Origin of the sequence: Brevibacillus thermoruber 423 (genome assembly GCF_000454065.1) — a bacterium.
In the GTDB taxonomy this organism is placed as follows: domain Bacteria; phylum Bacillota; class Bacilli; order Brevibacillales; family Brevibacillaceae; genus Brevibacillus; species Brevibacillus thermoruber.
In genome coordinates this window covers 192,258-249,928 of sequence record NZ_KE695651.1, presented here as the reverse complement: position 1 = coordinate 249,928, position 57,671 = coordinate 192,258, and the positions used below count along the sequence as shown (strand labels likewise).

The window sequence follows — 57,671 nt, the reverse complement described above, 5'->3', positions numbered from 1 at the left end:
GTTGTCAGGCCGGCGACCGCCGCGGAAGCCGGGTTGGTGCCGTGGGCGGAGTTGGGCACGATCACCTTCGTGCGCTGATGATCGCCGCGGCTCTCGTGGTACGCGCGGATCATCATCAGCCCGGTCCACTCGCCGGCCGCCCCCGCCGCAGGCTGCAGGGTTACCGCGTCCATCCCGGTGATTTCCGCCAGGTCATTCTGCAGGTTGTACATCAGCTCCAGGGCGCCCTGGACGCTTTCTTCCGGCTGATAGGGGTGGGTTTGGGCGAAGCCCGGATAGCGGGCCACGTCTTCGTTGATTTTCGGATTGTATTTCATCGTGCACGAACCGAGCGGGTAAAACCCGTTGTCCACCCCGTGGTTGCGGCGGGACAGCTCGGTGTAGTGACGCACGAGCTGCAGCTCGGACACCTCCGGCAGTTCGGCCGGCGTCTCGCGGATCAGATGCTTGGGCAGCAGCGCGGCCACGTCGGCTTCCGGCACGTCGAGCGCCGGCAGGTTGTAGCTCACGCGGCCCGGTTTGCTCAGTTCAAAAATGAGTGCTTTGTCCTTGTCGTTACGCACGTGTGATCGCCTCCAGTTCCTGCGCCAGCGTGTCGATTTCGTCTTTCGTCCTCAGCTCCGTGACGGCGAGCAGCATGTGGCCGGCCAGTTCCGGGTAGGCGAGGCCGAGGTCGTACCCGCCGAGAATGCCCTTCGCGAGCAGCGCTTTGTTCACCTCTGCGACCGGTTTGGACAGCTCCACCGCAAATTCGTTGAACATCGGCGCTCCGAAGGTAATCCGGAATCCCTTCGCCTGCAGCGCCTGCTTGGCGTAGTGGGCTTTTTGCAGATTCATCATCGCCATCTCCTGCACGCCCTGCTTGCCCAGCGCCGTCAGCGTGATCGACGCGGCCAGCGCCAGAAGCGCCTGGTTGGAGCAGATGTTGGAGGTGGCCTTTTCGCGGCGGATGTGCTGTTCCCGCGCCTGCAGGGTCAGGACAAACCCGCGCTTGCCGTTTTCATCCTTCGTCTGGCCGACTATTCGTCCCGGCATTTTTCGCATCAGCTTGGCCGTGGTGGCGAAATAGCCGCAGTGCGGTCCGCCGAACGAAGCCGGGATGCCGAACGGCTGCATGTCGCCGGTGACGATGTCGGCTCCCAGCTTGCCCGGCGCTTCCAGCACGCCGAGGGAGAGCGGGTTGGCGGAGACGACCAGAAGCGCTCCTTTGCCGTGCGCGATCGGCTCGACGGCCGCCAGGTCTTCCACGCCGCCGAAGAAGTTGGGGTACTGGACGATGACCGCAGCGGTCTGTTCGTCAACCAGCGCCTCCAATTCCGCGAGATCGGTCACGCCGTCGCCGGTGAAGCCCGCTTCGATCAGCTCGACGCCTTGTCCGTAGGCGTACGTTTTCAGCACGCTGCGCGCCTCCGGATGCACGGCCCGGGAGACGACCACCTTTTTTTTGCCGGTGTGGCCGGCCGCCATCATTGCTGCTTCGGCGAGCGAGGTGGCGCCGTCGTACATGGAGGAGTTGGCCACCTCCATCCCGGTCAGCTCGCACACCATCGTCTGGAATTCAAAAATGGCCTGCAGCTCCCCCTGGCTGATCTCCGGCTGGTACGGCGTGTAGGCGGTGAAAAACTCGCCGCGCAGCAGCATGTGGTTGACGACGCTGGGGATGTAATGCTGGTACACGCCGGCGCCCAGGAAGTTGACGTGGGTGCTGAAGTTGGCGTTCTTGCTGGACAGCCCCTGGAAATAGCGGACCAGCTCCGGCTCGGAGAGGGCTTCCGGGATGTTCAGGCTCCCTTTGAAGCGCACCTCTTCCGGGATGTCGGCAAACAGTTCATCCACGCTGGAAATGCCCAGCGCTTCCATCATTTCGCGCTTGTCCTGATCGGTCTGCGGCAGGTAACGGTATTTCACGTGCGAGGTCCTCCTTTTCCACCCTTGCGATTCTGAGTCGTCAGTTTTTCGGCCGTTTGTAGAACGGAGTGGCCACGACTTCCGCCTTGAGGCGCTTGCCGCGGATCTCCACGTCCAGTTTCGTGCCAATGGCGGCGAATTCCGCTTTGACCAAGGCCAGCCCCACGTTCTTTTTCAGCGTCGGGGACTGGGTTCCGGTCGTCACTTCCCCCACCTGTTGGTCGTCGACGAACACCGGATAGTGCGTGCGCGGGATGCCGCGGTCGATCATTTCGATCCCGACCAGTTTGCGGGGCGCCCCGTGTTCCTTTTGCGCCTTCAATACTTCCTGGCCGATAAACGGCACGTCCTTGTCCACCTTGACGGCAAATCCGACGCCGGCCTCAATCGGCGTGACGTCCTGGCGCAGTTCCTGACCGTAGAGCGGCAGCCTGGCCTCGAAGCGGAGCGTGTCGCGCGCCCCCAGGCCGCACGGCACCAGACCGTCCTCTTTACCTGTCTCCAGGAGCTTCTCCCACACCTGGATGGCGTGTCCGGCGTCCAGGTAAATCTCGAAGCCGTCTTCGCCTGTGTACCCGGTGCGGGAGACGAGCGCGGGCACACCGTCGATCAGCACGTCCCGTTCAAAGCGAAAGAAGCCGATCTGCGACAGGTCGGTGGGCGTCAGCCGCTGCAGGATGGACTCCGCCAGCGGTCCCTGCAGGGCGAGCTGGGCCGTCTGCGGGGAGATGTTTTCGATCGAGACGCCGTCGATCAGATGCTGGGAAAGCCAGTCATAGTCCTTGTCGATGTTGGCTGCGTTGATCACCAGCAGGTAGTGGTCGTCGGCAAACTTGTACACGAGCAGATCATCCACCGTTCCTCCGTCCGGATAGCACATCACGCTGTACTGCGCCTGGCCGGGCACCAGTTTGGAGACGTCGTTGGTGGTCATACGCTGCAGGTATTCCAGCGCCCGCTCGCCTTTTACCTCCACTTCCCCCATGTGGGATACGTCGAACAATCCTGCCTTCGTCCGCACCGCTTCGTGTTCCTGGGTGATGCTGGAAAACTGGACCGGCAGCTCCCATCCGCCGAAGTCGATGGTTTTCGCCCCGTACTTCTCGTAAATCGGGAAAAGCGGCGTGCGTTTCAAAGTGGACATGCGGCACCTCCTGAACCGATTGAACTGTTTGTTGTAAGATGAACACGGCCGGCAAAGTCCTCCGACGATCAAGCCGGGTCCTTTGCGGCGGAAGTGTGGGCCGACGCAGCTCGGCATTGCGCCGGAGTACTTCGCCTCGCGCCCGGAACGTGACCAAAGTGAAGAGGGACGCGTTCACACACGCAAAAAAGGACAGGGTGGGAGAACGGAAAACGCCAAAAAAGACGGCGCCCCCATGTCTCCCCCTCTGTCCTTGGTACCTGAGAGTTGCCTTGCGCAGGCGGGCCATCCGGCGCCGCTGGCAAGTTTCCCCGTTGGTGGCTCCTGCCGAGCTCTCTCCAGAGATGCGTCAAGTAGAGGTACTTTTGCCTGAGAGATTCACCGCTGCCGGCTTGCTCCTTCGGCGCTGTCCGAAAGACAGTCTCTCCCTTCTACTATCATTCGCGTTGGATGTTGGGCCATACATAACTTTTTCAATTGATTCCATACTAAACAACGAACCTACACGTTTATCCTACCACGAGCGTGCTTTTTTGAAAATATGCAAATTGACATTCAACTCATGATTTCGTTAACAATTTTTTCTCCAAGACAAATATTGTTAACAATCAGCTCATCATCTTCATAATAATTGGCATCCTTTAGTAAAGAGGTGCAAAAATGACGAATATTCCTGTTTCGTTCGACACGAAATGGATGGATTTGCTAACGGAGCGCATGCGGCAGGACGGCCCCTGGGACAAATGGGAGCTGTTCCAGCTTGCCCTGGAAGCGGAAGAAGCCTTGGCCGTGCGCGAGTTTGACCAGCTCCAATGCCTCAAGTATCTGCCTTCGCTCAAGCCCTATCCGCACCAGCTCAAAACGGCGGAACGCGTGCTGAACGAGCTGCGCGGCCGGGCCATCCTGGCCGACGAAGTGGGGCTGGGCAAAACGATCGAAGCCGGGCTGATCATGAAGGAATACATGGTCCGCGGCCTGGCGAAGAAGATTCTGGTGCTGGTTCCCGCCTCCCTGGTGATTCAGTGGACCAAGGAGTTGAACCAGAAGTTCGGCATCCCCGCCATCGCCCAGAAAAAAGAGTACATGTGGCGGCAGTACGACGTGGTGGTGGCCTCCATCGACACGGCCAAGCGCGACCCGCACCGACGCCACGTGCTGGACATCGACTACGACATGCTGATCATCGATGAAGCGCACAAACTGAAGAACAAGCGGACGCGCAACTACCAGTTCGTCAAGGAAATCCGCAAAAAATACTGCCTGCTCCTGACCGCCACGCCGATCCAGAACGAGATGGACGAGCTGTACAACCTGATCAACCTGCTGAAACCGGGCCATCTCGGCCACACCAGCACCTTTGCCACCAACTACGTGGAAGGCAGGCGGCAGGCGAAAAACAACGAGCAGCTCAAGCACGAGCTGGACAAGGTGATGATCCGCAACAAGCGGAGCGACGGCGGCATCCAGTTTACCAACCGCCAGGTGCGGTCCATCCCCATCGAGCTGTCACCGGAGGAAAAGGCCCTGTACGATGGGGTCACCCGCTTTGTCAAAGAGCAGTACCACTCCGGGACGGGCGGCTTCAACTCGCTCGCCTTGATCACCCTGCAGCGGGAGGTCTGCTCCAGCCGGGAAGCCGCGTTCATGACGCTGTACAGCATGCACCAGCGCACCCCCGAGGACTCCCCGGCGAGAGACGAGATCATGGAGCTGGTGGAGCTGATCAAGCGGATCGAGACCCACTCCAAGGCGGCGAAAACCGTGGAACTGATCCGGGAGATCAACGACAAGGTGATCATCTTCACCGAGTACCGCGCGACGCAAAACTACCTGCAAAAGTACCTGCATGAACACGGGATCACCTCCGTGCCGTTTCGCGGCGGATTCAAGCGGAGCAAAAAAGACTGGATGACCGACCTGTTCCAAAACCGGGCGCAGGTGCTGATCGCCACCGAGGCGGGCGGCGAAGGGATCAATCTGCAGTTCTGCAACCAGGTGATCAACTACGACCTGCCCTGGAACCCGATGCGCGTGGAACAGCGGATCGGCCGCGTCCACCGGCTGGGGCAGCAGCGGGACGTCCACATCTACAACCTGTCCACCGTGGGCACGATCGAACAGCACATCCTCAACCTGCTCTATGAAAAGATCGACCTGTTCGAAATGGTGATCGGCGAGCTGGACGACATCGTGGAGCGGCTCAACCTGAATCAGTCGCTGGAGGAAAACCTCATCCGCATCATCATGGACTCCCGCTCCGAGCGGGAAATGGCCGTCAAGCTGGACAACATGGGCCAGGCGATCCGCGCCATCCGGGAGGCGGGCCGGCCGCGTGACGCGCTGCCGGAAGCGGCGGAGCACTAACCGGTCCCGGTTTATGGCCAGGACGCCCCGCCAGCGTTTCAATAGAAGCCGACTACGGGAGGTGAACGACGCATGCAGCAAGAGCAGATACGCCAATTCACGGAGCGCTACCTGGCCGCCTTTTCCGCCCATATCGTGGAGACGCATCCCGACTACCTGACGGTGAAGCTGCCGGTCGAGGTGGACAAAGATATCGGCAACCGGCCGTTTTACTGGAGTTGGGTGGAGAAAATGAACCTGCCCTACCAGCCGCTGGTACTCACCTTTTGCTTTGACCGCGAACGGATGCCGGAGGGACTGCGCGCGGAGCACCTCCATCTCGGTGCGGGGCGGCTGCAGCAGATCTTTCAATCCGCTCGCAAGCACGGCAGCTTCGTCTGCATGTACGAACAAGCGGCGTCCCCCCGTCCGGGCGCCCGGCGCACCACACCGCTCGTCCCCTGGCTGGGGCTGAACTGGAAAGTCTCCTTCATTTGCGACAAAAAGCGGGACATGCTGCTCCATTTCGGGATCAACCTGCACCAGCCCGAGATCGTTTCCAACTTTTACCCGTTCCTGCTGCAGCTTTCGCTCACCCCGTCCATCCCGGACTACTGCTACACGCTGGAAAGGCGCCTCTCCCTGGCGGAGGCCGCCGCGATCGCCGAGCAGGAGACCCGCCGCCTGCTGGCCGCAGAGGACGGGCGCTGGGCGGAGGAGGCACGGCAGCGGCTGGACGAGGAGCTTCAGATTCTGGAGGGGTACTATGCCGAGCTGGCCGCCCGTGAACCCGACAGCCGCGAGCGGGACGGCGGAGAGGCGGATGGTGACGAGCCCGGCGCAGGCGGCGGGGAGAGCGGCGGCAGTGAACCGGACGCCGTTTCCCCTCCGGGCGGCCTGGCGACCACGCTGGAAAACGCCGCACGGATGAGCGAATCCGTCCCGGCTTCCCCTGTCCCGATTGCTCCCCGCTCCGCCCAGCCTGCGCCCGAGCCGTCCGCAGCCGGGGAGGAGCACCGGAGAGGCGGCGGCCGCATCCTGGACTTTTTGCGGGCCAACGGCATTCCCGAAACGCCGCGCGAAGAGATCGTCCAGGAAGAGTGGCGCAGCAGCACGCCGGAAGAGGAAAAGCGGCGGCGCATGGAGGAACTGCGCTGGCAGTACGAGCCTCGCATCGAGGTGCAGTTCCTGAACGGCGGGCTGTTTTACCTGCAGTCCACGCCTCCCGCCAAAAACCGGCGAAATCTGTAAAAGAAGAGCGAGAAAAAACGATCGCGAAGAGACAGCAAGCAACAAATCTTTTTCGTCAACCTGGTTACAATAGGTACCAAGAAGCCTTTTGCAGAAGGTGGTGCATGCTTGTGGCCAGACGAATGACCCGATCCGTATGTGCACTGCTCTGTGCTCTCGCTGTCGCGTGGCCTGCCGTCACGCGCGCCGAAGAACCGGATTGGGACAAGCGTTTTCACACACAAGTTCAACAGTGGATGAAGACTATCGTCGAGCGGGACCCGCAGTTCCGCGACTGGACGAACGCCCGGATCGATGCCCAATCGCTCGGCGCCAACCAGCATCAGTGGCTGGTCAGCGTCACGCGGGACGGCAGGCAGGTGGGCTACATGGTGGTTGGCGAATCGCCCGCCCCCGGAAAACAGCCGACGTTTGTGCTGCTCGAATACGGGGTCGGCGAATACATTTTGTTTGACGACGCGTTTGCCCCGCGCGCAGTGGCGGCGGAACCGGTCTATGACGGATTCGCCTCCCACTGGCTGGTCGCTCGTCAAGAGCATCGGGAGCTGGTGGACGCCAAGACGGGCGAAGCATACCCCGCTTCCGTCGCATCCGGCCCGCCGGTGATCACCACGCTGCCGGACAGCGAACTGGCCCGCCCGGAAGAACGTCTGACCGCTGCCCGCGTGCTGTCCGGGGCGGTGCAGGACCCGTTTGACCGGATCGGCTGGCTGAACGACACGTCCCACAGGCGTCAGGTGACCTGGACGGACCTCTGGCAAAAAACGACGTCCGGGCCGGTAACGCTTACCGTGCCGCTCTTCCAATCCGATGTGCTGGCTCCGTTCGCGGTCCAGTCGCTTCATCTGTGGAACGGCCACGCGGCATACGTCGGCGTGTGGGACGAGGGACTGCGCTTCGTGCCGTACGCCTACGCGATGAAAGTGGGGCAGTTTCATGCCGAGGATACCACCTCACTCAAAACAAGCTCTCTGCCGGATTGAACCGACAGAGAGCTTTTGTCTGGTGGCTGTGTGCTGTATTTCGTCAGCCCGCCTCTTTCGTTTTTGCGCCTGGGTGCGATAATTGCGCCCGTCAGCGATGCTCCGTGGGCGACAGACGGATGTGCACCGCATGAAACACTTCCTGGGGGGTCATGCCTGCGGCGTTGATGACCGGGGCTCCGGAAATGGTCTTGCTCTGGTCGTTCAGCACGTTGACATCCTGGCCGGTGATCACAATGGCGTCCACCATGTTTTGCCAGTTGCCCAGGTCCACCACGTCATACCCGTTGTCGCGCAGCATTTTGCGGATCTGGGTAAGGGAACGTTCCACTGCCACTCTCGCCATATGCTACCTCCGTCCGATGGGATTATTTGCGCCAAAACAGCTTGATCGACAACGGAATGGCCCCGAACCAGCGCGTCGACCAGGCCTCGCGCGGGTGTTTCCGCCGGCGGCGCTCTTCCTTCGGGGTCTCCACGTACTGCACAAACAAACGGGTCAGGTACTTCAAATACTCCTGAAACGACATCACACGTGCCTCCTTCGTACGCACGGTTCCGCGCCGTTTTGCCGTGAAGGCGGAGCGCTTTCTTCCCCTATTCTCTCCCGATCAGGCCGCTTTCAACCATCCTGCCGCGGATTTCCGCCACGATTTCGGACACGTCCTTGCCGGTCGTGTCGATCTGGATGGGGGCGAAATCATACGCCCCTTTCCGCTCTTCCAACAGCCTCCGCACCCGGTCCGCCACGCCGCCGGCGAGGAGCGGACGGCCGGTGTCGCCCTCCAGGCGGCGGATCAGTTCCTGCTCCGTCGCGGACAAGGCGATCACCGTTCCCTCCTGCAGCATGAGCCGGACGTTTTCCGGACGAAGCACCGCTCCGCCTCCGGTGGTCAGCACCTGCGGTCTTTCCCGCAGCAAATCCCGCAGCGCAGCGCTTTCCGCATCCCGGAAGTACCGCTCTCCCTTTGTCGCGAACAGCTCGGGGATCGAACATCCCTCCCGCTCTGCGATCGCCTCGTCCAAATCACGGTGCGGAATGCCCAGCGCCTGGGCCAGCGCGGAACCCACCGTGGTTTTCCCCGTTCCCATGAATCCGACGAGAATCACATTGCCGTATGTCATCGGCTGTCTCCTGCCTTTCGTAGTCGTGGATGTCTGTCTCATAATGTTTACTTCAGGGTCACGGTCTTCGCTTCTTTGTCATAGGCAGCCTGCACGCCGAGCACCTGGCTGAACAAGGAGAGCGGCGCCATCGTCCTCCCCTCGATTTCCAGCAGCGGCTGCCCCAGATCGACGCGCTGGCCGTCCCGCTCGACAACGCGTTGGCCCTTTTTGAGCACGACCTGCCGCCCCCTGCCCTGCACCACCGTCACCTGCTTTTCCGGCGACCAAGTGACGCGGTACCCCATCCGTTCCGCCAATTCGCGCAGCGGGAGGTAGACCGTCCCGTTTTTCACCCGGGCCGGAACGGACGGGTAATAGCTCGTCCCGTTCACGAGCGTCGTCACGTACGGTTCCAGCTCCACCGGCCGCAGCGGCGCCTTGTTTTCGGCCTGGACATTGGGGACGAAGTAGCGGGCTTCTCCTTGCAGCACCTGGCCCAGCGCCTGGTCGAGGTGCTCCGGACCGATGACGCTGCCGTGGTAGGTGCGCTGCACGCGCTGCAAGAAGCGCTTGTAGGCGTCGTCGCCGATCTGCCGGCGCAGGTGGTCGTACAACAGCGCCCCTTTGGAGTACCAGGTCCAGTGAAACTCCTCTTCGCCGGCAAACTGGTTGAGCCGCTTGCCCAGCCTGCCGGACGGATAGCGCTGCTTCAGCTTGTCCGCGTCGCGGCTGTACGAGGCAAGGAGGGCGGCGGACGCCTGGGAACCGTAGCGATTCTGCAGGTAGTGATAGACGCTCATCTCCACCAGCCCCTCGTCCAGCCAGCCGTGCACCGCTTCCAGCGTGGCAACGCTGTTGTACCACCACATGTGGGCCACCTCGTGCGGCAGCCAGTGCTCGATCAGGTTGTTGCGGTACATGTCCCGCTTAAACACCGCCATGTTGGCGTACTCCATCGCATACGTCGTGCCGGGGCCGGTCTCCGCAATCGCCACCCGGGGATACGGCAGCGGGCCGTACCATTCCGTATAGACCGGAAACACGGACCGGGCGATCGCTTTGATCCGCTCAATGTTGCCCTTGTCCACGGACGCGATGTCCACCGTCAAGTTGGGCGCAAAGGTAATCGTCTCCACATGATAATGCGGGCTGCCCACCAGGGCAAAATTGAGCAGTCGGCTGCCGCGGAACCGCACTTCCTGCCGGCTGCCGGCCAGCGGCTTGGCCTCTCCACGCCCCCAGGAACTCACCCATTGGAAGCCCTTTGGCGATACAAACGACACGTCGTAATCGGCGTAATGGTAAACAAACGGATCGCCGAAATCGATCCGCTGCGGCGGGTTGTACCAGTTGCCCCGCTGGTCCATCGCACCCAGCATCGGATACCAGGTGGTCAATGTCCAGATGTCGTCCTTCACCCCAAAACGGGTGCCGCGGCGGGGAACGGGATTCTCGAAGGTGACCGTCAAGCTCCCCCGCTTCGCCGAGCCGAACGGATTGGTCAGATGGATGACCGACTGGCGTCGTTCGAACGGCAGCGGCTTGTCCCCAAAGCGAATCCCCTTGATCGCCATCGGATTCCACGGGTAGTCGTAGATAAACAGGCGAAGATCGGGTGTGCGCGGATTATCGAACTCCACCGTGACACTTCCCGTGATGGTCGCCTGTGCGGTATGCAGTTCGGCGCGAATCGTATAGGTCGGATGCAGGTCTTTCACATAGGAGGGAAGCGGCGGATTGTAGGCGAACGGATCGGCTCCCGTTTCCGCCGTCACCGGCGCGTTTTTCATGAGAAACGGTGCCAGCGCGGGCCACTTGGCAATCACACCCGCCGATGCGAAGACGACAAAAATCGTCAAACAGATCAACAAGCTCGTTTTGTGCAATGGTTTCATGTCAGCCCCCGACTCATAAGCGACAAGCACGATGCTTTTTCGCCGCAAAGCTTATCCAATTTATTGTAGCAAATCCCGACAAGGCTGAATAGAAATTCTTGCCACCCCACGCCCCCATGGCGGCGGCCCGCACGCGACGGCAGCCAACGGAAAAACAGCCGAACCCGATAAAGGCTGCGGCTGTTTTTTGTCATTACCACGTCTCGTACATGATCTCGCCGGTGTGGGTCAAATCGTATCCCCCGATCGCGGCCAGTTCGTTGCGAAACGATGCCGACCGCAGGATGTCGCACACAAGCCGGATCAGCTCCTCGTTTTCCGTCGTTTTGAGGATGACCAGATCGTACCGCTCCCGGATCGCAGGCAGAAACTCCACCCCCACGATTCGGGCGGCCTTTTCAATCCCCACGCCGACGTCCGCCTCGCCCCTGGCTACCGCTCCGGCCACGGCGAGGTGATTGGCCTCTTCCCAGTCGTATCCCGCCACGTCCCGTCCGGCGATGCCGTGCAGCCGAAACTGTTCCTCGATCAGGGTGCGGGCTCCGGAGCCTTTTTCCCGGTTCACCATGCGCACCCCGGGTTTGACGAAATCGGCCCACCCGGCGATCCGCTTCGGGTTGCCCTCCTGGACGTAAAAACCGGCCCAGCGGGAAACCAGATTGACGATCACGAAGCGGTATCCGGACAAGATCCGCCGCACATACGGCGTGTTGTATTCCCCGGTGTCGCCGTCGAACAGGTGCGTGCTGACGACATCCGCCTCGCCCGCGTACATCGCCAGCAGGCTGTTGATGCTGCCCGCATAGGAGCGAAGCGGCCGCATCGTTTTGCCCCGCCGTTCGAGATGATTGGCCAGCATGTCGAGACTGACGTCCTGGCCGCTGATGATGACCGGACGAGACTGCGGCGCTCCCTGTGGCACGGCGCTGCGACGCATGGGCGTCACAGCCGCCGAAGGGATCGGGGCCGCCGCGGCCGAGCCGTACTCACCCTTCGCTCTTGCCTTGTACGCTTCCAGATCGGACGCGTCCACCCGCATCTGCCGGCCGACGCGGTACGCGGGCAGTTCGCCTTTTTTGATCAAATCGTACACGGTCAATTTGGAAATCCGCAGCATCTTGGCAATTTCTTCGGTCGTGTAAGAAATGTCGTCGTTCATCGCCGCCTCCCGGATCAATTGCTGACTTGTCTTTCTCCATTTTCGTTCACCATTCGCACTTTTGCAATTGATGAAACGAACGAATTCAGATAATCTAATTATAACTAATTATTACTACATATAACAAAACAGAACTCAGGAGGACTTATCATGCGAAAACAATTGACTGCCATCTTCGCGGCGCTCAGCATGCTGTGTGCCGCCGGTTGTGGTGCACAGGCGCCATCCGACCAGCAAACCGCCCCGCAGCAGCAGCCGGCCAAGCCGGCGGAAACGACGCTGATGGTCTCGGCCGCCGCCAGCCTGACCGACGCGTTGAATGACCTGAAGCCCGCGTTTGAGCGCGAACACCCCGGAGTGACGGTCACCTACAACTTCGGCAGTTCCGGCAAGCTGGCCTCGCAAATCGAGCAGGGCGCTCCCGCCGACGTCTTTTTGTCCGCCAGCAAACAGGATATGGACAGACTGGAAGAGAAACAGTTGATTGCCAAGGACACGCGCCTTGACTTTGCCAAAAACGAGCTCGTTCTGATCACGGCCGGTTCCAGCCCACTGGCGCTTGCGTCCTTTGAAGAACTGGGCGGAGACGCCGTCAAGCATCTCGCCGTCGGCGAACCGGAGAGCGTCCCGGCCGGCCGCTACGCCAAAGAAACGCTCGAACACCTGAAGCTTTGGGACAGCCTGTCGGGCAAGCTGGTCTTTGCCAGCGACGTGCGCCAGGTCCTGACCTACGTCGAGTCGGGCAACGCCGACGCCGGCATCGTCTACGCGAGCGATGCCGCCATTTCGCCCAAGGTGAAGGTGATCGCCACAGCCAAACCGGAATGGCACAAACCGATCGTCTATCCGGGCGCCGTCGTCGCCGCCTCCCGTCAGGCGGACACCGCCAAGGCATTTCTCGAGTACCTGACCAGCGAAAAAGGCAAGGCGATTCTGCAAACGTACGGATTTCGTGAATAAGGGAAAAGAACAGGAGGCGGACACATGAATCATCCCGATCTGACACCCCTGCTGCTGTCGCTGAAAGTGGCCGCCGTCTCCACCTCCATCGTATTCGTCGCCGGTCTGCTGATCGCCCGCTTCCTGACGCGAAAGCACTTCTGGGGCAAGCACGTACTGGAGTCGTTTCTGCTGCTGCCGCTGGTGCTGCCGCCCACCGTCGTCGGGTTTGGCCTCCTGCTTTTATTCGGAAAGAACGGGATGTTGGGCAAGTGGCTGGCGGAGTGGTTCGGGGTCCAGGTCGTCTTTTCGCTGACCGGCGCCGTGATCGCTTCCGTGGTCGTGTCGTTTCCGTTGATGTATCAGAGTGCCGCCGCCGCCTTCAGCGGGATCGACCGGCGGTACGAAGACGCCGCCCGGACGATGGGGGCCTCGGAGTGGCGCGTCTTCTGGACGATTTCCTTTCCGCTTGCCTGGCCGGGGCTGTTGGCCGGATTCGTGCTCTCGTTCGCCCGGGGACTGGGGGAGTTCGGCGCGACGCTGATGTTGGCGGGATACATTCCCGGCAAGACCGACACGATCCCCGTCGCCATCTATTTCGCCGTGGAAGCCGGCCAGATGGACAAGGCGCTCTTTTGGGTCATCGTGATCGTCTCGCTGGGCATGGGGACGACGATGTGGCTGAACTGGTGGAGCCGACGCAGCGTCCGCCGGTTTGCCAACACGAAATGAGGCGGGAGAATGACCATGCTGTATGTCGACATTCAAAAACGGCTGCCCGACTACGTCCTGCACGCGCGGTTTACGGCGAAAGACGAGATTGTCGTCCTGTTCGGCCCTTCCGGTTCGGGCAAGACCACCATTTTGAACTGTGTGGCGGGATTGACCCATCCCGACGCCGGCCTGATCCGGCTGTCCGACACCGTCTTTTTCGACGGCCATCCGAAAAAGGCCCTGCCGCCGCAGCGGCGCAACGTGGGCTATCTCTTCCAGGACTACGCCCTGTTTCCGCATATGACAGTGGAACAAAACATCCGCTACGGCATGAAAAAGGGAACCAACCTGCGGCTTGATGAACTGCTCGCCTCCGTCGGGATCGACCGGCTGCTGGACAAATACCCGCACCAACTGTCCGGCGGGCAAAAACAGCGAGTCGCCCTGGTGCGGGCGCTGGCAACGGAACCGGACATCCTGCTCCTGGACGAGCCGCTGTCCGCCCTGGACGCCGACACACGCCGCCAGTGCCAGGATGAACTGCTCCGGCTGCACGAGATGTGGCGCATTCCGTTTCTCCTGGTCACGCACGACCGCGAAGAGGCGGAAAGGCTGGGCGACGTGATCCTCGTGACGGAGAACGGCCAGGTTCACCCCCAGCATCCGCAGTCGGAAAACAGGACGTCCCTCCACGCCGGGATCGAGCGCGAATCCTCGGGAGGGAGGAGCTGATCCGCCATGTGGGGCTGGACGAACACGACAAAAGCCGTGCCGCATCCCCGCCGCCTTTTCGCTGGCGGCCGGGACGGCACGGCTTTTTCTTTCGTTCCCTTCGTTATTTGGCACTGAACGGTTCGATTTTCACGTCATGCTGTTTGGCCCAGCGGTGGAGTTCGGTGAGAAACGGCAGCAGGTCGGGGCTTTCGGCGTGTACGCAGAGCGTGTCCGCAGCCAGCGCGATGACGCTCCCGTCGACGGTTTGCACCGTCTGTTCCAGAACGAGCTGCCTCGTCTGCTGCATCTGCTCTTCCTTGCTGATCAGCACGCTGCCCTCCAGTTCGCGCGGAGCCAACCTGCCGTTTGGCAGATACGCGCGGTCGGCAAACACCTCTTCCGCCACCTGCAGGCCGTATTCCAGCCCGATCTCCACCAGTTTGCTGCCCGACAAGGCGTAGAGGATGAGGTCACCGTCGATATCACCGATCGCCTGCACCACCGCCTCGGCCAGCTCCGGCTGCTCGGCCGCCTCGTTGTACAGCGCCCCGTGCAGTTTCACGTGATGCAGGCTCCCTCCCAGCGCCTTCGTCACACCGGACAGGGCGGCCACCTGATACAGCACCAGTTCGTACACCTCCCGCGCCGAGAGGTTCATGGAACGGCGGCCGAACCCCTGCACGTCGGGATAGCCCGGATGCGCGCCGATTTTTACCCCGTGCCGGAGCGCCGCTTCTACCGTTCTGCAGATGATGTGGGGATCGCCCGCATGCAGGCCGCAGGCGACGTTAACGGACGTAATCCACTTCATGATGCCCAGGTCCTCCGATTGCCGTCCGCGGCCGAACCCTTCCGCCATGTCGCAGTTGATATCCAGGTGAATCATGTACGCACCCGCCCTTCTGTAAACGCTGTCATTGTCAGTTTCGCTTTCCATTTCCATTTCATTTTCCATTTCTTACAGCATATCATGCCGCTCCGACCAGCAAAAGCAAAAAAGCTGCCGAAATGTGGCAGCTTAGCGGACGTTTTCTGTCGAAGCGCCTGTCGGCACCAGTCCATCTTCGCTTTGCAAGGTTTCCGCCAGGGCCATGAGCTGGCTCTTCTCCTGTTTGTAATCGTATTCTTTCGCCTTGTCCGGCTTGGCGTTGTTGTACTCGATCGGAATCTCGTGTCGGTGGGACCGCTCGATTTTCGTGACGAAATGCAGCTTTTCCATCATGCGGATCGTTTCGTCGATCTGATTGGCATCGACGTACATCGACACGTAGTTCAGCCGCTTGGAGATGTAGTGAATGGTGCCAAATTTGCGTAAATTTTTGGCGGCACGCGTGTTTTTCACCCACACGGCGACCCCAAGACGTCGTTCTCTCATGCTGGTCGTCGATCTCCTTCCCGAACGTGATATAATCATTCGTAACAGACGCGTTGCGCGGTTTTGTCCCTCTTAAAAGACTCCTGGAAGCGAGGGATGGCACATGCTCCTGGACACGTACTACCAACAGCTTACGGCCGCGATCCTGCAGCAGGACTTCGCCGATCAAGCGTGCTGGCGCGAGTTTGCCGGCCAACGCTTTTTCTATGTAGCGAGTCCGCTCCCCGCCTCCCAACTGGCCGAGCGGCTGTTGGCGACGGGTGAACGGATCACGGCCGACACGAAGCTGAAACCGGAGTGCGTCTACGTGCGCTCCGCCGGTCTGCAGCACGTCTTTCGCTTTCGCTTCCTCGTGCCGCAGGAGAAGCAGTTCTGCTGCGGGAACCTGTGCGAAGACTGCTTTCTTCTCAGGCAGCCGCGGTCATGAGCGTTTTTTCACGCTGCACCCGCAGCTTCCTCCGCTGCCGCAGCCGCTGCTTTTCGCCTCCAAGAACGGGTTGTTGCTGGGGACCTTGATCGTCTCCGAGACCGCGTCGGCGATGGTTCGCCCAACCTGGTACAGCAGACGGTCCAGGTTGTCCTCCGCCCGCTTGAACGCCTGGACAGAATCCAGCATCTCGATGGACCGCTTTAACTCGCGGACCTCCTTGGATATCTGATCGTAGTCGGGATGGTATTTCCCGAACCGCTGAACATCTTCGTACTGGGCCTTTTTGCGTTCGAACAGCGCGAGCAGCCGCTGCGCCTCCTCGTCCGCTTCCATCCGCTGCTTGGCGTGGATGTACTCCGAGACCTCGCGCGAATGGTTGATCATCGTGGACAGCTCGTGTGAATGCAGGATGAGCTGGGCCATGTCCACCGTTTCCAATGCTTCCATACAGCGAGACCCCCTTTCTTGAAAGCCCTTATCTTGCATTGTACCACGAAACAATCCGGCTAGTACAGATAATCCGGCAGGAGAATGCGCACGCGGTCGATCTCGTCCAGCCGACAGCGCCTTTTTCCGCTGCGCTCCTCTAAGGTCAGATGCCAGTACCCCATCTCCACGGCCACCTGCCGGGGAATGCCTTCCCACATCTGGCCGCCGCTGAGACGAAGCTGAACCTCCAGTTCCAGCTCGCGGGCCCGCTGCAGCAGATCGCGCAGGGTTTGGGGATGGTAGGACTGGAAATGCTGCGTCCACATCTTGGGCAGAGCGGCCGCCTGGGGCACGCCTTCCCACTGGTCGGGAAAGGTGTTTTCCACCGCGTACCCGTCCCAGGGTCGGTCCACGGCAAAGAGACCGGCAGCCGGCACATCCTCTGTCGAATCAGCCGCTTCCCTCTCCTCGCGCATCGGCGCACCCGCCTGCGGCTCGTAGCCGTACGCCCGAAACAGCGCCAGGAGGTTCGCCTCCTGCGCCGGCGTCACGAGGAAATCGGTCGGGGAAATGACCATCTGCAGGTACGGCTGAAACGCTTCGATCTGCCGCAGCTCCTCCAGCAGGCCGGGGTGGGCGGTCCGCACCCGGACCAGCGGTTCCAGTTGGATTTGCCGCGCGTTTTTCCCCCACATCGCGATCAACTGCCCGACCGCTTCCGGCAGCGGGTGGGCACAGGACTGGCGCAGCGTCTCTACAGCCTGCCGCTCCGTTCCGCCTGCGGCCAGAAACGCCTGCAGCGGTTTGGCCTGCAGTTCGCCGCGCAGCAGGTCCCCGTCAAACGCCAGCGGGCAGAACCGGCTCAACGCCCAGACCGCCTGCAGCGGAACGAGCGGCGGTATGGTGATGCCCCCGGCGGGATCGATAAACCACCCTTCTTCCCGGGGAAGGCGAGGCAGGCTGTTCCATCGCCAGTAAAGCGCTCCGTCGGCCGCGGTGCCGAGCTGAATCCAGCCGAAGCCCAGCAGCAGATGGAGCCACTCGTCGACCACCCGCCGCTTCGCCTCGTCCGGCAGGACAAATCCGGCCTCCGCCAAGCTCCGAAGCATGCTGTCGAGCGAGTGCCACTGCTCCTGCGGGGAACGCTTCATCCACAAGGCCAGCGCGTCCCACCAGCCTTCGTGAGGCAGGTACTGCTCGGCTGCCAGCTCGTACAGTTGTTCCCAGCTCTGTTCCGGTGTCATGTCCAGCCATTGGAGCACGCGGCGCTCCGCCAGGACGAGCCGTTTCTCCTGCGGACGGACAAGCCCGAGGCGCAGCGCCACGTCCAGCACCACGTCCAACGGCAGCCCGTCCGGTTCCTCATCGGCAAGCGGCGGCAGTTTCCATCCGTCTACATGGCTTCTGTCCAGCGACAGCAGCGCTGCCATCTTTTGCCGGACCCGGCGGTGAAGGCCGCCTTTTTGCGTCAGCGGCACGTCGTTGTCGCGAATGAACAGCAGGACGGCAAAAAGATCCAGATGTAACCCCCGTCCCGCTGTTATATAATAAGGGAGCGTTTTTGGCGCCGGAGAAGGGGATTCCGCCTCCGGCAGCAGGCAGCAGGTCAGATGCTCCCGCACTTCACGGGGCATCAGATAACCGATCTCGCTCCACATCTTGCGAACGGTAAGCACCAGGCCGAGCCTGCGCAGTCTGTTCAATCCGACGGCCAGATGCCGGTGGTTTTTGGCGCTGAGCCGATCCCACTCTCTCTTCCGGAAAAACCCTCTGGCGGAAGAGGTGACGAACAGCCGGATCGCCTGCCGCTCGGGTTCACTGGCCTGCTTCCACACTTCCGCGGCAAAGGCCGGATCGGCCAGGCGGACGTGCACGTCCCGTTCGTCGTGGATGCCCAGTCGCTTTTCGTGCTCGTCCCGCATCGCTTGCCGGGTCGAGTGGGAAAGGTATTCGACGCATTGCTGCACACGCACGCTTGTCACCCCGCTTTCGCCGTTATTTGCCACATGGTCGTCAACCTACAACATCATGGAGGGATATTGCCGTGTTGCACGCATTGTACAGTTTGCTTCTGGCTGCCGCCCTGTCGATTCCGGCGGGACAGCCGTTTTCTATAGATCATCCTACCCCATCTGCCGTCTCCGTGGAAAGGGCGGACGCGTTTGAAACCGTCTCTGCCCCCTACCCGCCAACCGTCCGGGACGCCCTGAACCAGGTGCGGAAAAGCGGCGGTCACACCGTCGTCCGCGCCGACGGCAAGACCTATGTCGTCATCGGTGTCGGGCAGCGCCCGACCGGCGGCTACCGTCTGGTGGCCGAGCGGGTGCAGCGCACCGGCGCGCACGGATTTGTCATCCACGTCCGTGAACAAAAACCGGCCGCCGGCACGATGAAGACACAGGTAATTTCCTATCCGACCCTGGTTGTCGCGCTTCCCGACGCGCAGGCCCAGGTGCAGGTAACGATCTCTTGACGCGACAGAGGGGCCGGCAACCAGCCTGCCCCTCTTTGCGACACAGGAAAGCCGGCCCATGCTTGTCCCGCCGATACGGGATGGGGGTCGGCTTTTTGTATGCAGTCCGCCTCGGATGCGCTCCGCTTTTCCGGACTGCCACTCCCGGTTTGACGCCGGCCGGGCTACGGCTTGACGTCGATCTGCAGCTTCTGCTGCACGCCGTACGATTCGTGGTTGTTGTGCGCCAGTTCCACCACGACTTCGTGCCGGCCCGGGGGAATGTCTTTCAACACGTACTGCGGTTCAAAGATCTTGGCCACCTTGTTCCCGTCCAGGTAGAGATGGACGTGCCCTTCACCGTACCGGTTGTCCTTCCCCATGTTCTCCACGGAAAAGGTGAAGCCGGTCACGTTCAGCTTCAAATGCAGGTCGTCCTGTTTGAGCGTATGGGACACGTCCAGCGTGGGGGGATGGTGATGGTCGTGAACGGCTTCGACCGGCGCCTTGGTTTCCGCATCGCGGCTTGCATAGACAAACAGTTCGATGCACGCGGCCGCCCCGATCAGCAAAAGCAGGCGGGAAATCAGTCGTTGGGCCTTCATCGGGACACTCCTTTCCACATCCAGTCACACACCAGTGTTCCCGAACCGGAGCCGCTTCATTCGTTTGCGCCTGCTGATCGGCAGCTACCGCTTGGGCGGGCGGAATCCCGCTGCCTTGGCCTCTTCTTCCGTGGCGAACCAGACCTCCGCTTTCGTCCGTTCATAGTTGGGCGATCCGGGCACGTGATAGATTTTCTCTCCTTTGGCATTGATGTTGCCCTTGATCGGCTTGCCCGGCGGCGGGGTCTCCTGCGCGCTCTCCGCCTGTTTCGCTTCATTGTTTTCCTCGGCGTTCTTGCCTTCTTTCGATGGGTTCCGGGAATCGGACAGTCCCCACAGTCCTCGGTTGTGTTCCCGCGCGTCCCGCTCTGCTTCCAGAAACAGATCGGCGTAAGCCACGTTGGGCGGGATGGTCATGATTCGCGCGTATCCGTCCCGGACCAGTTTCTCGTTGACGAACGTGCCGTCCGCCATGTACACATACGCCAGCAGCCGGCCGTATCGGTCGCGGGGTTCGACGTCAAACTTGAGCGTGACCGTCTGCCCCGTCAGCAGCTTCTTGCTGAAGTTGCTCGCTTCCTTTCCGTATGGTTCCACGGGGTGGTTGGGCTTGACCGTCTCAGGCGTGTCGACGCCGATCATCCGCACTTTTTCCCCGCTCGCAATCTCAAACGTGTCCCCGTCCACCACGCGCTTGACGACCGCTGTCATCTCGCCGTTGGGACGCGGCTGATCCTCGGCCGCACAGGCGGTCAGCAGGAGGGACAGGGCGATCAGCCAATGGATGATGTTCTTCATCGGTGTTCTCTCCTTTTCTCGCTGCGCTGTTTACCAGCGTAGCCGATCGGCCCGAAGAGGTCAACCGGGATGAAGGCGGCCGGGAGGGAAAACACAAAAACGACCCAGCAGGCAGGTCGTTTTGTCGAGGATGTTCAATCCCGGTCGCTGAACAAAAACAGCAAGATCACCACGACGATGATAATCCACAAGAAATCATCGTTCTCCCGGTCAAAAAAACCATCCAGAAAACCCATGGTGGAGTCCCCCTTTCCTTCTCGCTACAGCCTATGCAACTGACTAGACGGGTGTCAGTGGCTGGATGAGCCCAAAAGTGGCAGGGACAAGGGGCCGCTTACGCCAATCGGGCGAAAACGAGGTGAACATAGGTGGTCAACTGTTCCGCTTCCGGCTGAAATCCCAGTTCCTCCAGCGCGGCCAGCAGCCGCGAGCGGTCGGCGTAGTACTCGTACTCGATCCGTTCGATGACATCCGTCTGGCCGGACTGCCGCAGCGCCTCCAGGTGCTGCGCGCGATGGTCGGCGTCCGTGAACATGAGATCGGCAATCGCCAACCGCCCCGCCGGTTTCAGTACGCGCCGGCACTCCGCCAGCGCCAGCACTTTCTGCTCGTCGGTCAAATGGTGAAGCGCATAGCTGGTGGCGACGAAGTCAAAGCGGCTGTCCAAAAACGGAAACGCGAAAAACGTGCCGAGCTTGGCCTCCACCCCTGGATTTTTTTGCCTGCACCGCTTCAACATCTCAGGCGACTGGTCGAACGCGCAGATCTTCGCTCCCCGTTCCCTCAACCGCCGGGCCAGATTCCCCGTGCCCGTCCCGGCGTCAAGACCGGTTTCGCCCGGCTGGGGGGCGACCTTCTCGACCAGGGCGTCGAGCACTTGTTCATATCGTTCGTGCGGGTTAAACCCTTCCCGCGATTCCGTGACCATTTGGTCGTAGTCGGCCGCCAACTGGTTGAAATTCCACCGGTCCACCCAGTTGCTTCGCGCCAGGCGGAGCCGTTTGCTGGCTTCCGCCAGTTCAAACAGGGAGGCGGGATCGCTTTCTCCATCCCGCTTCACCCGCTCAATCATCGCCTCCGTGGTGTGGATCACCTTGCTCAGCTCCACCCAGCGGTCGTACACGAAGGAAAGCTGCAGCTCCAGGTAGTGCAGGAGGCCGCCCTCCCCTTCGTCCAACTGCCGCAGCAGTTGGCGGATGTCTTCGATGGACATGCCCACCTCGCGCAGGGTGATGACGGTTTGCAGGCGCCACACGTCCTCCTCCGTAAACTGCCGGTATCCGGAACCGTCCGCCTTTTTCGGCGTGACCAGTCCCTTTTCTTCGTAAAAACGGATCGCCCGCGGCGTGATTTGCAGGCGGCGGGCCATCTCCTTGATATGCATGTGCCGCTGTTCTCCCCTTTTTCCGATTCTCTCCCCATTGTAAACCTTGACGCTGCGTGAATGTACAGCCCCTGTTCCGCGACGGGTAAAGGACCGCGGAAAGGACCGCGGTGTTATTGGACCGTGCCGGGCGAGCGGGACGGCTGCTCCCGCCTATTCCCGCCTATCCATATAAAAAAGGAAAGGCTGCCGGTCGCGCGCCGACAGCCTTTCCGTTCCGTTCCCAGGACAGACGTCCTCCTGCCGCCGTTACATGGCGGCGTATCATGTGCCTTGCGACGTGCTGCGTGATCCCCCGGCAGCCGCTCAGTGGCGGGGCGCCTGTTCGGAGATTTCGTACAGCGCTTCGCTGGCTTCGTCGTGGTGCGCCTGACGGACCGCCATGTCACCCAGCGCAACAATCCCCACCAGCTTGCCGTTCTCCACCACCGGCAGGCGGCGAATCTGATGCTGGGCCATGATTTTGGCCGCTTCGTCCACCGTCATATCCGGCCGGCCCAGGATGATGTCGCGGGTCATCACCTGTTCCACGGCAGCCGATCCTTCCCGCTTCTCGGCCAACCCGCGAATGACGATGTCGCGGTCGGTGATGACGCCGATCACATCCTGCTTTTCATCCACTACGGGGATGACGCCGACGTTCCAGTCGCGCATTTTGCATGCCACTTCGTAGACGTTATCTTTAAGCGTAACAGTCGCCACGTCTTTCGTCATGATTTCGCGCAGCGTGCGGTTTTCCACTTTTGCCATCTTCTTCTCCTCCTTGTCGCTGGTAACGTTTGTAGTGTGTCCGGCCCTCTTCCGTTTCATGCACAAAATGGGACAAGCGGAGTGATTTCCATCTGGAGATGACCCTGTGAATTGTGATAAGATGGAAACATGATGCTGTCAAAAGACGGCATCAATCTCACGTTCGGCCCCCCAGGCTTTTTGCCGTGGACGGGCGCAAAAAAAGACCGCCGGGTGGGGCAACACCCTACGGTCGAAAGTACAATAGACGTTCCCCAAAAGGGGGGCGGCTCTGCATTCCTGGGTGTAGACCCCCTTGCTGTTCAGCTCAAGGGAGGTCTACTTCTTTTTACTAGACGACAGCATTAAGACTAAAGTCCCAAACGCCAACATTAGACTTAGTGCTTCGAATACTGTCATGGTATCACCCCCTTTCCGATATCGGGGATGAACCGACCACCCTTGAGGAGCCCACCTATTGTGTTACCCGATTATACCATATAATGGGAACAGGGTCATCATTCTTGAGGCACGACTTATCCATTGCGCTGTATCCAAAAACAGACTATCATAAGGGAGTGAACAACTTACCAATTGTAGGAGGAAAATCGATGGTTATCAAGGATACGGGAATCGGCGGCAAGGAAGTCATGCTCACCGATCTGGATCATTACATGAAAGATCTCGGATTTAACCGCGGCGCCTGGGATTACCGCCACGCTACATACGATTACAAAATCCTCGATAAAGGGAACGTGTATTACCTGCGCATTGAAGCCAACGTGACCGAAGGCAAACTGGAAGATCCTCATGCCGTGCTGAAGCTGGAAGAACCGTACATGGGCAAGCACCTGTTCCCGCACGGCCTGGATTACGATTCCCCGATTCCGGATTCCGTCGTGCAGACGGCCAAACGGAAGCTGCAGGTCCTGAACGAGAAGCTGTCCGCTTATTGATGCGGCTCCTACCCAATTGAAAAGAGCGCACACGACTACAGAGAGGCATCCCCTCTCTGTTTCACGTCAAGGGGGGTTTTCGTTATGAAGACACGGGGCGTCCCCGATTTCCTGCTGCTGCTTTTGACCGCCCTGCTGGTTGGATTCGGCATCACGATGGTCTTGAGCGCCAGCTCCATCTTCGCCCTGACCAGCTTCATGGGAAAAGGCTGCACGTATTGCAATGGAGACGAGCTGTACTTTGTCAAAAGGCAGGCACTGTGGCTGGTGGTGGGTACCATTGGCATGCTCATCGCCATGAACATCCCCTTTTCCTTTTACAAGCGCAACTTTCTCTTGATTGCGCTGGTCAGCCTGTTCGCCCTGCTGCTGGTATTGATCCCCGGGATCGGCTACTACAACAACGGGGCCCGTTCCTGGTTCAGAATCGGTTCCTACACGATTCAGCCGGTGGAGTTTGCCAAGCTGGGGCTGATCCTATACCTGGCGGCGATCGTCACCAAAAAGGGAGAGGGCATTCGCCGGTTGAAAACGGGCTTGATGCCGCCTCTCGTGGTGACCGGGGTGTTTTTCGTCCTGATCATGGCCCAGCCGGACCTGGGCTCGGCCGCAATCGTGCTGGGGACGGCCGTCATCATCATGATCAGCGGCGGAGCGCGGATCGGCCAACTGTTTTTGATCGGATTTCCGGTGACGTCGCTGGCCCTAATCAGCTACATCCTCGCGAAGGAACACGCCTGGGAGCGGATCACCTCCTTTTTGGACCCGTGGCAGGATCCTCGCGGCAGCGGCCTGCAAGTCATCCAGTCATGGATTGCCATCGCGCACGGCGGGTTCTCCGGTACCGGCTTTGGGAAAAGCATCCAGAAATACCTGTACCTGCCGGAAGCCCATACCGATTTTATCTTCGCGATCATCACCGAAGAGCTGGGCTTTATCGGCGCCACCCTCTTTCTCTTGGTCTACCTGCTGTTCCTCCTGCGCGGTCTTCACATCTGCCTGCGGGTCAAAGACACCTTTGCCAGCCTGGTCGGGATTGGCATCGTCAGCATGATCGGGCTGCAGGCGTTGATCAACATCGGCGGCGTCATCGGGCTGATTCCGCTGACCGGCGTCACCCTGCCGTTCATCAGCTACGGCGGCTCGTCGCTTCTGGTCAGCCTGGTGTCGACGGGCATCCTGCTCAGCGTCTCGCGGGAGGTAAGCCGGCAAAAAATTGCCGAACAACTGCAAAAGCAGCCGTACTCCGCCTAATGCTTCAGGGAAACGGCGAACCAATGGAAAAAACGACCTGTGTGCCGACAGGTCGTTTTTTACGTGAGATCGATCGCGTCGACGTGGACATGGACGGCCTCCACGAACAAACCGGTCAGCGATTCGACGATCTCCTTCACTTTTTCCTGGAGCTGGCGGCAGACGTGATGGATCGGCAGTCCGTATTTGACCGACACCCGTATCTCGATGCGGATGCTTCCGTCCGCAAGCGACACGGTAATGCCTTTTGTGCCGCCGCTGATTCGTTTCGCCAGGTCCTGGTACAGCCCGCCGGAGTGCACGGAGATGCCGGATACCTCCCCAGCCGCCGTTCCGGCGATCACCGCCACCACTTGATCCGCCACGCGGATTTCGCCGCGCCTTTCTTCCATGGCGCCCCCTCCTTCCTCTCTCCGTCACCAGGGCTGCGGCCGCGCTCGGTTTTCAGATTTTTCTTTCATTATAAACAGAGGAAGCTTGGGCTTGAAAGGGGATTTCTCGTTTTCGCTCGGTCAGTGTCGGAAGCGTGCAGTGCACGTCGAGAAGCGTCAGACGGTCGGACGCGCACGCCTCGGTCAGCGCGGACGCCAGTTCGCCCCTGCTCCGAACGGATCGTGCCGGTACGCCGCAGGCCCTGGCCCACTGGACGAAGTCGGGGTTTTGCAGGCGGGTGCCGAACGGGACGAGGCCGGCTTGCGTCATCTTCCATTCCTCCAGCCCCAGCGTTCCGTTGTTGACGACAATCAGCGGAAACGCTGTCTTCTGCTCCACGGCCGTCATCAATTCGGACAGGCACATCTGCAGGCCGCCGTCTCCCGTCACGCAGACCACCTGCCGCTCCGGCTGGTTCAGTTTGGCCGCAATCGCCGCGGGAAGACCGTATCCCATCGTCCGCCACTTGCCGGAAAAGAGCGGACGCTGACGGACGGCGCGAAAGGCGCGGTTGAACCAGATGGTGTGTTCGCCGGTGTCCAGGGTGATGACGGCATCGTCGTCCACGGCCCGGGACAGCGCATGCATGAGCGCCTCCGGCGTGACCGGCTGGTCGGGCCCGGCGGCGACGGCCTGTTCGCTCTCCTGCCAAAAGGCGGCGTGCCACCGCTCCACCCGGGCCAGCCAGTCGGGGTCGGGACGCTTGTTCTCCAGCCGGCGCATCCAGAGCGGCAGGACCTCTTCCAGATCGGCCGTCACCGAAAACAGGTCGGGATGGAAGTGGATCGCCTCCGGCAGCCGGTCTACCTGCACGACCGGCACGCCGGCCGGGATAAACGCCTGCGGGAACCAGCTCGCACCGAGAATCACCAGCAGGTCGGCTGCGGCCAGCGCGTCCAGTCCGGCTCTGCTCCCTCCTTCGCCCAGACCGCCCAGCATCAGCGGATGGGATTCCTCTACGACGCCTTTGGCCCCCAGCGAGACCAGCACGCCCGCTCCCGCCTGCTCCGCCAACCGCCGGCACGCGTCCGCGACGCCGCGCGCGCCAACCCCCAGCAGCATGAGCGGCTTTTTCGCGCGGCCCATCCACTCGGCCGCCTGCTCCACATCTCCTCTGTCCGCCCGCAGGCCGGACGCCTGCCGCGGCAGCGCGGGGATCAGCGGGCAGCCGGTCGTGCGGGAAAAGACATCCTTGCACACCGCCAGATGGGCGACGCCCTGCTGCGACGCGGCCGTGACGAACGCTCGCTGCAGCACCGCGCCGATCGCTTCGGGATGGGCGACCGTCGTCGTGTACCGGCTGATTGGGCGGATCACGTCTTCCTGGGGCACGTACTGCTTGTACTCTCCCCCCAGCCGGTACGTCTCCACCTGTCCGGTAATGGCCACGACCGGAGCCCGATCCGTCTGGGCATCCGCCAAACCGTTCAAGAGCTGAATGGTGCCCGGCCCGCTGGTGGCCGTGCAGACAGCCGGTTTCCCCGTCAGTTTTGCTTCCGCGGACGCCATCATGGCGGCGGCCGATTCGTGGCGGCAGGCCACATAGCGGATCTGCCGCTGCTTGCCCAGCGCGTCCAGCCAGGGCAGAATCGCGTCGCCGGCGACGCCGTAAATCCGGGTGACGCCCCACGCGGCCAGTTGTTCAGTGATGAATTGAGCGACTTGCATCCTGTATCCTCCCCTTTCGCGTCTGAACGTAGTATGCCGTTTTTACCATCATTTTACTATCCAAACCTGTCCCAAATTGGAGAACCTAGTAGGCAGGATCAGGCGAATCAAAAGGAGGATGAATCATGAAACAGCCTGTCAAATGGCTGGTGGCCGTGCTGGCAATCGCGCTGCTCATCACCTCGGCGGCGCTCGTCTCTCCGAAGCGCTCCGACGCGTTCAGCAATCAGATCGTCAAAGTAGGGACTCAGGGCAAGGACGTTCGCGAGATGCAGGGACGGCTGAAATTCCTGGGGTTTTACACCGGCAAAGTGGACGGGGTGTTCAGTTGGCGTACGTATTGGGCCCTGCGCAACTTCCAGTACGAATTTGGCCTGAAAGTAGACGGGGTGCTGGGGCCCAAGACAAAGCTGAAATTGTACAACGCGACGAAAAACTGGCGTCCCACCGCGGAAGAACTGGGTGTGCCGCAGACGGCCAAGACACCGTCCAAGCCGAAAGCGCCCACCTACCACGCCCACGGCATCTCGGAGAACGACATCCGGCTGATGGCCAACGCCGTCTACGGCGAGGCCCGCGGCGAACCGTACGTCGGACAGGTGGCGGTGGCGGCCGTCATCCTGAACCGCACGCGTCACCCGTCCTTTCCCAACACGCCGGCCGGCGTCATTTTTGAACCGCGCGCCTTTACGGCTGTGGCGGACGGCCAGATCTGGCTGACGCCGAACGAAACGGCGAGAAAGGCGGTTCAGGATGCGTTGAAAGGCTGGGACCCTTCCGGGGGCGCCATCTATTACTTCAACCCGGACACGGCCACGTCCGCCTGGATCTGGAGTCGGCCGCAGATCAAGAAAATCGGCAAACATATTTTCTGCCGGTAACCGGAAGCAAAACAGGCACGGTCATCATCCGTGCCTGTTTGTCTGCCCGCCGTCCATTACGGCCGCTGTCCCTGCATGTGCTCCGCCATTTTAACAAAGCGTTCCTCCTGTTCCGTCGTGCCGCACACGCCGCATTGGACCAGGAAGCGCTCCCCCTTGTACGGCTGGTGAAACACGTCCAGTTCGTCGGACGACAGTTCCGCTACGACGTCGCCGGTCTGCGGGTCGAGCCGAAAGTAGCGGGGCGTTTGTTCAATGACTGTGAACCTCATCCGGTTCGACTTGCATGTGGGACACAGATACGGTTTTGCCATGCTGATACCTCCTCAGACGATGATTCACCCGTTAGTTTCCGCCAATGAGGCCAGGCTATACCCGTCCCGTCTGGTTCGATTTTCTCGTGACTGGAGCATCCGATTCGGGTAAACTAGAGTACGCGGCATCATGGTGGTACATAATGTAAAATCGGTTTTGAGGTGAACGTATGAATCTGCGACTGTTCTTTTCTCTCGTCGGGGGCAGCTTCCTGTTGGCAGCGTACGCCCACTACTTTACGGACAACGAGATTTTTCGCTTTGCGACCGCCTCGTTGGCCATCATTTTTCTCGCCGCCTGGCTGGGGAAATCGACGGAGAGCGTCGCCCATTACGCCGGCGACCGCATCGGCGGTTTTCTCAACGCCACGTTCGGCAACGCAGCCGAGCTGATCATCGCCTTTTTCCTGGTCAAGGAAGGACTGTTTGACATGGTCAAGGCCTCCATCACCGGCGCCATTATCGGGAACATGCTGCTGGTGCTGGGACTGAGCGTGCTGTTGGGCGGATTGAAATTCAAGGAACAGACGTTCAACAGCAAGCTGGCCGGCCACAACGGCTCGCTGATGATGCTGGCGATCGTCGCCCTGTTCATTCCCGCCGTGTTCATGCAGCAGCTCCCGCCTGCAGAGATCGGCACGCTCAGCATTGTGATCTCCGTGGTCCTGATCCTTGCCTATGTGCTGTGGCTGATCTTCTCCATGGTGACCCACCGGGAATTCCTGTCCGACATCGAGCCGCACGAGAGCGAAGCGGTGTGGTCCAAAGGCGTCTCCATCCTGATGCTCGCCCTGTCCACGGTCTTCGTCGCCATCGTCTCCGAATGGCTGGTCCACAGCGTCGAACAGGTCTCCCATTCGCTGGGGTGGTCGGAGTTGTTTGTCGGTGCGTTCGTCATCGCCATCATAGGAAACGCCGCCGAGCACAGCGCTGCCCTGCTTCTGGCCATGAAGGGGCGGATCGGCGCGGCAGTGGAGATCGCCATCGGCTCCAGCCTGCAGATCGCCCTCTTTGTGGCGCCGACGCTGGTGCTTATCAGCCTGCTGTTGGGGCAGCCCATGGACATCGTGTTTACGCCGTTTGAGCTGGCCGCGATCGGCGTCGCCACCTTTATCACCATTTCGATCACCAAAGACGGCGCCACCAACTGGTACGAAGGCGTTCTCCTCCTGACCGTCTACGTGATCCTCGGCACCGCCTTCTTCTTCGTCTGAGAAAAAGACTGCCCGATTCGGCAGTCTCAGATTGCAGACAAACTAGAGGGCATGTACAAGAAAAAGCTCGGTTTTTTGCCGAGCTTTTTTTATTCATGGTGATCGACTTCCCTGTAAGCGGATAATCGTTCCTCCAATGTACCGGTGTGCAATTCAAACAGGTTGTTATCGTAATCATAGAAATAGATGGAGGATCCTTCTCCCTTGATCCTTGGGCGAGGAGGTTTCATTTCCAGGTGTAACGCTTTGATTTTATCGACATAGTAGTCAATGTCTTCTTCTTTGATTTTGAACGCCACATGATGATAGGTTCGGTTTACGATTTCTTTATTTTCCATGACAGCGATCCACTGTCCACCGATAATGAAAAATCGTTCTCGTGATAACGAGTGTGTCTTGTCTCCGCTGTAATAGACTTCTTGAGCATCAAACAATTCTTTATACAATGCTGTTGTTTTCTCTAAATCTTTTACCACAAATGTAATATGGCTTACATTTTCAATCATGTTCATCATCCTTTTTTAACACGAAAATTGACGAAGTTTTTTCTTTCTTCACAAATCATTTTTTATTTGACACGCTCTATCCCTCGCTGCCGCAGCTCAGAGGGGGTTTGTCGTATATGCATCAAAATGCTTGCTTTTAATTCTGTAAACGCGACCCTTTCGACTGCATAGAGGATTTCCGATTCTTCCTCTCTTTCTACCACTGCTGAAACCATATACCCTTCCATGGGTGCAAATGTATAATAGGAAAACGACTGTTCGTCGACTCTGCCCCGGGCAAGCGGCACTGAAAAAGACAGAGGCGGCAGCGAGAAGCCTTTCCCAAGCGCCTTCATCACTGCTTCCTTTCTCGTCCAAAGCTGATAAAATGCTTCTCGCTTCATGGAAGGTGTACCTTGCTGCTCTACATAGGCTATTTCCTTTGGCACGAAAACACTCCGCATTACTTCAAAACAGCAATCCTTCTTGACCGCTTCAACGTCGATTCCCGTCTTCTCGATCTCGGAAATGGCGCATACCAACATCCGATCGGAATGGGATAAATTAAAAAACAACGGTCGCTTTATACTACCCGCCACATTGCGGCTGTCTAAGAACAGTTTTCCGTACTCATTCTTGATAAACCTGACTTCTTGCGGGAGGACTCCCAGTTTTTGTCCGATCATCCGCTTGAGCAACATCCGTCCCAGCAAAAACTCCACTTTTTTGAAATCGACACGATATCTCTCATACACCGCTTTTTCTTCTTGATCCAGTACCTCCAAACAGCTATTCAGCTCCGCAGGCTGTACCTCTTCATCGACATGAAGCCAATAGATTTCAACCTTCTTTCCCATTGATTCCCTACTTCCTTCACGATAGTTTGCATGTAGAATCGTTCTCCATCTGAAACGGCTTTGCCTGCTTGACCGGGCAGCTATTACCATTCATGAAAAAAAGGGGGAGGTCCCCCTTCTTTCTGCCATCATTTCGACAACTGCATGCCCTTTTGCTTTTCAATAAACGCCACAATGCTGTTTATCGTTTTAAACGTGTCTGTATTGACAGCACCGATGTCCAGATCAAACTCCTTTTTGATCAGATTGATGAACATCAAAACGTCCATGGAATCAAGGCCATACGGCGAGTCGGGACCAAACAATACCTGATCATCGTTCACATCTTCCCAAGAAACGTTCAATTTATACGCTTCCAGAAACTTCTCTCTTACCTTTTGTTTGATCATAAGTCATTCTCCTTTACTGGTTTTTTGTATATTTTACACATAGTGAACCCCATAAAAATCCGGCGCCAATGGCGGATATCACCAGATAATCCCCCGGTTTAATCGCTTTTTCTTCCAAAGATTTATGCAGAGCGGAAAAAAGGGAAGCAGCCCCTGTATTTCCATACTCCTGAATGGTTACGGTCGTTTTCTCCATCGGCACGTCCAATGCCCGCATCGTTTTCTTAATGATATTCAGATTGGCTTGATGCAGGATAAAGTGATCGATATCCGATACTTGCAATCCAGCCTTTTGCACGGCATTTTGAATAGAGATGGGCAAGTTTCGGGTGGCCGTCTTCCAGACCTCTCTTCCGTTCATCCTGATAAAATGGCTGGTAAACAAGTCTGCTCCCTCTGGCATCCGTGCAGTACCTCCGCCGTGCAAGGTGACTGCCATGTTTAAAGAAGAGTCCAGATCCCATGCCAGCAATCCGCTGCCTTCGCCTGTTTTTTGAAGGAGGATCGCTCCGGCAGCATCCCCAAAAAACGTCTTGGTAATCCGGTCTGCCGGATCGATGTATCGCGACAGGACTTCTGCCCCGATAACCAGCACATTGTTGATGAACTGATTCTGCAAAAGATGAGACGCAAAGAGGATGGAGTAAATGCCTCCTGCACAAGCTGCCTGCGTTAAATCGAAGGGAATCGCGTTTTTCGCACCTAATTTCTCTTTGACGATCAGAGCGGTAGAAGGAACCTGTTGATCCGGGGTCGTGGTACACAGGACAATCGCATCGAGATCCTCCATCGCAATGCCTGCATCACATATGGCATCCAAGCTGGCGTGTACGCACATATCAGATGTGGCCATATCGTTTTGCAAATACCTGCGCTCGCGAATCCCGGTTTTTTCCTGAATCCATTCGTCAGTCGTGTCCAAGGTTCGGGTGAGCATCTCGTTTGTCACAATGTCTTCTGGTACGTAAAAGCCTGATCCTTGAATGCTAAACGAAGTGGACAGCCCACTTTGGTTGACAGTGGATGGCTTCGTTAACGTTCCTGTTTTCATTTACACCAGCTCCTTTGCGGGAAAATCCCCATGTAGTCTTTTTATGGGATCCGGTACGTCATCAATCGACACAACCGCTTCTATCACGACGATTTGCTTTTTCTCATACTCTTTCAGAGCTTGCTCAACAACATGTGTGATCTCTTCACGTTTTTGCAGCCGTATTACCGTCAAATTCGGATGAAGACTGTCCATCGTCTGCACGGTCTGGTTTAAAAATCGGGGTTTCCCCTGTCTTCCCGTATTGATATGTTGGAATTCAAGCCAGCCGTACCCGCCGTTTTTCAATACCACATAGATGAGCGGAATCCGATAGGTTAAAGCTGTTGGCAGATCGCTGCGGAACAGATTAAATGCGCCATCTCCAACGAATGCAACGACAGGCTGCCGCGGCTTGGCTTTGGCTACCCCGATGGCGGCACATGCCCCAAAGCCCAGGCTTGTCTGTTCGCTAGGGACAAAGGCATTCTGCTCTTTGCCAAGCCCGAGGTACGGAAAGAAATACGACCACATGTCCTGCAAGCCGTTTTCATGCACGTAGATGCTGTTCGGAGGAAGGCGTGCTTGCAGTTCATCGAGAATATCCGCGACTCTCAACCGGGAGGAATCGCGCTGCCTTTCCGCTTTTTCCGAAAACATCTCTCGCCTGCAGCGCTCTATCCCCATTTGCCATTCACGGTTCGCAGACTGCTTCCGAACATGTGCGAGGAGCTCATTTGCGACCGCTTCCACATCGCCAACCATGTATATGCTGCTATAGTCCAGATGAAAATGCTCTTCGTTTAGATTCACTTGAATGATGTCCATCGCTTGGAGCTGCTCTTCCCATCCAAACAGAGCTGTTTCCTCCAGCTTGCTGCCCATGGCAATCACAAGGTCCGCCTCGTGTAACAGCGTTTTGACACGCCGGTGCAGATACAGTCCCGCCAGCCCGCAAAACAGTGGATGCTCTTCATCAAAACTGCCTCTGCCTGAAGCCGTGACAAGAACAAGAGCTCCCATTCGTTCGGCGAGTGCTTCCAGGACGCCGCGTGTTTTGATCCGTTTGCATCCTCCGCCCAGCAAAAACACCGGCTTTTTGGCAAGCATGATCTTTTCACATGCAAGCCTAATACCAGACGGTTCTGGCAACGGTCTGGAGACAGAGAGAGGAAAAAAATTCAGCTTTGCCTCATCAAGCAGCTCGCTGCCAATATCTTCGGGAATTTCGACGTAAACCGGACCAGGTGTTCCTTGTGCAGCCATAAATACCGCTTTTCGCAAAACCCATCCAATCGCCTCTTTGTTCTCCAAGCGATGACTCCATTTCACCAGCGGGGAAACGAACGCCATTTGGTCCGCTTCTTGAAAAGCTTTTTGATTTCCATATGAGCGCGTTGAAGTGCCTGATGAGATGATCAACAGCGGGCAGCTTTGGGAGTTTGCCTCCAACAAGCCTGTGATCACGTTGGAAACGGCAGGGCCTTTTCCCACGATGCAAACGCCCGTTTTTTGCGAGGCTAATGCGTAGCCTGTCGCCATAAACACGGCATTCCGCTGATCCTTGGCAACCAAAAATTCAATTCCGCAATCCTCGATGGCATTCATAATATGAAGCTCGTCATTGGGAAGCCCAAACACCAACTCCACTCCATACGCTCGCAGTCCCTGCGCGATTGCTTCGTATACACTGATTTGGTTCATTGGTCACCTCGTTGCCAATACTCATGTAAGATTTGCGAAATCAAAATGGGTTTGATGATCAATTCCCCGCGATAGGACACATAGTTGGCCATGGGACCATAGCCGCCGAAGGGAGAGTTGCCATTTTCAATATCAAACAGTGTTTCATTGACGGAAACGGTATGTTTTTTTCGGAGAATCTCAATGATCGGACTGTCTGACCTGCCGTAGAAGGTCGCTCCCAGTGCTCTTTCCACAAAATACTCCTGAGTTACGATCCGTTTTAAATCTTCTTCTTTGCTGTAGATGACTACATTAAACACAGGCGAAAAAAACTCGACAATTTTTACCTTATCTGCAAGGGTGCTCAAGAGAACTGTCGGCTGAATGACTTTATCCCGGTAATCAATCCTCCCGCCGTACACAATCTTCTCGCTGTATTGGGTGAGATGCTGGCCTACCATTTCCAGCGTTCCGGTATAGTGTATGGGACCGTATGCGGAATCCTTGTCTGCATTGCTGCCGTATTTAAGCGCATCCAGCTTTGCTGTCAACAAAGACAGAAACGAATCCTTCATGGTTTCTGAAACATAAACGACATCCGGTCCCATGCAGTCTTGTCCCGTGTTGTATAAACGGGCCTGGATGAGATCGTGAACCGCTTTTTCCAAATCAGCCGTTTCGGATATGATAAACGGATTGATTCCCTGTCCAAAAAAGATAAACAATTGTGTTTTTGCCAATTGGAACTTGATGCTTTCCGCATTTTGATACGTACCGGTAAAAACGACAACATCTGCACGCAAGACGGACGCTTTCATGAATTCTTTATGGGAGAGTTCCAATAAGCTCAGCGGCAGCTGGTGTATGCTTTGCAGCAAATGGTGAAGTTTCCTTACTTGAGGAAGCACCGAAGTAGAACTGCGAAATTCAATATGATTGATATACAGCGAGGGAATCAGCAGATACAAGACGTACGAATACAGAATGACATTTGAAGGCATAAACACGGACATTCGATTGACGAGGGGAGGCCGATTGTTGTGCACCTCGTTGAAGGCATTTTTCAAAGCCCGCAATGATGCTTGAATCTCCAGTTCCGCCGTCTGGTATGTCGAGATTTCCGTCAAGATCTCTCTGAGCATTTCCGGATTTGTCTCGATGAAGTGAATGCAGCGGGTTATCGCTTCTCTGCGCTGGCTTAACGGGATAGACAGCTCCAGGTCTACTGTTGTACCATGCACTTCCCTTCCTCCTCTCTCGCGTTCTTCCAGTGAACCGCCTGATTTTGCAATGCCACAAAATCAACCTTTCCATTAGGACGATAAGGAAAAGTGGGCAAAAACAATATTTTGTCCGGCTTTAAAATAGACCCAAGCGCCTCATTGATCGCTTGCTCGATCGGCTGCGTAAATGTTTGCCTGGTTTCAACGAAAAGGATCATATATGCGCCCTTTTTCTCATCCTGAAGAGATACGACTCTCACCCGGAGCTTCAATTCATTCTCCAGCCTGTTCTCGATATGCGCCGGGTAGATGACATAGCCTTTGCGGACAATTTCGTTTCCCTTTCTCCCCAGAACATGCAGATTTCCGTGTTCATCCAGATACCCCAAGTCATTGGTTTTGAACCACCCATCGGCCAGCACTTCTTCAGTCTTTTCAGTCAAATGAAGGTACCCTTTCATGACACCCGGACTGCTGACATAGATTTCGCCTGTTTCTCCGGCTGGAAGCTCATTACCCTGATTGTCCACCACTTTGAGCTTCACACTGGGAAGCGGTTTTCCGCAGCCTTCCCGAAAATCCCCCGTGTTTAGAGCGACATTGCCGACTTCGGACAAGCCATACCCGTCCAACAACGGCTGTTTTATCAAGTCGTAAAAGCTTTCGGCCAATTCCTTGGATAACGGTGCTCCGCCCACACACCACATGCGGACCGCGGAGTCCCTTACTTTTACGCACACCTTTTCCCGCTTTTTGCACATTTGGGTCAACATATAATAGGTAGAAGGAATGCCGTCTACAACGGTGGCCCCTTTTTCCGTAACTGCTTTCAGAATGGTGCGGATGTTCTTGTAATTGCATAAAACCATGTCGCACCCCGTAAGCCACCAGATGAAAACGATCGACAATCCGTAAAAATGTGTAAACGGGATGAGGGGCAACAGCACATCCTCGCTTTTGTATTGCATGATTTCCATGCTTTCCTCCAGGTTGGAGAGAAAAGAATGGCCGGACTTCACAATCCCCTTAGGCTTACCGGTCGAACCCGACGTATAAAGAATGAGGGCATCTTCTCTAGATGACCACGCTGAAAATGACAGTTCCCTGGCTGAATTCCTCCCCCCGTCTCTCACGATTTCCGAAACCAGTAACGTCCTGATCGGATCGGACAGCAGCAAAGGACGGTCAGAAATGCATAATCGACTCTCAGAATCCAGGGCAATTTCATTGATTTCCCGCGCATCCGCCATACAATCAACCAAAGCAATGGAACAGCCTATTTCAACCAGGGCGAAAAAGGCGATCAAAAATTCATAGGAGTTCTCGACTGTGACGATAACCCTGTCCTCTTCAGTGATTTGACTGCCCTTCAATTGGGCGACACAGCTTTGAATATCCCCCAGAAACCTTTCCTTCGAGTAGCTTGTTTCATCCGACTTTACTACGTGAGCCATGGAATACACCTCATGAAATACCCACCTGATGCATGACTGTGTCAGGCGATATTCCAACAGTTTTAAATTCGTATTTCAACAGTTGCGTAAATAAATTCCGCGGACCAACCACATATGCGGTTTCGATCTGCTTTTGCTTCATGGATTTGCTTACAAGATCCCATCTGACGGGATGGTCGTAGCCATCCAGAAGCATTTGTTTCAGCTCCTCGGGATCTTTGTAAATGTGACCGTCAACATCGGAAATAATCGGGGATTGAAGTGGCTTAAAGACAACCTGGCTATAGTATTTGTCCCGAAGCTGATGCTTTAAGTCCGTCAGCAAACGGCTGTGAATAGGCTGTTTCATCGTATGTAACGAAAAGCATTTGCTTCTTTGATTGATGACTTCCTTTAAGGATTGAACAACGCTTTTCTCGGCACATAGGCAAACGACTTTTTCCAGATGCCCCACCAACTCCAGCTCCATTCCCTTGCTGTTGAAGCTTTTGATTAATTCCTCCGTCTCCTCAAGGGACAAATTGAAAATAAAATGAGTGTGGTATTCTCCATCCATTCGCTGGAAGTAGCCTCTTGCGTGTTTCGCACTTTCGTGCGTCAGCCACATGGACTCCGCAAAGGTTAAGCCGGCTGACTGAACAGCAACGGACATTCCGCCAAAGCTTGCTCCGATCGAATAGTGTGGCTGCAAACCGTACCGGTCGTAAAAATAATCGAGCAATGCAATTGAGTTCGCCAAAAAGGCGGATTCAAACACTTCGTGCTGTTCTTCTTTCGCCTCTCGAAACGCCTCGGCCAAGGAGTACCCAATGATGTCGCTTGCTTCTTGAAAACGCTTTTTCGCATAGGGATTTGTTTCGATAAAATCCTTTACTTCTTCATAGCTTGAAGGAGCTAAACCAGGCAATACCAATCCAATCATGTACGGGCCTCCTTACTTCTGCTTCGCTGCCAGAACTGCTTCTATATCATGACTGTCCAGCAGCTTCTGCACGGCAAAAGGTATATCCGTGAATCCCAAAGACTTGTGAATAAAGTTTCCGGGACCGAGCATGATTACTTTTTCCACACCTTTCCTCCACAATTGCTGCAGGCATTTATACCAGCATACGCTGTTGGTATATTGCTCGATCAGTTCGGTTTTCAAGCCAGCCGCGTCGGTAATTTCCTCAGCGTTCACGTTGCTGAGCAAGGGCACGTTGGGAGAACGGAAGGTGAAAGATGGAAGCACCTCTTGTTCCAAACGCCTCCTGACGTTGTGAAGCAGCGAGCAATGTCCAGGAGGGCCATAGGGGATCGTGACACCCAGACCGCCGTAAGCACTTACCATTTTGGTAAGCAGCTCCAGACTCTCCCGATCACCGTTCACGATCATTTGCGTGGCGTTTACCGTCACACAGGGCTCGACAACTCTGCCCTCCGCTGCAAGCTCCTGGATGAAACGCTCAAGAACAGCGATATCAATGTTGTAGAAGAAGTAGACGCCGTATCGCTTGTCAGGAAACTCCTCTTCCTCCATTTCACACAACTTTTTCAGCAAGCGAAGCGTTTCCGGGAAGGATAATCCCCCTGCGCAATGAATAGCCGTTACTTGTCCCAGGCTTGGACCGAGGAAAAACGCCGGCTGCCCGATCTCCTCCCTCAGCAATTCAAACAGTGCCGTGCTGATTGTGACGATACTGGGCCTGGCAATTACACCGGTATTCGTCATGGCTTCACTTTCAAAAAAGAATTTGCCAGCAAGATCCACGCCCAAAATTTCGCTGGCCTCTGCAAACTTGGCCTGCACACTGGGAAAGCTCTCGTAAAGGTCCAAAAAGCTCCCCTGCTTCAATGTCACCAAAGGCGGAAAGATCAGTGCCGTTTTCATTGATTCTCACGCTCCTTTTCTACATATAACCTCCATCGACGACAAGCGTTTGCCCCGTTATATAGCTGGCCTTGTCCGATGCAAGAAAGGAAACCGCCTCTGCTATTTCCCTGGTTGTTCCCAACCTTCCCATGGCGATTCGCTTCTTGAATTCGTTCATCTGTTCCTCAGGAATGCGCTCAACCATGCCAGTATCTTCCGTATAACCGGGAGCAACCGCATTCACTCTCACGTTGTACGGGGCGTATTCTTTCCCCAATGAACGAGTCAGCCCGACAACCCCTGCTTTACTCGCACTATACGCGCTTAAACGATCCACCCCTATCAAGCCGGCTACCGAAGCGATATTGACGATTGCCCCCTTTTGTTCCAGCAGCATGTGAAAAGAAACGGCGTGGATGCAGTTGATGGTACCCATGACATTGATCTGGACGATTTCCTCCCATTTTTCGAGAGGATTGCTCGGAATCAGCGCTCCTCCGTAGCTGACTCCCGCGTTGTTTACGAGAACGTCTATTTTTCCGAATTGTCCAATGATCTCTGATACGGCATCCTGCACCTGCTGCCTGTCGATCACGTCGAGTTTCACGAATGAAACCGCCTCGTTGCCAGTTTTCGCTTTAATCTCCTCAACCGCATGTGTGACTTCTTCCAACGAGCTTCTGTATCCCAGAATGACCCGGTCTCCGGAACCGGCGAAATGACTTGCGATCGCTTTGCCAAGACTCTTGGAAGCGCCTGTTACCAGTACTACCTTTTGCTTATCTTCCAATTTTCTCACCTTGTTTCAACAGTTTTGGAAAACACTCTTCTTTCCAATAACCTTGGAGATACTCGTACAATTCCTCCCGAATCTTCTGCTTCTCGCTTTTCGGGATCATATCTTCCGGTTCGCTGTAGCCGTAGTATTCATCCCGCAAAATGGAAGAAATGACTGCGTCATGATACTCGCCATCCAGGAAGAAATGATCGCGAAGGATTCCTTCAATCGTCACTTTATTCTTGATAAGAAAGCGAACCGACCGCATATTGTGCAAACCGTTAATAAATTGAATTTTATGGGCATTTTTAAAATGGAACAGGTAGTCCATGAGCAATAGAGAAGCTTCGGCGCCATAGCCCATATCCCACAGTTCGGGATCTCCAATCACGCCGCCAAGCATGTAGCTGCCTTCGTATTTCAATGTTTCCCACGATACAAATCCGATTTTTTTCCCGTCATGAGTTACCACTGTGGCATAGCGGGTGCTTCCGTTTACAATATCTTTTCTGATTTCATCCTCGGTCGCAAAGTCTTGTCTCCCTCTTGCCAAAGCACTTACTTTGGATGGACATACCCATTGGGAGAAGAGCTTGTAATCTTCTTCTTCGAGCGCCTGCAATCTGACAAAATTACCTCTCATTGTTTCCCTCCGCATAAGAGATGTATCTTCATCATAAGCAAGCTGCGACAGCGATGCCCCCGTATTTCCCGCAAAGTATATACAGCTCTACCATTTTTCCTGATAGAGCTGTTCATCGTCGGTCTGCCACTTGCAAGACCTGTCAAAGTATTCGCTTGTTCAGCATCTGCCTGAACATATTTACTTTTGTCATCTTCACAGCCAGTCCAACCCTGCTTTTTACCCCCAATTTTTGCATGCACGCGGCGATATGGTACTCCACTGTTCGCTTGCTGAGGTAGAGGGTATCCGCTATTTGTTGATTGGTTCTGTCATTCGCCAGTTCCTCAGCCACGCGAAGCTCCATTTCTGTCAATGTTTCCGGCAAATGGAACTCCATGTCGAAATCGTCTGCGGTCTTCTCTGCCCTCCAGCCAGAAAAAAGCGTATCCATGAACTCGCTGGAGAAGTAGCAGCTTCCTCTTTCCACAACATTGATGGCGATTTTGAGTTCGGTGGGGCATTCCTTCATAAGGATGGCCTGGGCACCTTGGACAAATTTTGCGTAATGCTTATATTTAGTGCTCAGCAGGATGATCGTTCGAGGATGCTTGTTTTGTATGTGGAGCGAGAGAGTATCCTTCGTGAGACTTAATATGACAAGATCGAACTTTTTCATAAAAACGGGATCCGAGAGTAAATCCTGGTTGTTCAAAAAATGACAGGCGTACCTTTTTACAGACAGCAAATTCGAATAAAATGATTGCTTCCCTTCTCTCTCGTCAACGATTAAGATGTTGCGTACACCCATTCTATGTTCACCTCTACTTGCATGTACGCATGAACGGGACGGAAGAAAAATCCTTTAATTTGCTGTCCATTTCGGCAACCGGGACGCGAGGAAACCGCTGCGATTTTTGAAGAAACATGTATGCCATCTTTTTACTTTTCATATTTTTTATCCCACCTTTTCAAATTTCTACTTCAAATATACGGAAGAATTCTGTTAAAATGTATATGCAAACATGCATTTTTTTACATGTAAGCATTAAAAAAGGGAGTCAACCTATGAAAACGATAGGGGATAAAATCCAGTATTTTCGAGAGAAACGGGGCTATTCCAGAAAGTATGTTGCCGAAGACATTTGTGACGAATCCACATTGTTTCGGATTGAGAAGGGGAACCATATACCGCGTTTGGACATTTTGCAAAGCATCTGTCTGAAATTGAAGATTCCGGTCGATTACTTGCTTACCTATGAAAACGAAACGCTCATCCATTTTGTTGCGAAAATTCATAGATTATGTAGAGAAAGTCTTTATTTCCACGATTATACCACGCTGCAATACCTCATCGAAGAAGCAATCACATTTGTTAAAAGGAACAAAAGCTTTCGGGACAGCAGCTTCTTGAAATTTATTGAATGGCAAAAAGGCATCCTGTATTACCGGATTGACCGCCATCCGCGAAAAGCAGAGCAAACGTTTCGCAAGCTGATTTCAAGCGGCAAAATTGTCAATGAACTGGACATCAATGTTGCCAATTCACTTGCGCTGCTTCTGATCGAGATGGATCAAAAGGTTGAGGCATACCGCCTGTTGACAGATAGCATGAGTGCATTGGAAAGTCTACCCTTCGTAGAAGACAAGACCCTTTTCCCCAGATTAGGCTACAACCTGGCGTACATGCACTACCACCAAAAACGATATGATCTCTGCCTGGAGCTGGGCTATCGATTGCTTCTCTACTTATATTCGCATCACTTGCACTACTCGGCAGGAGAGATCTACCATATGCTGGGCATTGTGTATAGCAATGCGGGCAACCTGGAGCATGCCAGAGAGTATCTGGAGCATGCCGTTTCCATCTTCAAATTTGAACTTCGCGAGCAATTGTACGTCCAAGCGGCAAAAACCCTTGCCGAAATCCATTTCAAGCTTGGAGAAACCGAACAAGGCCACATCATTTTGCAAAAGACCCAAGATTTGTGCAAACGCATTTCGGACCTGCACTCAGTAAAGAAACAGGGACAAAAAATAGAGCATACCGAAAGTCAGTATGCTAAAATGGGCCTTTTTTCATCATCTCTTCCACTACTTGAACCGCTCTATTAATATCATCAGTCGTTATATGTCTATGAACAACCGCTCTAATCCTTCCATAGCCCATCTCTGAAAAAATCACGCCACGAGACTTTGCCGTTTGCAAAAATGAATCCCAAGAATAACGAGGATCAGTTACTCGAAAGATGACGATGTTTGTTTGCACCTGCTGGACATCCAATTCGATTCCGTTGATCCTTGCCAATCCATCGGCCAATTGTTTTGCATGCCTGTGATCCTGATCCAACCTTGCAACCATTGTATGTAACGCTATAATACCAGGCGCCGCAGCAATCCCTGCTTGCCTCATTCCTCCGCCCAACATCTTTCTTATTTTTCTCACTTTGTTTATATGAGACTGAGTTCCTGCTGCAATCGAACCAATTGGGGCAGACAATCCTTTTGACAAACAAAATTGAACCGAATCGGCATATCGAGCGATTTCTCTTACGTCCAGATCGAGGGCAACTGCCGCATTAAAAATACGGGCACCATCCATGTGGACAGGAACATTGCGTTCCGCCGCAAATTCCTTTACCTCTTGCAAATAAGCGATCGGCAAAACTTTTCCGCCGCAACGATTGTGGGTATTTTCCAGACAAATTAAAGAGGGCAAAGCAAACTGAGGATCCTCTTCATCAAACGGAAACGCCTTTGCAAGATCGTGCAGCAATAGTCGTCCATCCGCCTGAGTAGGTATCGGCTCGTATACAATCCCGCCGCAAACGGAGGCGCCGCCGGCTTCGTAAATATAGATGTCTGATTCATTGCCAACCAGCACCTTGGAGCCGCGAGGACAATGGGCCATTATGGAAGCCAAGTTTGCCATTGTACCGCTCGGCATAAAGCAGGCCGCTTCCATCCCCAGCATGTTGGCGGCCAATCGCTCCAGTTCATTCACAGTTTGATCCTGCCCGTACACGTCGTCTCCCAGCATGGCATGTTGAATGGCATCCATCATTTCCTGCGTCGGCAGGGTAACCGTGTCACTCAGAAAATTCAGCAACAGACACACGCTCCTTCATCTTTACTTCCACATTGTCCATTTGACTCAACAGCTGATGCAGCTCTTTTCCATCTGCTGCAGCCGCAATGATGTAGCCCAGTCGTCCGTACGCATTTACGACTCTTTGCACCAGCTTTCCCGGCTCTGCCCTGCATACGACTTCCTTCACACCCGGCAGTTGCCGAAGCTGTTCGATGCCGGTCACCTCCTGAATTTCTCCCGCTTCTTTTGGGATCAGAAAGCGAATCCCTGCATATTGTAGAGGCTGGCTGCCAAGCTCAGGGGACAAGCCAACCGCAGCTTTGAGTTGTTCCTTTAACACATCCATACCGGTCGCATGCCGAATCAGTTCGGGAATCATCCCCCCGGCCAATCGTCCATTGCACTCTACAAGGAATAGCTTTTCGTCTACGATTTTGATTTCCAGATGGCACGGCCCGAAGCGCCAATCCAGCTTTTTCAGCATGGACAGCACTCCCGTTTCCACGACCGTTTTGATTCGATTAGAAGCCAGGGACGGGAAAACATGGCCAGTTTCGATACAATAGGGCTCTCCCCCGATGCTCTTATCCGTTATGCCGATGATGGAGTGTCGCCCCTCATATGAAAAAACCTCGACACTGTACTCCGGTCCCTCCACGTACTCTTCGATCAAAGCGATTTGAGCGGTCGGTTGTTGGCGGACATTTCGTTTCACCGCCAATATCTCCTTCACCTGCCCGTGCAGCTCCGTAAAGGAAAGGCATTTTACGACCTGGTTGGACCCACTGTCATCGACTGGCTTGACTATGCACGGGAATTTGATATGCTGCTTGATTTCCTCCAACTGCTGTACATGGTCGACAGTAAAAAACCAGGGCTGGTAAAGCTCAGGAAGGTCCCGCAGCAAGGCGCGGACAGCCGCCTTGTTCCTGCACGTTTTCATCGCAATGGGCGGGTTGCCGCGCCATCCAAATCGCTTGGCCAGAAGCGCGACTGTATAAATGTAATATTCGCTGGTCGTCGTTATGCCCGCGATGTCCTCCCGTTTAAAATGAAGCGGAATCGTTTCTGCCAGTTTTTCCGGATCGTTTGTATCGCACACGACGATCTCGCAGCTTTGGTCGCGCAAGCCCTCATAGCGGTTCGGTTCACTGGTCAACAGCACCGGATCATATCCCAGTTCCTTTGTTCGCTTCAAGGCAAGCATGCCTGTTCCGGTTGTATTTGACTCAATAAACAGCAGTTTTCGCTTCATGTCCAAATTTCCCCTTGTTAAAGTGAAAGTACGTCCATTCGGAGACATCCTTTAATTCTTCAATGCGAGCAGGCGAAACACGCAAGCTCTCCTTTTTCAATTGGTGGGCGTTGAAAAAATCATCGCTGTAAATCGAGTGAAGATAGCGATCCCCTCTGTCCGGGAAGATGCAGGCAATCACTGACTGTTCCGATACCTGGCTGCTCAGCCACCTTGATACGGCGTACACGCTGCCTGAACTGTTCCCCGCAAAGATTTTTTCCTGAACGGCGAGCTCCCGCGTCCATGTGAAAGCTTCTTCGTCATTCAACCAGTGAACTACATCGATGACAGAGAAATCAACATTGGGCGAGCGCAAACTGTTGCCCAGGCCGCTTTGCAATCGTTTGGGATTGTCTGTTTGGTAGAAGATAACGCTGCCTACGGCATCGACAGCGATGACGGTCAAATCGGGATTTCTTTCCCGCAATGCTTTGGCTGTTCCGCATAGAGAGCCTCCACTCCCTACTGAACCGACGAGATAATCGACGCGCCCCAGCTCTTGTACCAGGTCATCCGCCAACTGCCGATAGGCCAGCGGATTTTGTGGATTCTCGTACTGCTTTGGCCAGTATGCATGGGGATATTTGTCCAGCAAACCATGCAAATAATTCAGCCTTGCTTTTTGCCAGCCCCCATCCGCTTCCATTTTCTCCACAATATGCACCTGCGCCCCCAACGCCCTGAGTTTTCCTAGCGTTAATTCATCAATGCGCGGGTCGGTGACAATGTGGACGTCATGCCCCAGGTATGTGCCAATCATGGCAATGCCCAAGGCCAGCGTTCCCGACGAGCTTTCCACGATCGGCGCATGATCCTGGAGCTCGCCGGTTCTCTTGGCAGCCATAATCATTTCCTTGGCTACCCTGTCTTTCATGCCATAGGGATTCAACAGTTCCAGCTTTGCGTATACAGGAGCTTTACTATTGCCATCCAGCCGCAGCCGGATTAGCGGCGTCTTTCCAATCAGGTCGATCAGGCTTTTCTCCATCACACCAAAACCTTCTTTCTTTCCATAGTGGACATGGATTGGAAGATTTCTGTCGGGCAGCCCAACTGTTTCAACAAAGACAGCCCTTCTTTTACTTTTTCATAATAGGCGCTGTCATTTTCAGAAAGGAGGATGCCGATAAATGTCCCGCTATGAGCCGTAACTATCCCCGCCCCTTCAATTGATCGACAAATTCTGTTTACCTGAGCAAACGTCTTCTTTGGATGCAGCTTCTGGTTCAATTCCGCGCTTCTCGTAGCGACCGCTCCTATTCCCCCCGCATCCTGGGCACGTATGGCAGCGGTTATCCTCTCAAGCAGCACGGCATATTCTTGCCTGTCTTCTTCTGTGAAAGGCTTGGGCAGGCAATTGAAATCGACCGTATTTACTTCGCCGCCCTCATCCAGGGCGATCACGGTAAACGGAGGGCACTCCCCTATCCGTTCTCTCAATCTCACTTCTTTGTGGTAATAAGAAACGATGCCAGGGTACATAATCCCGTCGGATGGCTCAATATCGCGAAGGATGTCCTCGATCACCTGGGTAGGAATGTCAATGTCATGGCAGGATTCAATGGCTTTTACAGTCGCCATCATATCTGCCGTCGAACTCGCCAGCCCCTTTCCTTGCTGAAGCTGACTTTCCAAATACAATGTGCCTTTGACGGGCAAGCCATAATACTCAAGGATTCTCTTGGCAAAATGAAGCGACTTCCGCTTCCACGCAGGATATACGCTTAACTCTTGATCCTGAGCTGAGCATACATATTTGCACGTCGAGTACTTCTCGACAGGAAACGTTACCAAAAAGTCCTGGCCGCTCGGCAAAACACCTTGCAGCAGCTCTCCAAAGGTGCCATGAGCTTCCCCTTTTCCCACTTTCAGTCTCATCGGTCATACTCCTTACCTTCAGACGTCATCCATCTGGCCAACTCTTCCCGCTGCTGCTTCAGATCAGTGGCAATTCTGCTGAATACCTGTTTGCATTGGGCGGCCTCTTGCGTTTGCAAGACAATCATGTCCTTCACTGCGTCCGGGTTTGTAGATCCTGCCGATCGCTTCATGGATAAGGCAGCACGTAAGCCAAAGAGCGATTGCAGCTCTTGCTGCGTGATTCGATTGGCAAAGCCGTGCTCACGGCAAATCTCCTGCAAGACTTCCACAGAAACATGCTGTGGAGATTGTCCGGCTTGGATCGACCGGGTGATAAACTGTCCGGCTATCACCTGCGCCTGCCGATACGGTATTCCGTTTTTTTCCGTGATCCGGTTTGCCAGCGAAAACCCCCCATAGTAATCCTTTGTGCAGCATTGCTTCATCTTTTCGCTTTGAAACTGGATGTTTTCAAATACGAGCATGAGTAAATCAAGCAGCACTTGCATTTCCTGGAACAGGGAGAGAAGGTTTTTGCTCGACTCCTTGGAAACCTCCACCAGATTGCTGTAGGCCGTGTTTCTTTGGCCGAGCAAAAAATCGACATAGTATGTGAGCAGATGGGCGGTTTTTCCCCTGGCCCTTTCCAAAATCGGAAAATTTCTCTTTTGGGGCATCGAGGATGAAATGCCGGCCAGCTCGTCGGGAAAGTCAATAAATTGGTACTCGCTGCTCCCCCAGTTCATCAGGTCGGTCAGGAAGCGGCTCATGTTGTTCGCAAAAAAAGCCAGGCAGCTCCCGATGTCCAACAGCCAGTCCCGCGAAGCAACCCCGCTCAGGGCATGGCCAATGTACGATGTAAATCCCAAAGACCTTGCCAATTGCAGGTTGTCCACGGGATATTCCTGTCCGGACATCGCCCCGGAGCCAAGCGGACAATATGTGTTCATCGCTTCCAATGCGGCAATCATCCTTTTTTCTGTCTCCAGAAGGTGTTTGCTGATCGCTGTCAGATAGAAGGAAACACTGATGATTTGCGCGGATTGAAAATGCGTGTACCCCGGCATGATGACCGTATGGTACATGTTTGCTCGATCCAAAATGACATCCCGCAGCATCTGAACTTTTTCGATCAGCGCGACCCACTGCTCCCTTGCATACATGAGCTGCGCGCATGCTTGAAAATCGTTGCGGCTCCGGTCGATATGCCATTTGACAACAGGTTGTTCCAACCGATTTTCAATCGACCGCTCCAGCGTGAAAGCCATGTCCGTCATATTTTCTTTTGATGATTGAAGCAGCGTTTCTTTCGTAATGCCCTGGATGGCTTTCAAAAGCGAACGCACCTCTTCTTTCGTCAAAATCATTGCCGTTTCGTACGAGCGCAAAAGAGCCGCTTCAATCTGAATGTAATGGTCGAAATAGTGGTGCAATTCATATTCAAACTGGGGATTAAGCACTGCCGTAGTATAGGTGTCATGCGGCGAATTTTTCACACGTCCGGTCAACCGTGCTTGCATAAGCTCAGCTCCAATTTCAAAATTTCCGAGATTGTTTTCCCTACATGTTCCACCTGCGGAGATGCCATCAAATTGTTGTGGTGTCCTCTCAAGGAATAGGTGTAGACCCTTCCCGTCGTTCTTTTTTTCCACTTCTCGATGTCAACCAGCTCATGGGGGTTGCTCGGATCGATCTCCTCGCAAGCGAGAATATGCAAATCCGTTTTGATGGGGGCAGAGAAGACGTAGCGGTCGCATGCCATGTTATTGGCAGCCATGACGTTGATAATGCGATGTACGTCTTCCAATTCGGCATTTGGCGGCAATCGCTTGCTTCGCACCGCTGCTTCCAAAATCATCTGACATTTTTCCGTTTCAGTAAGCCCGGCGAATGTTTCCGTATCAATCGACAGGCTGCTTGCCCACACGGTCAACGGATCTTCGCGATGCTCCCTGGTGGCTGCCTCATCAAACGGATGCGCATCGAGTAAACCGAGAAACACGATCGGTTCCCCGTTTGCTTCCAGAATCCGGGCCATTTCAACAGCGATGGTTCCCCCCATCGACCACCCCGCGAGCTGGTACGGTCCCTTGGGCTGAATCTTTTGCATTTCCTTTACATACAAGGCCGCCATCTCCCTTATATCATGGAGCGGGGCCGTATTTTTCTCATAGCCTTGTGACTGTATCCCGTACATGCTGATGTCCCGATCAATATTCCTGACGAGGGGAACATAGCATATCGTTCCTCCTCCCCCGGGATGAATCAGAAACAAGGGGGGGTCATCGCAGCGACTTTCTTTCAGCTTCACAACAATCCCGCTGTCATCTGGAGTGTCGTCTTCCGCTTGCAAGTACTCTCCCAAAGCTTCAATGGTTCTGTAAAGAAACAAATGTGAAGGAGCAAGCCTTACGTTCATGCGTTTTCGCAGCAAACCGACGATCTCAATGACTTTGATGCTGTGTCCTCCCAGATCAAAAAAGTCTTCGTTGATCCCGATCTCGCTAACATGCAATACTTCTCTCCAGATAGCAGCCAGCTGCTGTTCCAGCTTGGTTCGAGGCTGTATTTTCTCTTCGCTTTCCAACGCATTTTTTTCAAACGAGAGCCGGCTTTTATCCAGCTTTCCGTGAAGCGTCACCGGCAATTTGTCCAGCCAGTTGACCACGTGCGGAATCATGTAATGAGGCAGTTTTGTGGCTAGGCGTTTTTTCAATTCCTTGGCCGTAAGCGACATCCCGGTTTGTTTGACAAGAAACGCGAAAATTTTTTTATCGCCGTGCACCTCTTCGACCAGAACGGCCGCCTCGCTGATTTCCGGCTGCTGCAGCAGCGCATGTTGAATTTCTTCCAGTTCAATGCGGAATCCCCTGACTTTGACTTGGCTATCTTTCCGCGAAACAAACAAATAATCTCCCGAGTCGAGTTGTTTGACCAAATCTCCGGTACGATAGTATCGCTGCGTTGTCCCCGTTATGTCGATCAGAGGAAAGGCCTTTTCCGTCAGCTCTTGATTGTTTACGTACCCTTTGGCTACACCGGGCCCGCCGATAAACAGCTCCCCGATGACACCTTGCGGGACCGGTTGAAAATGTTCGTCCAGCACTACGAGATGATAATGGGGGAACGGTTTGCCGATCGGTGCAATCAAGCAGTCCTGGTCAGCGTCGCACTTCCAGTAGCTTGCGGCCACACACGCTTCTGTCGGCCCGTACAAGTTAATCAGCGGAATCCCGCTGTCCATCTTTTCGGCAAATTTTCGAACGAGCTTGTGCTGCAAGGCCTCTCCGCCCGTAAATACATATCGGAGATGGCTGTTTTGGGTAAACGCAGGCTGATCCAGCAGCTTCTCCAGCAAGCTGTGGAAAAGCTGGGCTCGCGTAATCCGTTCGTCTCTGATCAAATCTCCCAAATAGTCCGTGTCGAATTGCTTGTCAGGGTGGGTGATAACCAATGTTCCCCCGCCGATCAGCGAACAAAAAATCTCTGTCATCGCCGGGTCAAAGCTGCAGCCGATGTTTTGGAGCACCTTTTCCTCTGGGCTGAACGGAAACTCCTGAAGAAAACCGGTGATATGGTTCACCAGAGACGCATGCGTAATGCCGACCCCCTTGGGCTTCCCTGTCGTTCCCGACGTATAAATGACATAGGCCAAGGCTTCCTCGGGGCAAAGAGAAAGCGTCCCTTCAAGCTCGTCGGCAGGCTGCCTGTCGAAAATGTCCCGAGGCGCAAGAATCGTCATGTTCTCTTTCCACGCATGGAACAAGGGATCGTCTGTGATCATGACAGTCGATTGGGCATCTTCCGCCATGATTCTCACCCGCTCAATCGGCAGCGCAGGATCGACGGGCATATACACGCAGCCGCTTTTCAACACTCCCAGCAAAGCTGCGATTTGCTCGGGTGATCGCTTCAGACGAATGCCGACGATGCTGCCCGGCTGAACTCCTCGGCTGACCAGCTCATGTGCGATTTGATTTGACCGTTGATTCAGCTCTTTATATGTAAAGGCTTGCTCATGCCCTTTGACCGCAATCCTGTCCGGCATCAGCCGTCCCTTTTGCTCCACCAGGGTATGGATAAACTGGGGAGTCATCCTGGCAAGCAGCAGATTTTGGGAGTGCAGCCTCTTCCTCTCCTCTTTCGTTAACAGATTCAGCTTACAAATCGGCTTTTCCGGGTTGCTCAAGATTTCTCTGATCAATGTTATGTAGTGCTGACTAAAACGTTCGATTGTTTTTCGATTGAAAAGATCGGTGCTAAATTCGATCTCGCCTGACATTTTCCCGCCTTCGCATGAAATGTACAGCACCAGGTCAAACTTCGACGTATTCGTATTGATCTTTTCGTTTTCAATCGCAAATGGTACGTCTGTATACTCTTCCTGACCCTCATGGAGAGTAAAGAGCGCCTGAAAAAACGGATGATAGCTGCTGTCTCGGTCCGGGTTCAATTCCTGTACCAGTTTTTCAAAAGGAACCTCGTTGTTTTCATACGTCAGCAGAAAGGATTTGATCGTTTCTTTGATGATTTTGTGGAAGCTGCTGTACGGTCGGATAAAGGTCCGAACCGGCAACGTATTGACGAAAAAGCCGATCAGGTCTTGCGTAAACGGATGAGAACGGTTGGCAATCGGCGTACCGATCACAATGTCTTTTTGCCCGGTATAGCGGTAGAGAAGCACATTGAATACGGCCAGAAAAAAGGTGTAATGAGTGGCCTGATGGGATCGGCAAAACATGTTGATCGGTTCGACCAAGGCGCCGGGAATTTCAAATTTTACATTGCCCCCCGCGTAAGACTGTTCCTTGGGTCTCGGTCGGTCGGTCGGGAGCTCCAGCAACGCAGGGACTTGATCCAGATGCTGCTGCCAAAAGTGCAGCTTTTTCTGCAAATGCTCTCCTTCCAGCCTCTCTCTTTGCCAGTTTGCGTAGTCTGCGTATTGCAAAGGAAGCTCCTCGTATCTCTCGACTCGGCCCTGTTCGATCATCGGGTAGATGGTTACCAGTTCTTTTTTCAGAACCTCCAGCGACCAGGCATCAAAGATAATATGGTGAATATTGATCAACAGATAATGGTAGCCTGGATTGACTTCGATCAACTGAAATTTGATTAACGGGCCATTCTCCAAATCAAAAGGCTCCAGCGCAAATTTCTGGAGGTATTCCGAAAAGGGCTGCTCCCGCTCCAACTCCTCCATTCTTTTTGGTTCAAGCGTCAAGGGGGGAGCTTGAAGGGAAACCTTTTGCTTCAGTTCCCCTTCTATTTCAACAAAAGTGGTTCGCAAAATTTCATGTCGCTCTATGATTTTTTGAAGTGTTCTCGTCAGGACATCCGGCTTCAATTCTCCTGTTATTTTTAGCTGCAGCGGAATATGATAGGTCGCGCTATGTGGGACCATTTGTTCAAAAAACCAGATTCTGTTTTGTTCGTAGGAAGATGGCAGCAAGTATACTTCATTTCCTGCTGAAAATGAGCACATGTTATCCCTTCCTTTTCGGGTTGGACACATTACAGTTTTTGTCTAACCCTTGTTACTTTTTGAATGGGAAGATCGCTTTTCTTTTTCTTCTTTTGCAGGCAAGCAGCCAGTTCTCGGATGGTTGGATGCTCAAAAATTTCCATCAGGCTGGCCTCGTAGCCAAGCCGTTCGCTTATGCGGGCGATCATTTTCACCATCAGAAGCGAATGTCCCCCGCATTCAAAGAAGTTACTGCTTGCTCCAATGGATGAGACAGGCAGCAGCTCAAGCCATATCTTCTTCAGTTCCCCTTCCACCGGGTTTTGCAAGTGATCGTTCTCGTTGCCAGCTTCGGCAGCTCGCATGGCAGCCAGTTTCTTTCGATCGACCTTGCCGTTTTTGGTTACAGGCACCTCGTCGATCTGCACAAACCGGTTCGGGATCATGGCGAGGGGCAATTCATGGCGCAACTGCTTCCGCAGCTGTTCGGAATGCAGCTTGCGCTTGCCTTCCATCACAATGTAGGCATGCAGCTGGATGTGGCCGGCCTCCATCATGTCCATGATCACGCACTGTTTTGCGTCGATCTGCCGCAAAATCGCCGCAGCTATTTCATTTTTATGGATGCGAACGCCTCTGATCTTGATTTGATCGTCTGCCCGCCCCATAATCTCCAGACTTCCATCGGGACGATACAAGCCGAGATCGCCGGTACGGTACAAACGGTCATCGTCTTGCGGACGGAAGAAATTTGGCGTAAACGGCCCTGCTTGCTTGTCCAGGTAACCGGCCGTCCGATAGGGGGTTCTAACAACGATCTCTCCTGGTTCCCCAACCCCGCACAGTTGATTCTGCTGATTGACAACGAGCAATTGCGTATCCGGAATCGGCTTTCCTATCGGGATCACTTCCTCGCAGAATTCCTCCGGCACGATATGGAAGCATTTCGCCAGCGTTGTTTCGGTTTGGCCATAGAAGTTATTGATTTGCGCATCGGTCACTTTCCGCCAGGAACGAACCAGAGCGCCCGTCAATGGTTCGCCTGCGAAAAATATATGCCTGAGCGTATGCAGATGCTTGACGTTTTTCGACTGCGACAACCAATGGTCGGCCAGTGACGGCACCGCATGAAGCAGCGTTATCCTTTTCTCGGCGAGCCAATCGACGATTTCCGTCTCCTGCCTGGAAGGAATGACGAGTGTAGCGCCGCTTGTCAGAGGCAAAAAGACATCCCGCAAAAACACGTCAAATGTACTATTGGTTAACTGCGCGCTGCGATCCGCCGGTGTCACGGCAAACTGGTTTCGCTGCCAATCCAGGAAATGCGCCAAGCCATTATGCGTGCCCAGAATGCCCTTTGGCTCCCCTGTCGTTCCGGAAGTAAAGAAAATATAGGCATACCCGCAAGCCTCTTCCGGTGCAAAGCCTTCGTTTTCCTCTGTCTTGTCACTGATCAGCTCACTTACTTTATAGGCAGGCAGCTTCGATTCCGTGCCTTGATGCGTCGGCTGAAGAGGCCCGGCGGTCAGCATCAGGCGCGGATTTGCGCTTTGCAGCATCGATTCCATTCTTTTGACAGGCAACTGCGTGTCCAGGTTCATAAAAACGGCATCTGCCAAATGTACGCCGATCATGGCGGCGACCATTTCATAGCTTCTGTCCCCATACAGCGCGACGACATCCCCCGATTTTACCCCTCGCCTGCGCAAGCCAATGGCAATCTGCATGGAATCCTGGAACAACTGCCGATAGGTATAGCTTGTACCCGCATCTTCCACGGCGATCTGTTGGGGGATTAGCTCGCTCCAATGCTTTATGTTCCGCGTGATGCGCGGAAACTTGATCGTCCGCAGGCTTTCTGCAGGATCAGGCAAAATCCTCTTTGCTTCCGGCGTCACCAGCGAAAAGGACCCGACAGCCAGATCCGGCGACTGGATGGCTTGCTTTAGCAGGTGAACGAATTGATTGAGGAATTCCTGCATTCTCGCCTTTTCAAACATATGGTTTTGATAGGCAAGCGCCAGTTGGAAGCCGCTGCTTGTTTCTTCAATGTAGAGCGTCATGAAAAATTTCGATTCGATTTCGTCCTGTTCGATTTCTTCAACCAACAGGTTCTGGGTGACAGATGTTTTGGTTTCTTCAAAATTGCGGTAATTGATCAACACATCAAACAGCGGATTTTGGTTTAGATTTCGATTCGGATTCACTACTTCCACAATTTTTTCAAACGGAATATCTTGATTGGCAAACGCCTCGAGCACTGTTTGTTTTGTCTGGTCCAATACGTCCCTGTAGGCTGCATGTTGGTCCAGAACCAGCCGCAACGGCAGCGTATTGAGGTAAAGTCCCACCGATTGCTCCAATTCAGAAGAATTCCGATTGACTACGGGAGTTCCGATGACAAGATCGTTTTGCTGGGACAGTCTGGACAGCAGCAGGCCGAAAACAGACAGCATCGTCATAAAGGGAGTGACCCTTCGCTGCTGGCTGAACGCTTTGATATCTGCTGAGACTTTTGAAGACAAGGCTGTTCTCAGCGTTTCATTCTCTACCTCGCCCTCCCTTTTTCGCCGTCTGTTCATGGGAAGCTGCAGCAGCGGAATCTCTCCGTCAAACTTTTTGATCCAATAGGAAAGCTGATCCTGGTACTCGGCCTGATTGATAAAATGATTGTGTCTTAAAAGGTAGTCGACATATTGTACAGGTTGATCGTCCAAAAACGTTTCTTCGCCGCCATACAGCTTGAGCAGTTCTTCCTTGATTACCTTTAGTGACCAGCCATCACAGATAATATGATGGAAGACGAGAATCAGCACATCGGCTGACTTCCCTTTCACCAGACGAGCTCTTGCCAAAGGTGCCGCAGCGAGATCAAACGGAATGGACGTCTCACGTCGCACAATCCGCTGCAACTCCTGCTCTCCCCACTCCTCCACCTGCAGAGAAATGTCGGCCTGGGGCAGGATGATCTGCACGGGCTCCCCGTTTTTATTGCGGAAAGCGGTACGCAGCGATTCATGTCGGGCGATCAGTTGGTTGAGGCAATCGCGCAATTTTTCCGCATCAGCAGACCCGTGGAATTTCAACACCAGCGGCATGTTGTATTTGGTGTCTTGATAGAGCTGATCCAAAAACCAAACCCGCTTTTGCGAATCCGACAGGGGGAACTGCTGATCGCGGTCAGCGGCCTGGGTAACCGGACTGTTTGCGTCGCTGGTCGCACGTCTTTCCAAAACGCCAGCCAATGTTTCAACCGTTGGATTTTCAAACAAGTCTTTCACGTAAAGCTTTGACCCGCATTTTTTGTTGATTTCTGAAATAATCTGCACCGCTAGTAAAGAATGGCCGCCTAATTCGAAAAAGTTATCCTGGACACCCGTTTTTTGCACTCCTAATTTCTCACGCCAAATAGATAAAATGGCTTGTTCTCTATCGTTTTTCGGGGCGACGTAAGCGCCGGCGGAAGCCAGATCGCGTTCGGTTGGCTTGGGCAGCTGCTGCCGGTCGATTTTCCCGTTGGCATTTAGCGGGAATGCCTGTACTTGTACGTAATAGCTCGGTACCATGTACTCCGGCAGCAACTTTTTCAGCTCATGCTTCAATGCGCCGGGCGGAATACTGCCTTTTGCGGACGTGTAGTAAGCAGCCAAATATTGGACGTCGCTCTCGGTTTTATGCACGATGACCACAGCCCCGGAAACCCCGTCGATGGACCTGAGCGTGGTTTCGATCTCTCCAAGCTCGACCCGCATTCCTCTCAACTTGATTTGATTGTCCTGACGGCCGAGGAACATAATGTTTCCATCCGGCTTGAAGTACCCTCTGTCGCCTGTCCGGTACATGCACTCTCCCGGATAAAACGGATCGGGGATAAAGGACTGACTCGTTCTCTCCGGATTGTTGATATATCCTCTGGCCAAGCCTATGCCGGCAATATACAAATCACCAGGGACGCCTGGCGGAACCGGTTCCAGGAACTTGTCCAGAACATAGATGCGGTTATTGTCTATCGGACGTCCTACGGAAACGATTTCCGAGCCGTTCTCCGGCTCAGGCTCGCAATCATAGCAGGTGGAATCAATAGAAACCTCCGTTGCCCCCCATGTGTTAAACAGCTTGCCCGGCATCCTTTCATAGAACGAGCGGACCACGTCGGCGTGCAATGCTTCTCCGCTGGACACGACAATGCGCAGGTTTGTCAATTGTCGTCTCTGAAGAGGAGTGATTTGCTCCAGGACCATTTTCAGCATGCTCGGTACAAACTGAAGCAAAGAAACATTGTGCTTTATCGCATATTCGATGATGCTGACAGGGTCCCGGTGCGCTCCCTTGGGAAGAAACGCGATTTTCGCTCCGACGGTCAATGGCCAGAAAATTTCAACGGCGGAATCGTCAAACGTCAAAATCGTCTTTTGCAGTACGACTTCATGCGCCTTCAAACGATGCTTGTTCTGCATCCAGTTCATCCGGTTGACCCAGCCTTTATGCGTGTTGCTGACACCTTTTGGCTTTCCGGTCGAGCCTGACGTGTAATAGATGGATACGAGATTCTCCGGAGTGACGGAAACATCCGGCTTCGTGACTGGATATCCGTCCAAAAGGCTCTCGTGCAGCAAATAGGAAAGCAGTTCGATATCTGTTCCTTCCTGTAGACTTGTCCCCGGCTGTGTCAGGCAAATCGAAGCCTGCGCATCCCGCAAAATGGCGTAAGCCCGTTCCCAGGGGACTTCCGTATCGATTGGCAGATAAGCTCCACCCGCCTTCAAAATTCCCATGATGGACACGATCAGCTCCAAGGAGCGCTCCATGCATACCCCCACCGGCGTGTCGACCGTTACGCCCTTTTCCCGCAGCAAGTGAGCAAGCTGATTCGCCTTTTCATCCAGCTCTTTGTAAGTCAGGCACTCCCCTTCATACTCGGCGGCGATGTTGTCCGGCGTCCGCTTCGCTTGGGCTTCAAACCATTCGTGCAGGGCAACATCCGGGAACTCGCAGGCCGTCTCATTAAACGTGTGGATCATGAACCGTTTTTCCGTCTCGCTCATCACGGGAACCTGTTCAACAGGAATGAACGGCTGTTCCAGCACCCCCCGACAAAGCTGCAGAAAATGCGAACTAAACCGCTCGATCGTCTCTTCCTGATACAAATCGGTCCGATACTCCCATTTCCCGATATATTCGTCGCCGCTCCGTTCGATAAACAGCGTCAGATCAAACTTGGCAGTCTGGTTATGGAGGGGAACCGGTTCGCTGACAGTCAGGTTCTTTCCATGGTCAAACTCAAACGAAAAGTCCTGGAAGCTGAACATATATTGAAACAGAGGCTGCCGGTTGACAGAACGATGCGGTTGAAGCTCTTCCACCACCTTGTCAAACGGGACGTCGCCATATGAGAATGCTTTTACCGCAGTGTCGCTTACCTGCTGTACAAGCTCTGCAAAGCTGGAGCCTTCGCGGATTTCATTTCGGATCACCAACGTGTTTACGAAAAAGCCGATTAACCCCTCCAGCTTGGCGTGATTCCGCCCTGCGGAAGTCGTACCAATCGCAATGTCTTTTTCCTGCGACAAGCGATAAATCAACAGTGTAAAGAGCGAAAGCATCGCCATGAACGGGGTCGTATGATGTTGTTTGCAAAACGCCTTCAATTGCTCCAACAGTTCATTCGGGATCCGGAACATACTTACTGCCCCATCATGAGAATCCGGACGTGTTTTTTTCTGATTCGCCATGAGCTTGATAGACGGGGGCTCGGTTGCAAGCTGCTTTTTCCAAAAATCCATCTGCTCCCGATAAACGGGGGAATCGATAAAAGCATTCTGCCAGCACACATAGTCGCTGTATTGAATGACATGCCCTTCCCGGCCTTCCTGCGCCTCACAGTCCGTCCCGCCCGTCATGTCGTTGTATTTCTTGAGCAGGTCGGATTGGAACACGTAATTCGACCAGCCGTCCCAGACGATATGATGGACATTGTAGTAAAAGAGATGCCGATTATCCGCCAGATGATACAGCGTAAACCGGTATAGCGGATCGGAAGTCAGGTCGAACGGGATCCTCGCGTCTTCCGCCATCGCCTGAAGAGCTGTTTGCCTGGCTGATTCGTATGGAAGCCCGGATAAAGAGACAAGCTCCAGATTGCTCTTTTTTGAGGCATCAACAATCTGGAAAGGACGGCCATCCTCCTCGAAAAAGTTGGCCCTCAACACTTCATGACGGGCCAGCACAGACTCCAGGCTGGCAACAAACGCATCGTAGTCTAGAGGTCCCGTTATTTCAAAATAGTTGGGCAGGTTGTACAAGGAACTGGTTCCTTGCCATTCATTGATAAACCAGAGCCGCTTTTGTGCAAACGACAAGTCTCTCTTCTGCTCCTTGTTTCCGGCCGGCAGCAATTTCGGCTCTTCCGCGATGCAAGTCTGTGACTCGATAAATTTGCTCAATTCATAAATGGTTGGATGTTGAAAGACATCTTTCAAAGCAAGCGGAATCTGGAACCGCTGTTTTA

Annotated in this window: 52 protein-coding genes and 1 riboswitch (1 of these 53 only partly in view); of the genes, 13 read left to right on the top strand and 39 right to left on the bottom strand. The window is 54.9% G+C overall.

From position 1 onward, the window contains the following. The 3 genes in view from gcvPB to gcvT are tightly spaced (at most 40 nt apart) and all read right to left on the bottom strand, a layout consistent with a single transcriptional unit that may run on beyond the window. Positions 1 to 563: the 5' end (the start) of an aminomethyl-transferring glycine dehydrogenase subunit GcvPB gene (gene gcvPB / locus M516_RS0112605; protein WP_029099438.1), read on the bottom strand. 910 nt of this gene lie to the left of the window's left edge; 563 of the gene's 1,473 nt are visible here — the first part of the coding sequence; the start codon lies at positions 561 to 563; its stop codon lies beyond the left edge, outside the window. Further along, positions 556 to 1,908 (bottom strand): aminomethyl-transferring glycine dehydrogenase subunit GcvPA, encoded by a 1,353-nt coding sequence (gene gcvPA / locus M516_RS0112600; RefSeq protein WP_029099437.1) that lies wholly within the window; start codon positions 1,906 to 1,908, stop codon positions 556 to 558. The genes gcvPB and gcvPA overlap by 8 nt, the downstream gene beginning before the upstream one ends. A gap of 40 nt (positions 1,909 to 1,948) precedes the next feature. Further along, the gene (gene gcvT / locus M516_RS0112595) at positions 1,949 to 3,052 is read right to left on the bottom strand and encodes a glycine cleavage system aminomethyltransferase GcvT (protein ID WP_029099436.1); all 1,104 of its coding nucleotides are present in this window, start codon (positions 3,050 to 3,052) and stop codon (positions 1,949 to 1,951) included. A 347-nt stretch (positions 3,053 to 3,399) separates the two neighbouring features. After that, positions 3,400 to 3,493: riboswitch (glycine riboswitch) on the bottom strand. Between the two features lie 219 nt (positions 3,494 to 3,712). Here gcvT and M516_RS0112590 point away from each other — a divergent pair. The 3 genes from M516_RS0112590 (at position 3,713) to M516_RS0112580 (ending at position 7,629) form a co-directional block, all read left to right on the top strand. After that, positions 3,713 to 5,416, top strand: a complete 1,704-nt coding sequence (locus M516_RS0112590) for a DEAD/DEAH box helicase (protein WP_029099435.1) — start codon at positions 3,713 to 3,715, stop codon at positions 5,414 to 5,416. 72 nt (positions 5,417 to 5,488) lie between these two features. Further along, complete coding sequence (locus tag M516_RS0112585; protein WP_029099434.1) at positions 5,489 to 6,646, top strand: YqhG family protein; 1,158 nt, start codon at positions 5,489 to 5,491, stop codon at positions 6,644 to 6,646. Between the two features lie 110 nt (positions 6,647 to 6,756). Further along, positions 6,757 to 7,629, top strand: coding sequence for a hypothetical protein (locus tag M516_RS0112580; RefSeq protein WP_238550974.1), 873 nt, complete (start codon positions 6,757 to 6,759; stop codon positions 7,627 to 7,629). A gap of 91 nt (positions 7,630 to 7,720) precedes the next feature. On the opposite strand, the gene M516_RS0112575 is transcribed toward M516_RS0112580, so the two are convergent. From M516_RS0112575 to M516_RS0112555, 5 genes are all read right to left on the bottom strand, one after another. Continuing rightward, positions 7,721 to 7,975: a YkuS family protein gene (locus M516_RS0112575; protein WP_029099432.1), complete on the bottom strand. Its 255-nt coding sequence runs from the start codon at positions 7,973 to 7,975 to the stop codon at positions 7,721 to 7,723. Positions 7,976 to 7,997: 22 nt separating this feature from the next. After that, positions 7,998 to 8,159, bottom strand: a complete 162-nt coding sequence (locus M516_RS24805) for a YqzE family protein (protein ID WP_081656535.1) — start codon at positions 8,157 to 8,159, stop codon at positions 7,998 to 8,000. A gap of 67 nt (positions 8,160 to 8,226) precedes the next feature. After that, positions 8,227 to 8,754: a shikimate kinase gene (locus M516_RS0112565; protein WP_029099431.1), complete on the bottom strand. Its 528-nt coding sequence runs from the start codon at positions 8,752 to 8,754 to the stop codon at positions 8,227 to 8,229. Between the two features lie 47 nt (positions 8,755 to 8,801). After that, the gene (locus M516_RS0112560; protein WP_029099430.1) at positions 8,802 to 10,631 is read right to left on the bottom strand and encodes a stalk domain-containing protein; all 1,830 of its coding nucleotides are present in this window, start codon (positions 10,629 to 10,631) and stop codon (positions 8,802 to 8,804) included. Between the two features lie 193 nt (positions 10,632 to 10,824). After that, positions 10,825 to 11,790, bottom strand: a complete 966-nt coding sequence (locus tag M516_RS0112555; protein ID WP_029099429.1) for a helix-turn-helix transcriptional regulator — start codon at positions 11,788 to 11,790, stop codon at positions 10,825 to 10,827. Positions 11,791 to 11,940: 150 nt separating this feature from the next. Here M516_RS0112555 and modA point away from each other — a divergent pair, with 150 nt between their 5' ends. From modA to M516_RS0112540, 3 genes are read left to right on the top strand one after another with little or no spacing between them, the layout of a single operon-like run. Further along, entirely contained in the window at positions 11,941 to 12,750 is an 810-nt protein-coding gene (gene modA / locus M516_RS0112550; protein WP_029099428.1) for a molybdate ABC transporter substrate-binding protein, read from the top strand. A gap of 24 nt (positions 12,751 to 12,774) precedes the next feature. Further along, positions 12,775 to 13,461, top strand: a complete 687-nt coding sequence (gene modB, locus M516_RS0112545; protein WP_029099427.1) for a molybdate ABC transporter permease subunit — start codon at positions 12,775 to 12,777, stop codon at positions 13,459 to 13,461. A 15-nt stretch (positions 13,462 to 13,476) separates the two neighbouring features. Further along, positions 13,477 to 14,175, top strand: coding sequence for an ATP-binding cassette domain-containing protein (locus M516_RS0112540; protein ID WP_029099426.1), 699 nt, complete (start codon positions 13,477 to 13,479; stop codon positions 14,173 to 14,175). A 103-nt stretch (positions 14,176 to 14,278) separates the two neighbouring features. Here the strand turns inward: M516_RS0112540 and M516_RS0112535 are convergent, their stop codons facing one another. Both M516_RS0112535 and M516_RS0112530 read right to left on the bottom strand, forming a co-directional pair. Further along, on the bottom strand, positions 14,279 to 15,043 hold the full coding sequence (locus M516_RS0112535; protein WP_029099425.1) for a LamB/YcsF family protein: 765 nt from the start codon (positions 15,041 to 15,043) through the stop codon (positions 14,279 to 14,281). A 132-nt stretch (positions 15,044 to 15,175) separates the two neighbouring features. Beyond that, on the bottom strand, positions 15,176 to 15,532 hold the full coding sequence (locus M516_RS0112530) for a YlbG family protein (RefSeq protein ID WP_029099424.1): 357 nt from the start codon (positions 15,530 to 15,532) through the stop codon (positions 15,176 to 15,178). A gap of 103 nt (positions 15,533 to 15,635) precedes the next feature. Here M516_RS0112530 and M516_RS0112525 point away from each other — a divergent pair, with 103 nt between their 5' ends. Next, on the top strand, positions 15,636 to 15,959 hold the full coding sequence (locus tag M516_RS0112525) for a hypothetical protein (protein ID WP_029099423.1): 324 nt from the start codon (positions 15,636 to 15,638) through the stop codon (positions 15,957 to 15,959). Here M516_RS0112525 and M516_RS0112520 read toward each other — a convergent pair. After that, the gene (locus M516_RS0112520) at positions 15,954 to 16,409 is read right to left on the bottom strand and encodes a YlbF/YmcA family competence regulator (RefSeq protein WP_029099422.1); all 456 of its coding nucleotides are present in this window, start codon (positions 16,407 to 16,409) and stop codon (positions 15,954 to 15,956) included. The two genes, M516_RS0112525 and M516_RS0112520, sit on opposite strands and share 6 nt — an antisense overlap. A gap of 59 nt (positions 16,410 to 16,468) precedes the next feature. Continuing rightward, positions 16,469 to 18,364, bottom strand: a complete 1,896-nt coding sequence (locus M516_RS0112515) for a hypothetical protein (protein ID WP_029099421.1) — start codon at positions 18,362 to 18,364, stop codon at positions 16,469 to 16,471. Positions 18,365 to 18,435: 71 nt separating this feature from the next. Between M516_RS0112515 and M516_RS0112510 the strand changes: the two genes are divergently transcribed. Then, positions 18,436 to 18,864, top strand: coding sequence for a protease complex subunit PrcB family protein (locus M516_RS0112510; RefSeq protein WP_029099420.1), 429 nt, complete (start codon positions 18,436 to 18,438; stop codon positions 18,862 to 18,864). A 164-nt stretch (positions 18,865 to 19,028) separates the two neighbouring features. Here the strand turns inward: M516_RS0112510 and M516_RS0112505 are convergent, their stop codons facing one another. From M516_RS0112505 to M516_RS26320, 5 genes are all read right to left on the bottom strand, one after another. After that, entirely contained in the window at positions 19,029 to 19,448 is a 420-nt protein-coding gene (locus M516_RS0112505) for a hypothetical protein (RefSeq protein WP_029099419.1), read from the bottom strand. Positions 19,449 to 19,532: 84 nt separating this feature from the next. Further along, positions 19,533 to 20,246, bottom strand: coding sequence for a thermonuclease family protein (locus M516_RS0112500; RefSeq protein ID WP_029099418.1), 714 nt, complete (start codon positions 20,244 to 20,246; stop codon positions 19,533 to 19,535). A gap of 334 nt (positions 20,247 to 20,580) precedes the next feature. Continuing rightward, a complete protein-coding gene (locus M516_RS0112490) occupies positions 20,581 to 21,630 on the bottom strand; it encodes a methyltransferase domain-containing protein (RefSeq protein WP_029099417.1) in 1,050 nt (349 codons plus the stop codon). Positions 21,631 to 21,936: 306 nt separating this feature from the next. Next, on the bottom strand, positions 21,937 to 22,380 hold the full coding sequence (locus M516_RS0112485) for a CBS domain-containing protein (protein ID WP_029099416.1): 444 nt from the start codon (positions 22,378 to 22,380) through the stop codon (positions 21,937 to 21,939). A gap of 318 nt (positions 22,381 to 22,698) precedes the next feature. Beyond that, positions 22,699 to 22,779 carry a putative holin-like toxin gene (locus M516_RS26320; protein WP_171565708.1) on the bottom strand — a complete coding sequence of 27 codons (81 nt, stop codon included), beginning with the start codon at positions 22,777 to 22,779 and terminating at the stop codon, positions 22,699 to 22,701. A gap of 191 nt (positions 22,780 to 22,970) precedes the next feature. Between M516_RS26320 and M516_RS0112480 the strand changes: the two genes are divergently transcribed. Together M516_RS0112480 and ftsW are read left to right on the top strand one after the other, a co-directional pair. Next, positions 22,971 to 23,315, top strand: a complete 345-nt coding sequence (locus M516_RS0112480) for a YugN family protein (RefSeq protein WP_029099415.1) — start codon at positions 22,971 to 22,973, stop codon at positions 23,313 to 23,315. A gap of 84 nt (positions 23,316 to 23,399) precedes the next feature. After that, a complete protein-coding gene (gene ftsW / locus M516_RS0112475; RefSeq protein WP_029099414.1) occupies positions 23,400 to 24,569 on the top strand; it encodes a putative lipid II flippase FtsW in 1,170 nt (389 codons plus the stop codon). A gap of 59 nt (positions 24,570 to 24,628) precedes the next feature. On the opposite strand, the gene M516_RS0112470 is transcribed toward ftsW, so the two are convergent. Both M516_RS0112470 and M516_RS0112465 read right to left on the bottom strand, forming a co-directional pair. Next, the gene (locus M516_RS0112470; RefSeq protein ID WP_029099413.1) at positions 24,629 to 24,961 is read right to left on the bottom strand and encodes an Asp23/Gls24 family envelope stress response protein; all 333 of its coding nucleotides are present in this window, start codon (positions 24,959 to 24,961) and stop codon (positions 24,629 to 24,631) included. Positions 24,962 to 25,013: 52 nt separating this feature from the next. Beyond that, positions 25,014 to 26,669, bottom strand: coding sequence for a thiamine pyrophosphate-binding protein (locus M516_RS0112465; protein WP_029099412.1), 1,656 nt, complete (start codon positions 26,667 to 26,669; stop codon positions 25,014 to 25,016). A gap of 125 nt (positions 26,670 to 26,794) precedes the next feature. Here M516_RS0112465 and sleB point away from each other — a divergent pair, with 125 nt between their 5' ends. Beyond that, positions 26,795 to 27,550 carry a spore cortex-lytic enzyme gene (gene sleB / locus M516_RS0112460; RefSeq protein ID WP_029099411.1) on the top strand — a complete coding sequence of 252 codons (756 nt, stop codon included), beginning with the start codon at positions 26,795 to 26,797 and terminating at the stop codon, positions 27,548 to 27,550. A 56-nt stretch (positions 27,551 to 27,606) separates the two neighbouring features. Here the strand turns inward: sleB and M516_RS0112455 are convergent, their stop codons facing one another. Continuing rightward, the gene (locus M516_RS0112455; RefSeq protein WP_029099410.1) at positions 27,607 to 27,864 is read right to left on the bottom strand and encodes a hypothetical protein; all 258 of its coding nucleotides are present in this window, start codon (positions 27,862 to 27,864) and stop codon (positions 27,607 to 27,609) included. Between the two features lie 170 nt (positions 27,865 to 28,034). Here M516_RS0112455 and cax point away from each other — a divergent pair, with 170 nt between their 5' ends. Continuing rightward, the gene (cax, locus tag M516_RS0112450; RefSeq protein WP_029099409.1) at positions 28,035 to 29,078 is read left to right on the top strand and encodes a calcium/proton exchanger; all 1,044 of its coding nucleotides are present in this window, start codon (positions 28,035 to 28,037) and stop codon (positions 29,076 to 29,078) included. Positions 29,079 to 29,167: 89 nt separating this feature from the next. On the opposite strand, the gene fosX is transcribed toward cax, so the two are convergent. The 12 genes from fosX to M516_RS24350 all read right to left on the bottom strand — a co-directional run bounded on the left by fosX (position 29,168) and on the right by M516_RS24350 (position 40,265). Beyond that, entirely contained in the window at positions 29,168 to 29,584 is a 417-nt protein-coding gene (gene fosX, locus M516_RS0112445) for a FosX/FosE/FosI family fosfomycin resistance hydrolase (RefSeq protein WP_029099408.1), read from the bottom strand. Between the two features lie 62 nt (positions 29,585 to 29,646). Further along, positions 29,647 to 30,420 (bottom strand): 4'-phosphopantetheinyl transferase family protein, encoded by a 774-nt coding sequence (locus M516_RS24355; RefSeq protein WP_029099407.1) that lies wholly within the window; start codon positions 30,418 to 30,420, stop codon positions 29,647 to 29,649. A gap of 128 nt (positions 30,421 to 30,548) precedes the next feature. After that, positions 30,549 to 30,809, bottom strand: coding sequence for an acyl carrier protein (locus tag M516_RS0112435; protein WP_029099406.1), 261 nt, complete (start codon positions 30,807 to 30,809; stop codon positions 30,549 to 30,551). 13 nt (positions 30,810 to 30,822) lie between these two features. After that, positions 30,823 to 31,860 (bottom strand): 3-oxoacyl-ACP synthase III family protein, encoded by a 1,038-nt coding sequence (locus M516_RS0112430; protein WP_029099405.1) that lies wholly within the window; start codon positions 31,858 to 31,860, stop codon positions 30,823 to 30,825. Next, complete coding sequence (locus tag M516_RS0112425) at positions 31,861 to 33,543, bottom strand: thiamine pyrophosphate-binding protein (RefSeq protein WP_029099404.1); 1,683 nt, start codon at positions 33,541 to 33,543, stop codon at positions 31,861 to 31,863. It abuts the gene before it with no gap. Beyond that, positions 33,540 to 34,766 carry an aldehyde dehydrogenase family protein gene (locus M516_RS0112420; protein ID WP_051188211.1) on the bottom strand — a complete coding sequence of 409 codons (1,227 nt, stop codon included), beginning with the start codon at positions 34,764 to 34,766 and terminating at the stop codon, positions 33,540 to 33,542. Before M516_RS0112420 ends, M516_RS0112425 begins: the two co-directional genes overlap by 4 nt. Further along, a complete protein-coding gene (locus M516_RS0112415) occupies positions 34,748 to 36,202 on the bottom strand; it encodes a class I adenylate-forming enzyme family protein (protein ID WP_029099402.1) in 1,455 nt (484 codons plus the stop codon). The genes M516_RS0112420 and M516_RS0112415 overlap by 19 nt, the downstream gene beginning before the upstream one ends. 10 nt (positions 36,203 to 36,212) lie before the next feature. Further along, positions 36,213 to 37,124: a hypothetical protein gene (locus M516_RS0112410; protein ID WP_029099401.1), complete on the bottom strand. Its 912-nt coding sequence runs from the start codon at positions 37,122 to 37,124 to the stop codon at positions 36,213 to 36,215. A 12-nt stretch (positions 37,125 to 37,136) separates the two neighbouring features. Next, positions 37,137 to 38,072 (bottom strand): ACP S-malonyltransferase, encoded by a 936-nt coding sequence (locus M516_RS0112405; protein WP_029099400.1) that lies wholly within the window; start codon positions 38,070 to 38,072, stop codon positions 37,137 to 37,139. 19 nt (positions 38,073 to 38,091) lie between these two features. After that, entirely contained in the window at positions 38,092 to 38,853 is a 762-nt protein-coding gene (locus tag M516_RS0112400; RefSeq protein WP_238550973.1) for an SDR family NAD(P)-dependent oxidoreductase, read from the bottom strand. After that, positions 38,834 to 39,475, bottom strand: a complete 642-nt coding sequence (locus M516_RS0112395; RefSeq protein ID WP_029099398.1) for a GNAT family N-acetyltransferase — start codon at positions 39,473 to 39,475, stop codon at positions 38,834 to 38,836. Before M516_RS0112395 ends, M516_RS0112400 begins: the two co-directional genes overlap by 20 nt. 142 nt (positions 39,476 to 39,617) lie before the next feature. After that, entirely contained in the window at positions 39,618 to 40,265 is a 648-nt protein-coding gene (locus M516_RS24350) for a response regulator transcription factor (RefSeq protein WP_029099397.1), read from the bottom strand. A 257-nt stretch (positions 40,266 to 40,522) separates the two neighbouring features. Here M516_RS24350 and M516_RS0112380 point away from each other — a divergent pair, with 257 nt between their 5' ends. Beyond that, complete coding sequence (locus tag M516_RS0112380; RefSeq protein WP_029099396.1) at positions 40,523 to 41,569, top strand: helix-turn-helix transcriptional regulator; 1,047 nt, start codon at positions 40,523 to 40,525, stop codon at positions 41,567 to 41,569. Here the strand turns inward: M516_RS0112380 and ltaE are convergent. The 7 genes from ltaE to M516_RS23425 are packed head-to-tail and all read right to left on the bottom strand — an operon-like array spanning position 41,517 to position 57,642. Further along, positions 41,517 to 42,563, bottom strand: coding sequence for a low-specificity L-threonine aldolase (ltaE, locus tag M516_RS0112375; RefSeq protein ID WP_029099752.1), 1,047 nt, complete (start codon positions 42,561 to 42,563; stop codon positions 41,517 to 41,519). The genes M516_RS0112380 and ltaE overlap by 53 nt on opposite strands. Beyond that, complete coding sequence (locus M516_RS0112370) at positions 42,544 to 43,800, bottom strand: ATP-grasp domain-containing protein (RefSeq protein WP_029099395.1); 1,257 nt, start codon at positions 43,798 to 43,800, stop codon at positions 42,544 to 42,546. The genes ltaE and M516_RS0112370 overlap by 20 nt, the downstream gene beginning before the upstream one ends. Then, positions 43,775 to 44,830, bottom strand: a complete 1,056-nt coding sequence (locus tag M516_RS0112365; RefSeq protein ID WP_035289689.1) for a cysteine synthase family protein — start codon at positions 44,828 to 44,830, stop codon at positions 43,775 to 43,777. Before M516_RS0112365 ends, M516_RS0112370 begins: the two co-directional genes overlap by 26 nt. After that, positions 44,830 to 45,720: a GHMP family kinase ATP-binding protein gene (locus tag M516_RS0112360; RefSeq protein WP_029099393.1), complete on the bottom strand. Its 891-nt coding sequence runs from the start codon at positions 45,718 to 45,720 to the stop codon at positions 44,830 to 44,832. Before M516_RS0112360 ends, M516_RS0112365 begins: the two co-directional genes overlap by 1 nt. After that, a complete protein-coding gene (locus M516_RS23430; RefSeq protein ID WP_035289686.1) occupies positions 45,717 to 47,222 on the bottom strand; it encodes an argininosuccinate lyase in 1,506 nt (501 codons plus the stop codon). The genes M516_RS0112360 and M516_RS23430 overlap by 4 nt, the downstream gene beginning before the upstream one ends. After that, positions 47,207 to 51,184 (bottom strand): non-ribosomal peptide synthetase, encoded by a 3,978-nt coding sequence (locus tag M516_RS0112350; protein WP_193746974.1) that lies wholly within the window; start codon positions 51,182 to 51,184, stop codon positions 47,207 to 47,209. Before M516_RS0112350 ends, M516_RS23430 begins: the two co-directional genes overlap by 16 nt. Positions 51,185 to 51,213: 29 nt before the next feature. Beyond that, on the bottom strand, positions 51,214 to 57,642 hold the full coding sequence (locus tag M516_RS23425) for a non-ribosomal peptide synthetase (protein ID WP_238550972.1): 6,429 nt from the start codon (positions 57,640 to 57,642) through the stop codon (positions 51,214 to 51,216). Between the last annotated feature and the right edge of the window lie 29 nt (positions 57,643 to 57,671).

Coding starts and splice junctions, on each gene's coding strand:
- gcvT (WP_029099436.1), bottom strand. CDS start 3,052: ATGTCCACTTTGAAACGCACGCCGCTTTTCCCGATTTACGAGAAGTAC.
- M516_RS0112590 (WP_029099435.1), top strand. CDS start 3,713: ATGACGAATATTCCTGTTTCGTTCGACACGAAATGGATGGATTTGCTA.
- M516_RS0112585 (WP_029099434.1), top strand. CDS start 5,489: ATGCAGCAAGAGCAGATACGCCAATTCACGGAGCGCTACCTGGCCGCC.
- M516_RS0112575 (WP_029099432.1), bottom strand. CDS start 7,975: ATGGCGAGAGTGGCAGTGGAACGTTCCCTTACCCAGATCCGCAAAATG.
- M516_RS24805 (WP_081656535.1), bottom strand. CDS start 8,159: ATGTCGTTTCAGGAGTATTTGAAGTACCTGACCCGTTTGTTTGTGCAG.
- M516_RS0112565 (WP_029099431.1), bottom strand. CDS start 8,754: ATGACATACGGCAATGTGATTCTCGTCGGATTCATGGGAACGGGGAAA.
- M516_RS0112560 (WP_029099430.1), bottom strand. CDS start 10,631: ATGAAACCATTGCACAAAACGAGCTTGTTGATCTGTTTGACGATTTTT.
- M516_RS0112555 (WP_029099429.1), bottom strand. CDS start 11,790: ATGAACGACGACATTTCTTACACGACCGAAGAAATTGCCAAGATGCTG.
- modA (WP_029099428.1), top strand. CDS start 11,941: ATGCGAAAACAATTGACTGCCATCTTCGCGGCGCTCAGCATGCTGTGT.
- modB (WP_029099427.1), top strand. CDS start 12,775: ATGAATCATCCCGATCTGACACCCCTGCTGCTGTCGCTGAAAGTGGCC.
- M516_RS0112540 (WP_029099426.1), top strand. CDS start 13,477: ATGCTGTATGTCGACATTCAAAAACGGCTGCCCGACTACGTCCTGCAC.
- M516_RS0112535 (WP_029099425.1), bottom strand. CDS start 15,043: ATGATTCACCTGGATATCAACTGCGACATGGCGGAAGGGTTCGGCCGC.
- M516_RS0112530 (WP_029099424.1), bottom strand. CDS start 15,532: ATGAGAGAACGACGTCTTGGGGTCGCCGTGTGGGTGAAAAACACGCGT.
- M516_RS0112525 (WP_029099423.1), top strand. CDS start 15,636: ATGCTCCTGGACACGTACTACCAACAGCTTACGGCCGCGATCCTGCAG.
- M516_RS0112520 (WP_029099422.1), bottom strand. CDS start 16,409: ATGGAAGCATTGGAAACGGTGGACATGGCCCAGCTCATCCTGCATTCA.
- M516_RS0112505 (WP_029099419.1), bottom strand. CDS start 19,448: ATGAAGGCCCAACGACTGATTTCCCGCCTGCTTTTGCTGATCGGGGCG.
- M516_RS0112500 (WP_029099418.1), bottom strand. CDS start 20,246: ATGAAGAACATCATCCATTGGCTGATCGCCCTGTCCCTCCTGCTGACC.
- M516_RS0112490 (WP_029099417.1), bottom strand. CDS start 21,630: ATGCATATCAAGGAGATGGCCCGCCGCCTGCAAATCACGCCGCGGGCG.
- M516_RS0112485 (WP_029099416.1), bottom strand. CDS start 22,380: ATGGCAAAAGTGGAAAACCGCACGCTGCGCGAAATCATGACGAAAGAC.
- M516_RS26320 (WP_171565708.1), bottom strand. CDS start 22,779: ATGACAGTATTCGAAGCACTAAGTCTAATGTTGGCGTTTGGGACTTTA.
- M516_RS0112480 (WP_029099415.1), top strand. CDS start 22,971: ATGGTTATCAAGGATACGGGAATCGGCGGCAAGGAAGTCATGCTCACC.
- ftsW (WP_029099414.1), top strand. CDS start 23,400: ATGAAGACACGGGGCGTCCCCGATTTCCTGCTGCTGCTTTTGACCGCC.
- M516_RS0112470 (WP_029099413.1), bottom strand. CDS start 24,961: ATGGAAGAAAGGCGCGGCGAAATCCGCGTGGCGGATCAAGTGGTGGCG.
- M516_RS0112465 (WP_029099412.1), bottom strand. CDS start 26,669: ATGCAAGTCGCTCAATTCATCACTGAACAACTGGCCGCGTGGGGCGTC.
- sleB (WP_029099411.1), top strand. CDS start 26,795: ATGAAACAGCCTGTCAAATGGCTGGTGGCCGTGCTGGCAATCGCGCTG.
- M516_RS0112455 (WP_029099410.1), bottom strand. CDS start 27,864: ATGGCAAAACCGTATCTGTGTCCCACATGCAAGTCGAACCGGATGAGG.
- cax (WP_029099409.1), top strand. CDS start 28,035: ATGAATCTGCGACTGTTCTTTTCTCTCGTCGGGGGCAGCTTCCTGTTG.
- fosX (WP_029099408.1), bottom strand. CDS start 29,584: ATGATTGAAAATGTAAGCCATATTACATTTGTGGTAAAAGATTTAGAG.
- M516_RS24355 (WP_029099407.1), bottom strand. CDS start 30,420: ATGGGAAAGAAGGTTGAAATCTATTGGCTTCATGTCGATGAAGAGGTA.
- M516_RS0112435 (WP_029099406.1), bottom strand. CDS start 30,809: ATGATCAAACAAAAGGTAAGAGAGAAGTTTCTGGAAGCGTATAAATTG.
- M516_RS0112430 (WP_029099405.1), bottom strand. CDS start 31,860: ATGAAAACAGGAACGTTAACGAAGCCATCCACTGTCAACCAAAGTGGG.
- M516_RS0112425 (WP_029099404.1), bottom strand. CDS start 33,543: ATGAACCAAATCAGTGTATACGAAGCAATCGCGCAGGGACTGCGAGCG.
- M516_RS0112415 (WP_029099402.1), bottom strand. CDS start 36,202: ATGGCTCACGTAGTAAAGTCGGATGAAACAAGCTACTCGAAGGAAAGG.
- M516_RS0112410 (WP_029099401.1), bottom strand. CDS start 37,124: ATGATTGGATTGGTATTGCCTGGTTTAGCTCCTTCAAGCTATGAAGAA.
- M516_RS0112405 (WP_029099400.1), bottom strand. CDS start 38,072: ATGAAAACGGCACTGATCTTTCCGCCTTTGGTGACATTGAAGCAGGGG.
- M516_RS0112395 (WP_029099398.1), bottom strand. CDS start 39,475: ATGAGAGGTAATTTTGTCAGATTGCAGGCGCTCGAAGAAGAAGATTAC.
- M516_RS24350 (WP_029099397.1), bottom strand. CDS start 40,265: ATGGGTGTACGCAACATCTTAATCGTTGACGAGAGAGAAGGGAAGCAA.
- M516_RS0112380 (WP_029099396.1), top strand. CDS start 40,523: ATGAAAACGATAGGGGATAAAATCCAGTATTTTCGAGAGAAACGGGGC.
- M516_RS0112370 (WP_029099395.1), bottom strand. CDS start 43,800: ATGAAGCGAAAACTGCTGTTTATTGAGTCAAATACAACCGGAACAGGC.
- M516_RS0112365 (WP_035289689.1), bottom strand. CDS start 44,830: ATGGAGAAAAGCCTGATCGACCTGATTGGAAAGACGCCGCTAATCCGG.
- M516_RS0112360 (WP_029099393.1), bottom strand. CDS start 45,720: ATGAGACTGAAAGTGGGAAAAGGGGAAGCTCATGGCACCTTTGGAGAG.
- M516_RS23430 (WP_035289686.1), bottom strand. CDS start 47,222: ATGCAAGCACGGTTGACCGGACGTGTGAAAAATTCGCCGCATGACACC.
- M516_RS0112350 (WP_193746974.1), bottom strand. CDS start 51,184: ATGTGCTCATTTTCAGCAGGAAATGAAGTATACTTGCTGCCATCTTCC.